We start from the raw sequence: 56,985 nt of genomic DNA, 5'->3' as shown, positions 1-56,985 counted from the left end.
AGAATTGCGTTTTTCAGGGCTGCGAAGTTCGATTGCGCAACGCCCTTTTCGTTGAGAAAGCGCCATCGAGCGCAGAGAGAGCCTGTATGACCGTCACCCTCAAAACCCCCGAGGACATCGCAAAAATGCGCGTCGCCGGCAAACTGGCCGCCGATGTGCTGGAAATGATTGCCGAATACGTCAAGCCGGGGGTGACCACCGATCAACTGAACCAGATCTGCCACGACTATATTGTCAACGAGCAGAAAGCCATCCCTGCCCCGCTCAACTACAAGGGCTACCCGAAGTCGATTTGCACATCGATCAACCACGTGGTCTGCCACGGCATCCCGAACGACAAACCGCTGAAGGATGGCGACACCCTGAACATCGATGTCACCGTTATCAAGGACGGCTACCACGGCGATACCAGCCGCATGTTCCACGTCGGCACCGTGCCGGTCTGGGCCGAGCGTCTGTCGCAAGTGACCCAGGAATGCATGTACAAGGCGATTGAAATCGTCAAACCCGGTTGCCGCCTCGGCGACATCGGTGAAATCATCCAGAAACACGCTGAAAAGAACGGTTTCTCGGTGGTTCGCGAATTCTGTGGTCACGGCATCGGTAAAGTTTTCCACGAAGAGCCACAGATCCTGCACTACGGCCGCGCGGGCACCGGCATGGAACTGCAAGCCGGCATGACCTTCACCATCGAGCCGATGATCAACCAGGGCAAGGCTGACACCAAGGTCCTGGGCGACGGCTGGACCGCGATCACCAAGGATCGCAAGCTGTCGGCACAGTGGGAACACACGCTGCTGGTGACCGAAACCGGTTATGAGATCTTCACCTTGCGCAGCGATGACACCATCCCGCGCATTTCGGCCTGATCCGCCCCGCTCCATTCCCAGCCTTATAGAAAGGAAAGCCAATCGATGCCGCAGGTGGATCCAGAACTCTTCGATCGCGGCCAGTTCCAGGCTGAACTGGCCCTGAAGGCAAGCCCGATCGCGGCCTTCAAGAAGGCGATCCGCCAGGCCCGCGAGGTGCTCGACGGGCGCTTTCGCAGCGGCCGGGACATTCGCCGGTTGATCGAGGATCGTGCCTGGTTCGTCGATAACATCCTGCAAAAGGCCTGGGAACAGTTCGACTGGAGTGAAGACGCCGACATCGCACTGGTTGCGGTCGGCGGCTATGGTCGGGGTGAATTGCACCCCTACTCCGACATCGATCTGCTGATCCTGCTGGACAGCGCCGATCATGAAATTTTCCGTGACTCCATCGAGCGCTTTCTGACGCTGCTGTGGGACATCGGCCTGGAAGTCGGTCAGAGCGTTCGCTCGGTCGACGAATGTGCCCAGGAGGCCCGCGCCGATCTGACGGTTGTCACCAACCTGATGGAAAGCCGGACCATCTGCGGCCCTGAGCGCTTGCGCCAACGCATGCTGGACGTCACCAGCACCGCGCACATGTGGCCGAGCAAGGATTTCTTTCTGGCCAAGCGGGCCGAACAGAAGGCCCGTCACCACAAGTACAACGACACCGAATACAACCTGGAACCCAACGTCAAAGGCTCGCCGGGCGGACTGCGGGACATTCAGACGATTCTGTGGGTGGCACGTCGCGAGTACGGCACCCTGAACCTGCGCGCACTGGCCGGCGAAGGCTTCCTGGTAGAGAGCGAAAACGCCCTGCTGGCGTCTTCCCAGGAATTCCTGTGGAAAGTGCGTTACGCCCTGCACATGCTCGCCGGCCGCTCGGAAGACCGCCTGCTGTTCGATCACCAGCGCACCATTGCCAAGCTGCTGGGGTTCGAAGGCGACGATGCCAAGCAAGCCATCGAAAACTTCATGCAGCAGTATTACCGGGTGGTGATGAGCATTGCCCAGCTCAGCGACCTGATCATCCAGCACTTCGAGGAGGTCATCCTCGCACCGGATGATCAAGCGCCGCCGCAGCCGATCAACTCGCGATTCCAGCTCCACGATGGCTACATCGAGGCGCGCAACGACAACGTTTTCCGTCGCACCCCGTTTGCCATGCTGGAGATCTTCGTGCTGATGGCCCAGCAGCCGGAAATCAAGGGCGTGCGCGCCGACACCATTCGCCTGCTGCGCGAAAACCGTCACCTGATCGACGACGATTTCCGCAACGATATTCGCAACACCAGCCTGTTCATCGAATTGTTCAAGTGCAAGATCGGCATCCATCGCAACCTGCGCCGCATGAACCGTTACGGCATCCTCGGGCGTTATCTGCCGGAATTTGGCTTTATCGTCGGACAAATGCAGCACGACCTGTTTCACATTTATACGGTCGATGCCCACACCCTGAACCTGATCAAGCATCTGCGTAAGTTGCAGTACACGCAGGTGTCGGAAAAATTCCCGCTGGCCAGCAAACTCATGGGCAAGCTGCCCAAACCCGAGCTGATCTACCTGGCCGGGCTGTACCACGACATCGGCAAGGGCCGGCATGGCGATCACTCGGATATCGGCGCCGTGGATGCCGAAGCTTTTTGCCAGCGCCACCAACTCCCCGTGTGGGACAGTCGCCTGATCGTCTGGCTGGTGCAGAACCATCTGGTGATGTCGACCACCGCCCAGCGCAAGGACTTGTCCGACCCGCAGGTGATCCACGATTTCGCACAGATCGTCGGCGATGAAACCCGTCTCGACTACCTGTACGTGCTGACCGTCGCCGACATCAACGCCACCAACCCGACCCTGTGGAACTCCTGGCGTGCCAGCCTTCTGCGCCAGCTCTACACCGAAACCAAGCGCGCCCTTCGTCGCGGCCTGGAAAACCCGGTCGATCGCGAGGAGCAGATCCGCCAGACCCAGAGCGCCGCCCTGGACATTCTGGTGCGCGGCGGCACCGATCCGGACGACGTCGAGCAATTGTGGGCGCAATTGGGCGATGACTATTTCCTGCGCCACACCGCTGGCGACGTGGCCTGGCACAGCGATGCGATCCTCCAGCAGCCAGCCGATGGCGGGCCACTGGTGCTGATCAAGGAGACCACTCAGCGCGAGTTCGAGGGTGGCACGCAAATCTTCATCTACGCACCCGACCAGCACGACTTCTTCGCCGTGACCGTGGCCGCGATGGACCAGCTCAACCTGAACATCCACGACGCCCGGGTCATCACCTCCAGCAGCCAGTTCACCCTCGACACCTACATTGTGCTCGACGCCGATGGCGACTCGATCGGCGATAATCCGGCACGGGTCAAGGAGATCCGCGAAGGCCTGACCGAAGCCCTGCGAAACCCGGCCGACTACCCGACCATCATCCAGCGCCGGGTACCGCGCCAGCTCAAGCATTTTGCCTTCGCGCCGCAGGTCACGATCCATAACGATGCACAGCGCCCGGTCACCGTACTTGAACTGACCGCGCCCGACCGCCCCGGCCTGCTGGCGCGAATCGGTACGATCTTCCTGGAGTTCGACCTGTCGCTGCAAAACGCCAAGATTGCGACCCTGGGCGAACGGGTGGAAGACGTCTTCTTCATCACCGATGCCAACAACCAGCCTTTATCCGACCCGCAGTTGTGCAGCCGGTTACAAGATGCAATCGTCGAGCAGTTGAGCGTCAATCAGGAACCCGATATCAAACTGTCGCGTATCAGCATTTGAATAACAAATTTCCCGAATGGAGCCCGCCCCTGTAGGAGCTGGCTTGCCAGCGATGGACAAAAGGCGCCGCGTTTATCCTGTAGAAACGCGTCATCGTTAACGCCCATCGCTGGCAATCCAGCGCTTGCAAAGGGTCGGCCAGCCGCCACACCGAACGAGATCTACCGATGAACAACGCTCTGACCCAGCTCCAGCCCTACCCTTTCGAAAAGCTCCGCGCCCTGCTCGGCAGCGTCACGCCAAACCCGGAAAAGCGCGCCATCGCGCTGTCCATCGGCGAGCCGAAACACCGCTCGCCAAGCTTTGTCGCCGAAGCGCTGGCAAGCAATCTGGATCAGATGGCCGTGTACCCGACCACCCTCGGCATCCCGGCCCTGCGCGAAGCCATCGCGGCATGGTGCGAACGTCGCTTCAACGTCCCGAACGGTTGGCTCGACCCAGCGCGCAACGTGCTGCCGGTCAATGGCACCCGTGAAGCGCTGTTCGCCTTCACCCAGACCGTGGTCAACCGTGGCGACGATGCGCTGGTGGTCAGCCCGAACCCGTTCTATCAGATCTACGAAGGCGCGGCGTTCCTGGCCGGTGCCAAGCCGCATTACCTGCCATGCCTGGATGAAAACGGCTTCAACCCGGACTTCGATGCCGTTTCACCGGACATCTGGAAACGCTGCCAGATCCTGTTCCTGTGCTCGCCTGGCAACCCGACCGGCGCGCTGATCCCGGTCGACACCCTGAAAAAGCTGATCGCCCTGGCTGACGAATACGACTTCGTGATCGCTGCCGACGAGTGCTACAGCGAACTGTACTTCGACGAACAAACCCCGCCGCCCGGCCTGCTCAGTGCCTGCGTGGAACTAGACCGCAAGGACTTCAAGCGTTGCGTGGTATTCCACAGCCTGTCCAAGCGCTCGAACCTGCCAGGCCTGCGTTCGGGTTTTGTCGCGGGTGATGCGGACATCCTCAAAGGCTTCCTGCTGTATCGCACCTACCACGGCTGCGCGATGCCGGTACAAACCCAACTGGCCAGCGTCGCCGCGTGGAACGACGAAGTGCACGTGCGCGCCAACCGTGCCCTGTACCGCGAGAAGTATGACGCAGTGCTGGAAATCCTCAGCCCGGTCATGGACGTGCAGCGCCCGGATGGCGGTTTTTACCTGTGGCCGAATGTAGCCGGTGACGACGCTGCCTTCTGCCGCGACCTGTTCGAACAGGAGCACGTGACCGTGGTGCCGGGTTCTTACCTGTCGCGGGATGTCGATGGCGTCAACCCGGGCGCAGGCCGTGTGCGCATGGCACTGGTCGCGCCACTGGCCGAATGCGTCGAAGCCGCGGAACGTATCCGTGACTTCGTCCAGCGTCGTAAATAGTACGCGTCCTCTGTAGGGGCGAGCTTGCGCCTACAACGGTTATTTGACCTGTCCGAGTTTCGCTTCACTCAGGTCCAGCTCACTCAACACCTCACGCAAGACGTCATCACCAATCTGGTGATGACGGCTGAGGCTATACAACTCCAGGCGTTGCGCCCGCAGCGCCTTCAAGCGCAGACGCCGCTCCAGCAAATCCATCTGAAACGCCAGCGCCTGGGCTTCAGCCGAATCGTTGTATACCTCCAGTTGATGCCGATATTCGGACATGATCCGCGCCTTGAGCTCTGCCGATAAGGCGGATTCAGCAGCGTCATGAGGGTTGACCTCTTCGACTTCGAGCGCATGAATAGCCGCCTCGGCGGTTTTGCGCCAGGCATCGCGCACTTCACTTCGACGCTTGTCGTCAGGACTTTTTTCGATCCCGCGCAGCAGCAACGGCAAGGCAATGCAGGCCGCGATCAGCGACAACAGAATGACCCCGGCCGCGATGAAGATCAGCAGGTCACGCTCAGGAAACTCGCTGCGACCCATGAGCATCGGCACCGACAGCACACCCGCCAATGTCACCGCGCCGCGAACGCCACCGACGGTCAGCAACCAACAGGAACGCGCGCTGGGCACCCGGGTGATCTGATCAGCGCCGCGCCAGCGCCGCAGCAAAATGGACAGGCGCCAGATGCTCTGCACCCAGACAAACCGCAACACCAGCAGCACCAGGAAAATCGCCAGGACATCCAGACAACGGTAAAGCAACGTTGGCCACAGTGATGTTTCGTGGCTGGCCACGGCTTTGATGATGTCCGGTAACTGCAGACCCAACAGCAGGAAGATCAAGCCGTTGAAGGCAAACTCCAGCAAGGACCAGACGCTGCGATTGAGCAAGCGGGTATTGGTCTGGCGCGGAAGCAGGTCAAGCCAGCTCTGCATCATCCCCGCCGCCACCGCCGACAGAATGCCCGACACCCCCACCCGCTCGGCCAGCACGTAGGCGGCAAATGGCAACAGCAACATGAAAACCACATGCGTGGCCGGATCATCCCAACCGCGGGCCACCATCCACGAGCGCAAGCGCCCCACCAGCCAGCTCAACGCCACGCCCGTGGCCAGGCCTCCAATTGCCACCAGCACGAAAGTGACACTGGCATTGGCCAGCGAGAACACGCCTGTCACGGCGGCCACCAAGGCAAACTTGAAAGTCACCAGACCCGACGCATCGTTCATCAGCGCCTCGCCCTGCAGCATGTGCATCAATGGCGTCGGCAAGCGGTTCTGGGAGATCGCCGATACCGCCACGGCATCGGTCGGCGACAGCACCGCCGCCAGTGCAAACGCCACGGCCAGCGGAATGCTCGGCAACAACCAATGAATGAAATACCCCGCACCGACCACCGTGAACAACACCAGGCCCACCGCCAGCGTCAAAATCGGCCCGCGCAAGCGCCAGAACTCACGCTTGGGCATGCGCCAGCCATCGGAAAACAACAGCGGTGGCAGGAACAGAAACAGAAACAGCTCAGGATCAAGGGCGACGTGCAGCCCGAGTGTCGGCCAGGCAAGCAAGGCACCGGCGCCAATCTGCACCAATGGCAACGGCAACGGGATCACCCGTCCGATCAGGCGTGAAACGCCGACCAACATCAGCATGATCAGGACGGTGTAGGCGGTTTGCATAACGCAGGGTTCCCGGACAAACGACAGCATTGAAGTGCCATATTAGCCGCTTAGACTGTGCACTGACCTTTGCACCAATGTCGCACGCGGTCCTGCAGGAACGAGCTCGCTCGCGAGAGTCGCCAACAATAGCGCTACCAAACTGACACCCCGTGGTGTTCTCGAGTTCATCGCGAGCGGGCTCGCGCCTACAGGGTTTCATGCAGGTGATAAAGACAAACCCGACCACAGCCGACGCGAAACCGTCCGGTCATGGCATAATCCCGAACCTTTTATTTCCGGCACCTGTAAAGGGGGCGATTCCTTGACCGTTTCAAGTAAAACGTTGCACCTTTTCGGCATCAAAGCCTGCGACACCATGAAAAAGGCGCGCACCTGGCTTGATGAACACGCTGTCAGCTATGACTTCCATGATTACAAGGCGGTCGGTATCGACCGTGAACACCTGACCCAATGGTGCAACGAGCACGGCTGGGAAGTGGTGTTGAACCGTGCAGGCACGACCTTTCGCAAGCTCGACGACGAACGCAAAGCCGATCTCGACCAGTCGAAAGCCATCGAGCTGATGCTCGCACAACCTTCGATGATCAAGCGCCCGGTGCTCGATCTCGGTGACCGAACCCTGATTGGCTTCAAGCCAGATATCTACGCGGCAGCACTCAAGTAGGCAGCCCGTTCCAATTTGCTAGAGGTATCAACATGTCCACTACCCCGTTCAGCCTGGCCTTTGGTGTCGGCACTCAAAACCGTCAAGGCGCATGGCTGGAAGTGTTTTACGCGCAGCCATTGCTTAATCCGTCCGCCGAACTGATCGCTGCCATCGCCCCGGTTCTGGGCTACACCGAAGGCAACCAGGCCATCGCCTTCACCACCGCACAGGCTTCGCAACTGGCTGAAGCGTGCAAAGGCGTCGACGCTGCCCAGGCCGCCCTGCTGACCCGTCTGGCCGAGAGCCACAAGCCGCTGGTTGCGACCATCCTGGCCGAAGACGCTCAACTGACTTCCACGCCTGAGGCTTACCTCAAGCTGCACCTGCTGTCCCATCGCCTGGTCAAGCCCCACGGCCTGAACCTGGCCGGTGTCTTCCCGCTGCTGCCAAACGTGGCGTGGACCAGCCAGGGTGCGATCGACCTGGCCGAACTGGCCGAGCATCAACTGGAAGCCCGCCTGCGCGGCGAGTTGCTCGAAGTGTTCTCGGTGGACAAGTTCCCGAAAATGACTGACTACGTCGTACCGGCCGGCGTGCGTATCGCTGACGCGGCACGCCTGCGCCTGGGCGCTTACGTTGGCGAAGGCACGACCGTGATGCACGAAGGTTTCGTCAATTTCAACGCCGGCACCGAAGGCCCGGGCATGATCGAAGGCCGTGTATCGGCTGGTGTATTCGTCGGCAAGGGCTCTGACCTGGGCGGCGGTTGCTCGACCATGGGCACCCTGTCGGGCGGCGGCAACATCGTGATCAAGGTGGGCGAAGGCTGCCTGATCGGCGCCAACGCCGGTATCGGTATCCCGTTGGGCGACCGCAACACCGTTGAATCGGGCCTGTACGTGACCGCTGGCACCAAAGTGGCCCTGCTGGACGAGAAAAACCAGCTGGTCAAAGTGGTCAAGGCCCGTGAACTGGCGGGTCAGCCTGACCTGCTGTTCCGCCGCAATTCGGAAACCGGTGCCGTGGAGTGCAAAACCCACAAATCGGCGATCGAACTGAACGAAGCACTGCACGCTCACAACTAAGCGTCATACAAGTTCACCTGTAGGAGCGAGCCTGCTCGCGATGGACGTCAACGATAACGCGGGGCATCAGATAGCCCGTGTCTTCCACGCGATCATCGCGAGCAGGTTCGCTCCCACCGGGGTCTGGCGTACACCCGCCCAAGTTCACCAGGGCTCAAAAGCATGATGATTCCCTCTCCCTGGCGCGCCGACTTTCCGGCCATCGCCGCGCTGCAACGGCAAGACCAGACCTATCTGGACAGCGCCGCCACCACGCAAAAACCTCAAGCCCTGCTCGATGCCCTCACGCATTACTACGCCAACGGCGCGGCCAACGTGCATCGGGCGCAACACCTGCCGGGCGCCCATGCCACCCAGGCCTTCGAGGACAGCCGCAGCAAAGTCGCCCAGTGGCTCAATGCCGGGGACCGCGGGCAAATTATCTTCACCCACGGCGCGACGTCTGCGCTGAATCTCCTGGCCTATGGCCTGGAACACCTATTCAACCCGGGCGATGAAATCGTCATCAGCGCCCTGGAGCATCACGCCAACCTGCTGCCCTGGCAGCAACTGGCCAAGCGTCGCGCGTTGAAACTGGTGATCCTGCCGCTGAACGCCGACGGTCTGATCGACCTCGAAGCCGCGGCGCAGTTCATCGGCCCGCGCACTCGCCTGATGGCGGTCAGCCAGTTGTCCAACGTGCTCGGCGCCTGGCAACCGTTGCCCGCACTGCTGGCAATGGCCAAGGCGCACAACGCCCTGACCGTGATCGACGGCGCCCAAGGCGTGGTCCATGGTCGACATGACGTCCAGGCACTGGGTTGCGACTTCTATGTGTTTTCCAGCCACAAGCTCTATGGCCCCGATGGCCTGGGCGTGCTGTTCGGGCGCAATGAAGCCCTGCAACAGCTTCAGCCCTGGCAGTTCGGCGGCGAGATGGTGCTGGACGCCAACTACCACGACGCACGCTTTCGCCCTGCGCCGCTGGGGTTTGAGGCGGGCACACCGCCGATTGCCAGTGTGATCGGTTTGGGCGCGAGCCTGGATTACCTCGCCGGGCTCGATCAGGACGCCGTATCCGCCCATGAAGCGGCACTGCATGACTATCTGCTCAAAGGCCTTGAGGCGCGCAACGGCATTCACCTGCTGGGCAAGCCGCAAGTGGCATTGGCCAGTTTCACCGTCCAAGGTGTGCATAACTCCGATCTGGCCCATTTGCTGACCGAGCAAGGGATCGCGGTGCGCGCCGGTCATCATTGCGCCATGCCGTTGCTCAAAAGCCTTCAACTGGCCGGGGCGATTCGGGTGTCGCTGGGGTTATACAACGACTCTGAAGACCTTGAGCGCTTCTTTGAAGCACTGGACCAGGCACTGGAGTTGCTGCGATGAGTTTGCCCGTCGATGCCGTGACCGCCCTGCACGCCTTTCAGAATGCGCCCGGTTGGGAACAACGGGCACGCCTGTTGATGCAATGGGGCGAACGCCTGCCGGCGTTGAGCGATGCGGACAAGGTTGACGCCAACCGCGTGCACGGCTGTGAGAGCCAGGTATGGCTGGTAGGCGAATTGCGCGATGGTCATTGGCAGTTCAGTGCCAACAGCGATGCGCGGTTGATTCGCGGCTTGGTGGCGCTGCTGCTGGCACGGGTCAACGGCTTGTCGGCGGTTGAATTGCAACAGGTGGACTTGCCGGACTGGTTCAATCAGCTGGGGCTCGGTCGCCAGTTGTCCCCGTCCCGTAGCAATGGTTTGAACGCTGTTTTACAGCGGATGCGTGACTTGGCAGGTTAATAGCCTTCAGCAACAACCATCAAACCTCAGGTTTGACCCGATCCGCCGGCCGCCGCACGCCCGCCACAATCTTGTCCACCGCCTTGGTCGCGGCGACCATGCCGAACGTCGCCGTCACCATCATCACCGCGCCAAACCCGCCGGCGCAGTCGAGCTTCACGCCGTCGCCGACAAAACTCTTCTGCAGGCAAATGCTGCCGTCCGGTTTCGGGTAGCGCAGTTGCTCGGTGGAAAACACGCAGGGCACGCTGTAATGGCGGGTCACGGTGCGCGAGAAGCCATAGTCGCGACGCAGGGTCGAGCGCACTTTCGAAGCCAATGGGTCATTGAAGGTGCGGTTCAGGTCACAGACCTGGATCAGTGTCGGATCAATCTGCCCGCCCGCGCCGCCGGTGGTGATGATCTGGATCTTGCGGCGCTTGCACCAGGCGATCAGCGCTGCCTTGGCATTAACGCTGTCGATGCAGTCGATCACGCAGTCGATGTTCGGCGTGATGTACTCGGCCATGGTCTCGCGGGTCACGAAATCCGCCACCGCGTGCACGGTGCAGTCCGGGTTGATCCCGCGCAGGCGCTCGGCCATCACTTCGACCTTGGGCTTGCCGACGGTGCTGTCCAGCGCATGCAACTGACGGTTGGCATTGCTGACGCAGACGTCATCCAGGTCAAACAGCGAAATCTCGCCCACGCCGCAGCGCGCCATGGCTTCCGCCGCCCAGGAACCTACGCCACCGACGCCGACGATCGCCACATGGGCCGCGCGCAGGCGCTCAAGGCCTTCGATGCCATACAAACGGGCAATACCAGCAAACCGCGGATCTTCTGTACTCATGACCATTACCCCAAAAACCGGCGCGCATTATAGAGGGTGTCCGGCCTTCTAATAAGATTTAACTTTCAAGCTACAAGTGTAAGAACTTATGTGAAAGCACATTGCCCAATGTCGGGCATTTCCCTGTCCGATGTACGTTCAGCGATCTGCCGGTGTAGGATGCGCGCCCCTTGGCGGTAGCCAACCGTTCCTTCGTTCCACAGCCTTTGGAACCTGAAATAGCTATGTCATCGCGTAAATTTGGACTCAATCTGGTGGTGGTGCTCGCCATCGCTGCCTTGTTTACCGGCTTCTGGGCGCTGATCAATCGCCCGGTCACCGCCCCCAACTGGCCTGAACAGATTTCCGGCTTCTCCTATTCGCCGTTCCAGCAGGGCCAATTCCCACAGAAGGACCAGTACCCCACTGACGACCAAATGCGGCGTGATCTGGAGATCATGAGCAAGCTGACGGACAACATCCGTATTTACTCGGTCGACGGCACGCTGGAGGACATCCCCAAGCTCGCGGAAGAATTCGGCCTGCGGGTGACCCTGGGGATCTGGATCAGCCCGGACCAGGAGCGCAACGAGCGAGAAATCGCCCGGGCCATCGAACTGGCCAACACCTCGCGCAGCGTCGTACGCGTGGTTGTAGGCAACGAGGCGATTTTCCGTAAGGAAATTACCGCACAGGAACTCAGCGTCCTGCTGGATCGCGTCCGCGCCGCCGTGAAAGTGCCGGTCACCACGTCAGAGCAGTGGCACGTCTGGGAAGAACACCCGGAACTGGCCAAGCACGTCGACCTGATCGCCGCGCACGTCCTTCCTTACTGGGAATTTATCCCGGTGGACAAAGCCCAGCAGTTCGTTCTGGACCGCGCCCGCGATCTGAAAAAGATGTTCCCGAAAAAACCGCTGCTGCTGTCTGAAGTGGGCTGGCCGAGCAACGGCCGCATGCGCGGGGGCGCCGACGCGTCGCCGGCAGACCAGGCAATCTACTTGCGCACCCTGGTCAACAAACTTAACCGCCAGGGCTTCAACTACTTCGTGATCGAAGCCTTCGACCAGCCGTGGAAGGCCAGCGACGAAGGTTCGGTGGGTGCGTATTGGGGCGTGTTCAACGCCGCGCGCCAGCAGAAATTCAACTTCGAAGGCCCGGTCGTCGCCATTCCGCAATGGCGCGTACTGGCCATCGGCTCGGTGGTGCTGGCACTGCTGTCGCTGACCCTGCTGATGATCGACGGCTCGGCCCTGCGCCAACGCGGCCGTACCTTCCTGACGTTCATCGCGTTCCTCTGCGGTTCGGTGCTGGTGTGGATCGGTTATGACTACAGCCAGCAATACAGCACCTGGTTCAGCCTGACGGTGGGCTTCCTGCTCGCCCTCGGTGCGCTCGGGGTGTTCATCGTGCTGCTCACCGAGGCCCATGAACTGGCCGAGGCGGTGTGGATTCACAAGCGCCGCCGGGAATTCCTGCCGGTGGTCGGCGATTCGAACTACCGCCCCAAAGTGTCGATTCACGTACCGTGCTACAACGAGCCGCCCGAGATGGTCAAACAGACCCTCGACGCCCTGGCCAACCTCGATTATCCGGACTTCGAAGTCCTGATCATCGACAACAACACCAAGGACCCGGCGGTCTGGGAACCGGTGCGCGACTACTGCGAAACCCTCGGCCCGCGCTTCAAGTTCTTCCACGTCGCGCCATTGGCCGGCTTCAAGGGCGGCGCGCTGAATTACCTGATTCCGCATACCGCCAAGGACGCCGAAGTCATCGCGGTCATCGACTCCGACTACTGCGTGCACCCGAACTGGCTCAAGCACATGGTGCCGCACTTCGCCGATCCGAAAATCGCCGTGGTGCAATCGCCGCAGGACTATCGCGACCAGAACGAAAGCACCTTCAAGAAGCTCTGCTACGCGGAATACAAAGGCTTCTTCCACATCGGTATGGTCACCCGCAACGACCGTGACGCGATCATCCAGCACGGCACCATGACCATGACCCGTCGCTCGGTGCTCGAAGAACTGGGCTGGGCCGACTGGTGCATCTGTGAGGACGCCGAGCTGGGTCTGCGGGTGTTCGAAAAAGGTTTGTCGGCGGCGTACTACCACGACAGTTACGGCAAGGGCCTGATGCCCGATACCTTTATCGACTTCAAGAAACAGCGGTTCCGCTGGGCCTACGGTGCCATTCAGATCATCAAGCGCCACACCGCCAGCCTGCTGCGCGGCAAGGACACCGAACTGACCCGCGGCCAGCGTTACCACTTCCTGGCGGGCTGGTTGCCGTGGGTGGCGGACGGCATGAACATCTTCTTCACCGTCGGTGCACTGCTGTGGTCGGCGGCGATGATCATCGTGCCGCAACGGGTCGATCCGCCACTGCTGATCTTCGCCATCCCGCCGTTGGCACTGTTCGTGTTCAAGGTCGGCAAGATCATCTTCCTCTACCGCCGTGCGGTGGGCGTGAACCTGAAAGACGCGTTCTGCGCGGCCCTGGCCGGGCTGGCGTTGTCGCACACCATCGCCAAAGCGGTGCTGTACGGCTTCTTCACCAGCAGCATTCCGTTCTTCCGCACCCCGAAGAATGCCGATAACCACGGCTTCTGGGTGGCGATCTCGGAAGCGCGCGAAGAGGTGTTCATCATGCTCTTGCTATGGGGCGCGGCGCTGGGGATTTTCCTGGTCAACGGCATGCCGAGCAATGACATGCGCTTCTGGGTCACCATGTTGCTGGTGCAATCGCTGCCTTACCTGGCGGCGCTGATCATGGCGTTCCTGTCGTCACTGCCAAAACCCGTGGCCGAGACGGCAACGGCACCTGCGGTCTAAATCTTCGCGGATGCACTAAACGGCGGCCTATGGTCGCCGTTTTGCTTTAAGATAACCGCCATTTTGCAGGGCTTGGCTGAAGGGCCAGACCCAATACCTGTAGGAGCGAGCCTGCTCGCGAGAAACGCAAGGGCAACGCGGTCATTCAGATCGCACGCGTTACCGTTATCGTCCATCGCGAGCAAGCTCGCTCCTACACATTTACAGAATCCGGAGTTTTCACATGACGGCCCACGCCGACCTTTCGCCGACCCTTCAACTCGCCATCGACCTGATCCGCCGTCCCTCCGTGACGCCGGTCGACGCCGATTGCCAGAAGCAGATGATGCAGCGCCTGGGCGATGCCGGTTTTGCGCTCGAGCCGATGCGCATCGAGGATGTGGATAACTTCTGGGCCACCCACGGCAAACACGACGGCCCTGTGCTGTGCTTCGCCGGTCACACCGACGTCGTACCGACCGGCCCGGTGACCGCCTGGCAGATCGAGCCGTTCAACGCAGTGATCGACGAACACGGCATGCTCTGCGGCCGTGGCGCGGCGGACATGAAAGGCAGCCTCGCCGCCATGACCGTGGCCGCCGAACGCTTTGTCGCCGACTACCCGGATCACAAGGGCAAGGTCGCGTTCCTGATCACCAGCGACGAAGAAGGCCCGGCGCACCACGGCACCAAAGCCGTGGTCGAGCGCCTGGCGGCGCGCAAAGAGCGTCTGGACTGGTGCATCGTCGGCGAGCCGTCGAGCACCACCCTGGTCGGTGATGTGGTCAAGAACGGCCGTCGTGGCTCCCTCGGCGCCAAGCTGACCGTACGCGGTCTGCAGGGCCACGTCGCCTATCCGCACCTGGCGAAGAACCCGATCCACCTCGCTGCCCCGGCCCTGGCCGAACTGGCCGCCGAGCACTGGGACCACGGCAACGACTTCTTCCCGCCGACCAGTTTCCAGATTTCCAACGTCAACTCCGGCACCGGTGCGACCAACGTCATCCCGGGCGATCTGGTCGCGGTGTTCAACTTCCGCTTCTCCACCGAATCCACCGTCGAAGGCCTGCAGAAGCGCGTGGCCGACATCCTCGACAAACACGGCCTGGACTGGCACATCGACTGGGCGCTGTCCGGCTTGCCATTCCTCACCGAGCCGGGCGCGCTGCTCGACGCCGTTTCGTCCAGCATCAAGGACATCACCGGTCGCGAGACCAAGGCGTCCACCAGCGGCGGCACCTCCGACGGGCGCTTCATCGCCACCATGGGCACGCAAGTGGTTGAGCTGGGGCCGGTCAACGCGACCATCCACCAGGTCAACGAGCGGGTGCTGGCGGCTGATCTCGACGTGCTGACCGAAATCTATTACCAGACCCTGATCAAGTTGCTCGCCTGATGCTGGCCTGCCCGATTTGCAGCGAACCGCTCAACGCGGTGGACAACGGCGTGGCCTGCCCCGCCGGGCATCGTTTCGACCGTGCACGCCAGGGTTACCTGAACCTGTTGCCGGTGCAGCACAAGAACAGCCGTGATCCTGGGGATAACCAGGCGATGGTCGAAGCCCGCCGCGACTTTCTGAACGCTGGCCACTACGCCCCCGTGGCCAGGCGCCTGGCGGAGCTGGCGGCCGGTTATGCGCCGCAACGCTGGCTGGACATCGGTTGTGGCGAGGGTTACTACACCGCGCAAATCGCCGATGCCTTGCCGGACGCCGACGGTTACGCGCTGGATATTTCCCGGGAAGCAGTCAAGCGCGCCTGCAAACGCAATCCGCAACTGACCTGGTTGATCGCCAGCATGGCCCGCGTGCCCCTGGCGTCCGGCAGTTGCCAGTTTCTGGCCAGTGTCTTCAGCCCGCTGGACTGGCTGGAAGCCAAACGCCTGCTCAGCCCTGGCGGTGGACTGATGAAAGTCGGACCGACCAGCGGCCACCTGATGGAATTGCGCGAGCGACTGTATGACGAAGTCCGCGAATACATTGACGACAAGCACCTGGATCTGGTGCCTGAAGGCATGGCGCTGGCGCACAGTGAAACCCTGGAATTCAAGCTGACACTCGCCAGCGGCCAGGACCGGGCGAACCTGCTGGCCATGACACCCCATGGTTGGCGTGCCAGCGCTGAACGCCGGGCTGCCGTTATCGAGCAGGCCGAGCCGTTCGAGGTCACCGTGTCGATGCGCTACGATTATTTCGTTCTTCAATAACTTCAAACATTTTTGGTCTTGGGCAACGGCTCAAGACCGGCTAAATCCGCGAATGGATTTTTCAGATACGCAGTGAGGACATCCATGCGCCAACCCGATATCGAGATTTACCTGAAAGACGCCGACGTCGACCACAAGGCCATCTCCGCCTGGCTCGGTGCCGCCCTGGGCCCTTGCACCGACTGGGTGCAGAAAGGCCAGACCTACAAGTGCAAGGCCGGTAACGTGCCGGTCACCTGGTTGCCGAAAGCCGTAGGAAAATGGAACAGCCTGTACCTGGAAAGCGACCAGACCCCATGGGAAGACGACATTGCGTGCGCACGCGCCGCCTTTGCCGCACTGAACGTCGAAGTGCGTTGCGCACCGGGGAGCTGGGTCGAGGAGGAAGGCGAGGAGACGGCCGATCGCTGGATTCGCATCAGCGCCGATGGTGAAGAAGAGATCACCTGGAAGACCGCTTAAAGCCTGAACACCGCACCTGTAGGAGCGAGCTTGCTCGCGATGGTCGTCAACGATAACGCGCCATTTCCGGAAAGCGCGGCGTCCTTGAGATCTTCGCGAGCAAGCTCGCTCCTACAGTGGTTTTGAGATGAGCTGAAGTTGGGGTTACAACCCCACCACATCCTCAGCCTGCAACCCCTTCTGCCCTTCCACCACCGCGTATTCAACCTGCTGACCTTCCGTCAGTGAGCGATGCCCCTCACCACGAATGGCCCGGTAGTGCACGAATACGTCCACCCCGTCCGCGCGCTGGATAAAACCGTAGCCCTTGGCGTCGTTGAACCACTTCACGTTGCCGGTTTCACGTGTTGCCATCTGTTCATACTCCTTTTTTATTATGGGTCGGGCTTTTCGCAGGAAAGCCTCGGGAACATTGCTAGCACTGGTCGTGCCATTGTCTGGCCAGCGCGGGCTCGCCGAGTATATGACAGCCGTAAAAACTCTCAACTCACTTTACTTAGCCGCTTTTTTGCCGATTTTCAGCGAATACGGCACACTATCGACCGCCCGAGCATTTGCTTGGTTTTTATTCACTCACGCAGAAGCCGTATGACCCGTTCCCCGTTCCGCCGTCTTGTGTTTGGCACCCTGCGCCGACTTTTGTACCTCTGGGTTCGCTCGGAGACGATCAACCAGTCGTCGTTCACCCTTGACCTGGACCGCAGTCGCCCGGTGTTCTACGTGCTGCAAAATCCTTCGCTGACCGACCTCGCCGTGGTCGACACCGAATGCACCAAGGCCGGCCTGCCGCGCCCGGTACTGCCGGTCTCGGTGGGCAACCTGCTGGAACCCGCTGCGTTCTTCTACCTGACACCGGACCCCGACTGGATCGGCCGCCAGGACAAGCGCGGCGCGCCACCCACCTTGACTCGCCTGGTCAGCGCCCTGAGCCAGAATGCGGCCGAAGACGCACAAATCATTCCGGTCAGCGTGTTCTGGGGCCAGTCGCCGGACAGCGAATCCAGTCCGTGGAAACTCTTGTTCGCCGACAGTTGGGCCGTCACCGGGCGCCTGCGTCGCTTGCTCAGCATCATCGTGCTGGGGCGCAAGACCCGCGTGCAGTTCTCCGCACCGATCCACCTGCGCGAACTGATCGACCATAACAAGGGTCACGAGCGCACGGTACGCATGGCCCAGCGCATCCTGCGGGTGCACTTCCGCAACTTGAAAGCCGCCGTGATCGGCCCGGACATTTCTCACCGCCGGAATCTGGTCAAAGGCTTGCTCAACCAACCCCTGGTCAAACAGGCGATCATCGAAGAGGCCGAGCGCGAAAACATCTCCCTGGAAAAAGCCAAGGCCCAGGCGCTGCGTTATGGCAACGAAATCGCCTCGGACTACACCTACACCGCGATACGCTTCCTGGAAGTGGTACTGAGCTGGTTCTGGAACAAGATCTACGACGGCATCAAGGTCAATCACATCGAAGGCGTGCAGAAAGTCGCTCAGGGCCACGAAGTGATCTATGTGCCGTGCCACCGCAGCCACATCGACTACCTGCTGCTCTCCTATCTGCTGTTTCGCAACGGCCTGACCCCGCCGCACATCGCCGCCGGGATCAACCTCAACATGCCGGTCATCGGTGGCTTGCTGCGACGTGGCGGCGCGTTTTTCATGCGCCGTACCTTCAAGGGCAACCCGCTCTACACCTCGGTATTCAACGAATACCTGCACATCCTGTTCACCAAGGGTTTCCCGGTGGAGTACTTCGTCGAAGGCGGGCGCTCACGCACCGGTCGCATGCTGCAACCGAAAACCGGGATGCTCGCGATCACCTTGCGCAGTTTCCTGCGTTCGTCGCGCATGCCCATCGTGTTCATACCGGTGTACATCGGCTACGAACGTGTGCTGGAAGGCCGGACCTACCTCGGCGAACTGCGCGGTGCGAGCAAGAAGAAAGAATCAATCTTCGATATCTTCAAAGTCATCGGCGCACTCAAGCAACGCTTCGGTCAGGTGGCGGTGAACTTCGGCGAACCGATCAAACTGGCGCAATTCCTCGACACCGAACAGCCGGGATGGCGCAAGCAGGAACTCGGCCCGCAGTTCAAACCGGCCTGGCTCAACGAAACCACCAACCGCCTCGGCGAGAAAGTCGCGCAACATCTGAACGAAGCCGCCGCGATCAACCCGGTCAACCTGGTCGCTCTGGCGCTGCTGTCCACCAGCCGCCTGGCACTGGACGATCGCGCCATGGCACGGGTGCTCGACCTGTACCTGGCGTTGCTGCGCAAGGTTCCTTACTCCCCGCACACCACGCTGCCGGACGGCGACGGCCGGGCCTTGATCGAGCATGTCAAGGACATGGATCTGCTCTCGGAGCAGAGCGATGCCCTGGGCAAGATCCTGTATCTGGACGAGCAGAACGCTGTCCTGATGACCTACTACCGCAACAACGTACTGCACATCTTCGCGCTGCCGGCGCTGCTGGCGAGCTTCTTCCAGAGCGCCTCGCGCATGAGTCGCGAACAGATCCTGCGCTACACCCGCGCGCTGTACCCGTACCTGCAAGCGGAGCTGTTCATTCGCTGGTCGCTGGACGAACTGGACGCGGTGATCGATCAATGGCTCGAGGCGTTCGTCGAGCAAGGGCTGCTGCGTTTCGAAAACGACGTGTACTTGCGTCCGGCACCGAGTTCGCGGCATTTCGTGCTGCTGACACTGCTGTCCAAGAGCATTGCCCAGACCTTGCAGCGCTTCTACATGACCGTGTCCCTGCTGCTCAACAGCGGCCAGAACAGTATCAGCGCCGAAGAACTGGAAGACCTGTGCACGGTCATGGCCCAGCGTCTGTCGATCCTCCATGGCCTGAACGCCCCGGAGTTCTTCGACAAAAGCCTGTTCCGCCACTTCATCCAGACCCTGCTCGACCTCGACGTGCTCAAGCGCGACGCAGCCGGCAAGCTGGGCTATCACGAACTGCTCGGCGAACTGGCTGAAGGTGCAGCCAAGCGGGTGTTGCCGGCGGAAATTCGTTTGTCGATTCGTCAGGTGGCCTTGCATCGCAGTGAAGATGCGGAGGAGTTGGCTACGCCGCTCTGATCCAGATCGCAGAAGCAAGGACGCTTCTCATCTACCGCCTGTTGAATCGCTGGTCCACCTCGTTCAACGGTGAGCCACCGTAGCAATACTCCGTACACCTGAGCGTCAACGCCAGACACTCCGTCAAATGCCTGTAACATCTTGCCGGGCGATATTGCCGGAAGTTTCCGCTAAATTGTCGCTGGCGCCGAGCTTCTTCGGGCGTCAACGACATTGGATTCCACTCATGAAAAAACTTTCGCTTCTGGGGCTGACGGCTCTGCTTGGAGCTTGCCAATCGATACAACCTGCCGCCAAGACCAGCCTGGACGGTGAAGTCTTCTACTTGCAACGCATCGCCCTGCCCCCTGACGCCACCTTGAGCGTGAGCTTGCAGGACGTGTCGCTGGCCGATGCGCCGGCTGCAGTCCTCGACGAACAGAAGGGCCCAATCAAAGGTCAGGTGCCTCTCCCCTTTCATCTGAGTTACGATCCGGCGCAGGTTAAACCGGGTCATCGCTATTCAGTCAGTGCGCGCATCGAAGTCGATGGCAAGTTACTGTTCATCACCACCGAAAATCATGCCGTGCAGCTCGATGGCAGCGATCCGCAACCTTTGAAAATCCGCGTCAACGCCGTCCGCTAACTCCCATTTTTGAAAGGAAGCTGCCATGCTCCGCCCCACTCTCCGCTTCGCCGGCCTGTGCGCTGGCTTGATGATCTGCGCCAACGCCATGGCACTGTCCCTCAGCGACCTGTCGCAAAAAGACGCCACCGGCGGCCTTAAGGATGCGCTGACCCAAGGCGCGCAACTGGCCGTGAAACAACTGGGCACACCAGGGGGTTTCAGTAACAACCCGGACGTGAAAATCGAACTGCCAGGCAAACTGGGCAAGGTCGCCAGCAAAATGAAGCAGTTCGGCATGGGTGATCAGGTCGATCAACTGGAGGCCAGCATGAATAAAGCGGCGGAAACCGCCGTGGTCCAGGCCCAACCGATCCTCGTGGATGCGGTGAAGAAAATGACCGTGGAAGACGCCAAGGGCATTCTCAGTGGCGGCAACGACTCGGCCACCCAGTACCTGAACAAAACCAGCCGCGAACAGATCCGCGCCAAGTTCCTGCCTATCGTCAAGCAAGCCACCGACCATGTCGGCCTGGCCCAACAGTACAACTCGTTCGCCGGCCAGGCCGCGACCATGGGCGTGATCGACACCAAGAACGCCAACATCGAAAGCTATGTCACCGAACAGGCATTGAACGGCCTGTTCGAAATGATCGGCAAACAGGAAGAAACCATCCGCCAGAACCCGGCAGCCGCCGCGACCAGCCTGGCGAAGAAGGTGTTTGGTACGCTCTGAGCCGAAACACAAATGCTGTGGGGGGAGGTCCATCCAAGGGAAATTGGTCGGCTGTCAGCTCGCCTTCGCTGGCAAGCCAGCTCCCACAAAGGATTGGGTACATCGGCAAGTGATTGGTCGGCTGTCAGGCCGCCATCGCTGGCAGGCCAGCTCCCACAGAAAAGCACGACCGCGTACACCCACCTGCTCCTCACCACTCATCAGGCCGAGCGTTAGCTCGCCTGCAGCTCTTGATCTTGATCTTGATCCACCCGCCCCTTCGGGAGGCTGAGTGGAGGTGTTCATCCGGGGAGTGGCGCGCAGCGCCGTTCGACGCAGTCGAACACGCTGCATGTAGGTCGTCGCGAAGCAGACCGGAGGGCAGTGTCCCCGGATGGATACCGCAGCGAAGGAACCCCGAGCCCCAGCGAGGGGCCGGACGCTCGGGGCGAGCCTTTTTTTGCTTATCTTTTTTTTGGCGTTTGAAAAAAAAGTAAGTCGCCGTAAGGGCGAAACCGCCAGCCGCCACTACCGCAGCAACGGATATGTACTCAATCCACCAAGAGCCTGGTCGGCCCAAAGGCCGCCAAGCCCAAAGATCAAGCCGGCTCTTTCCTGACCCGGAACCAGGCCGCATACAACGCTGGCAAAAACAGCAGCGTCAGCGCCGTCGCCACGATCAACCCGCCCATGATCGCCACCGCCATTGGTCCGAAGAACACACTTCGTGACAGCGGAATCATCGCCAGCACCGCCGCCAGCGCGGTCAATACAATCGGCCGGAACCGCCGCACCGTCGCCTCGATAATCGCCTGCCATGGCTTGAGACCGGCAGCGATGTCCTGCTCGATCTGGTCCACCAGAATCACCGAGTTACGCATGATCATCCCTGACAACGCGATCGTCCCGAGCATCGCGACAAAACCAAATGGCTGACGGAACACCATCAGGAACAGGGTCACCCCAATCAGCCCCAACGGCGCGGTCAGAAACACCATCGCCGTGCGGGAGAAACTGCGCAGTTGCAGCATCAGCAACGTCAGTACGACCACAATGAACAACGGTACGCCGGCCTTCACCGAGTTCTGCCCGCGTGCCGAGTCCTCCACCGTGCCCCCGACATCCAGCAAATACCCGTCCGGCAACTCGGCGCGGATCGGTTCCAGGGTCGGCAAGATCTGCTGCACCAGGGTCGCCGGTTGTTCCTTGCCATAAATGTCGGCGCGAACCGTCACGTTGGGCAAGCGGTTACGGTGCCAGATCACGCCTTCTTCAAAGCCGTACTCCAACGTTGCGATCTGCGACAGCGCCACGCTACGACCGTTATCGGTCGGCACCGCCAGGCTTGGCAGCAGCGACAGTTCGCTGCGTTCTCGCAAGGTGCCGCGCAGCAGGATTTCGATCAACTCGTTGTCTTCACGGTACTGGCTGACGCTGGAGCCGGTCAGCGAACTTTGCAGGAACTTCGACAGGTTCGCCGTGCTCACGCCCAGTGCCCGCGCGCGGTCCTGATCGACGTTCAGGTACACGACTTTGCTCGGTTCTTCCCAGTCCAGGTGGACGTTGGCCACGTGCGGGTTTTCGCGAACCTTGGCCGCGACCTTGCGGGCCAGTGCGCGGACCTCCTCGATGTGCTCGCCCGTCACCCGGAACTGCACCGGATAACCGACCGGCGGGCCATTCTCCAGGCGCGTGACCCGCGAGCGCAGGGCCGGGAATTGTTCGTTGAGGGTTTCGATCAGCCAGGTGCGCAGCGCTTCACGCTCTTCGATGGTCTTGGCCAGGACCACGAACTGGGCGAAGCTCGCCGCGGGAAGTTGCTGATCCAGCGGCAGGTAAAAACGCGGCGAACCGGTGCCGATGTAGGCCACGTAGTTATCGATTCCGGCTTTGTCCTTGAGCAGCGCCTCCAGGCGTTTGACCTCCTTGGCCGTGTTGCTCAGGGAAGCGCCTTCAGCCAGTTTCAGGTCGACCATCAACTCCAGTCGGCCGGAGGCTGGAAAGAACTGCTGAGGCACAAAGCGGAACAGCACGATGGAGGCAATGAACAACAGCACGGTCAAGGCGATAACGGTTTTGCGCCAGCGCACACACCACTCCACCAGACGCCTGACGCGCTGATAGAACGGTGTGCCATAAGGGTCGGGCTGGCCTGCGCCGTGTTTGGCGGCGTGAATTTTCGCCAGGTCCGGCAGGAGTTTTTCCCCGAGATAAGGCACGAACACCACCGCAGCCACCCAGGAGGCGAGCAGTGCGATCGTCACCACCTGGAAGATCGAGCGGGTGTATTCGCCCGTGCCCGATTGCGCGGTGGCTATCGGCAAGAACCCGGCGGCGGTGATCAGCGTTCCGGTCAGCATCGGGAACGCGGTACTGGTCCAGGCATAGCTGGCAGCTTTTACGCGATCGAAGCCCTGCTCCATTTTGATCGCCATCATTTCCACGGCGATGATCGCGTCGTCCACCAGTAACCCCAGGGCCAGCACCAGCGCACCGAGGGAAATCTTGTGCAGGCCGATGCCCAGGTAATACATGCAGGCGAAGGTCATTGCCAACACCAGCGGGATCGCCAGGGCGACCACCATGCCCGTGCGCACACCGAGGGAGAAAAAGCTGACCAGCAGCACAATCGCCAACGCTTCCACCAGCACCTGGACGAACTCGCCGACGCCGGTTTTCACTGCCGCAGGCTGGTCGGACACCTTGCGCAGTTGCATGCCAACCGGGAGGTTTTTCTGAATGCGGTCGAACTCGACTTCCAAGGCCTTGCCCAGCACCAGAATGTCGCCGCCATCCTTCATGGCCACGGCCAGACCAAGGGCATCCTGCGCCATGAAGCGCATGCGCGGTGCGGGCGGATCGTTGAAGCCACGGCGTACGTCAGCCACATCGGAGATGCGGAAGGTGCGATCACCGACACGAATCGGAAAGTTTTTTATCTCATCGACTGTCTGAAAATTCCCCGACACCCGTAGCTGCAATCGTTCGCTGCTGGTTTCAAAGAATCCGGCGGTGGATACCGCGTTCTGTTCTTCAAGCGCCTGTTGCACCGCCGCCAACGGCAAGCCAAGGGTGGCGAGTTTGACGTTGGAAAGCTCGATCCAGATTTTTTCGTCCTGCAACCCGAGCAGGTCGACCTTGCCCACATCCTTGACCCGCTGCAGCTGGATTTGAATACGGTCGGCGTAATCCTTGAGCACGGCGTAGTCGAAACCCTCGCCGGTCAGTGCATAGATATTGCCGAAGGTGGTACCGAACTCATCGTTGAAGAAGGGCCCCTGGATGCCCGGTGGCAGAGTGTGGCGGATGTCGCTGACCTTCTTGCGCACCTGATACCAGAGGTCCGGGATTTCCACCGAGTGCATGGAATCACGCGCGATGAACGTCACCTGGGATTCACCCGGCCGGGAGAACGACACGATGCGTTCGTACTCGCCGGTTTCCATCAATTTCTTTTCGATGCGCTCGGTCACCTGGCGCGAGACCTCCTGCGCCGTTGCCCCCGGCCAGTTGGTGCGGATCACCATGGCCTTGAAGGTAAACGGCGGGTCTTCGCTTTGCCCAAGTTTGGTGTAGGAAAGAGCACCAACGACTGCCAGCAACAGCATCAGGAACAGTACGATCTGGCGGTTACGCAACGCCCATTCAGAAAGATTGAAGCCCATCGGGGATTACTCCTTGTCCGCCAGATTGACTACGCGGTTGGAGTGATCCACGGGGCGTACGTGCTGCCCGTCGAGAAGCACATGGACGCCAGCGGCCACGACCCAGTCGCTGGCATTGAGACCTTCGAGCACCGGGACGGTTTTCTCACCGAAGGCGCCGACCCGCACCGGGGTCTTCTTCAACGTATTGTTGGCGCTGACCACCCAGACGTAGGTCACGCCGTTTTCCGCAGTCAGCGCCGAAAGCGGCACGGACAGCGGAATCACCTCGGCGGTCTGCACGAACACCCTGGCGCTCTGGCCCAGTTCGGCGGGGACCTTGCCGCCCGTGAAAGCAATGCGAGCGGCAAAGGTGCGGGATTTTGGATCGGCGGCTGGCGACAGTTCGCGGATGTGCCCGGCAAAACGTTGATCCGGCTGCGTCCACAGCTCCACCGAAACCGGTTGCCCGACCTTGAAGCGGCCGAAGCTCTGCTCCGGCAGGCTGATCAACACTTCACGCTCGCCATCGGTGGCCAGGGTAAACACCGTTTGCCCGGCGGCCACTACCTGCCCGACTTCGACGGCACGCTTGGCCACCACTCCGTCCTGCGGTGCACGCAACACGGCATAGCTGGCCTGATTGGTCGAAACATTGAACTCGGCTTTGATCTGCTTGAGGCGTGCTTCGCCGGATCGATAGAGGTTTTCGGCGTTGTCGTACTGCGAACGACTGACCAACTGACGGTCCATCAGGGTCTTGTAGCGATCGCGTTCGGAACGTACCAGGTTGAGGTTGGCTTCAGCGGCGGCGACCTGGGCGCGCGTGGCCTCCAGTTGCAGGCGAACGTCCTGGGGATCGAGCTCCGCCAGCGGTTGATCGGCCTTGACGCGCTGCCCCTCTTCGACCAGTCGTCGGCTGACTTTGCCGCCAATCCGGAACGCCAGGTCGGGCTCATAGCGGGCGCGGACTTCACCGGGATAGCTTTCCATCGCCTGGGCGGAAGGCTCTGGCTGAACCACCATGGCCGGCCGAATGCTGACTTGAGGCGCCTCTTCGTGACCGCACGCAGACAATAAAAACGCCAGACTGACTGGCAACGCGAGGGGCAAGACATAGCGGAACATGGTGAAGGACCTTTCGCTAATGGTGCTTGGAATAATTATACTGACCGGTATGTTATTAATAGCAAACTGACCAGTCCAGTAATAAAAGCGAATATGCCGAACAATCTTTCAGCACCCAACGGCCCAGGCCGCCCCAAGGATCTGGCCAAACGCCGGGCGATCCTCGATGCCGCGAAAACGCTGTTTTTGAGCAAGGGCTACGCCAGCACCAGCATGGACGCCGTGGCAACGGAGGCCGGCGTGTCAAAGCTGACGGTCTACAGCCACTTCAACGACAAGGAAACACTGTTCTCCGCCGCCGTGATGGCCAAGTGCGAAGAGCAACTGCCTCCCCTGTTCTTTGAGTTGCCGGAAGGCGTGGCGGTGGAAACAGTGCTGCTGAATATCGCACGCGGGTTTCATCAGCTGATCAATAGCGACGAGTCGGTGAACCTGCACCGATTGATGATGGCCCTGGGCAGCCAGGACCCGAAGCTCTCGCAGATTTTCTTCGAGGCCGGGCCACAGCGCATGCTGCAGGGCATGGAGCGGTTGCTCAGCCGGATCAACGAGAGTGGCGTGCTGAGCATCGACAAACCGCACAACGCGGCCGAGCACTTTTTCTGCCTGCTCAAGGGTGCGGGTAATTTTCGTTTGCTGTATGGCTGCGGTGAACCGCCGGTTGGCGAGGCGGCGGAGAGCCATGTGCGGGAAGTGGTGGGGTTGTTTATGCGGGCTTATCGGCCTGACCCGGCCTGAAGGATTTGTCGTGTCATGGCCGACGCCATCGCGAGCCTGCTCGCGATGGGGGCAACTCGGTCTTAAGGCTTGAGCGCCTTCTTCGGATAAATGTCATACCGACTGGATTTGCCATCCAGTGCATGACTGGGCTTGGGCCCTTCAATGCACGGCGCCTTGCGCGGTCGCTTGACCACCACCCGATGGCTGGCCAGCGCCAACGCCGCCTCAAGCAGTGCCGGCGCGTCCAGGTCATCGCCCACCAGCGGCCGGAACAGGCGCATTTCCTTCTTCACCAACGCCGTTTTCTCACGATGCGGGAACATCGGGTCGAGGTAGATCACCTGCGGCGGCTCGCCCTCCCAGTTGCGCATCACCTCGATCGAGTTGCCCTTGAGCAAACGCATGCGCGCCACGATCGGCGCCACGTCGAAATCTTCCGCGCCGCGGGCCAGGCCATCTTCAAGCAAGGCACCGATCAGCGGTTGACGCTCGATCAGGCTCATCTCGCACCCCAGGCTGGCCAGTACGAACGCATCCTTGCCCAACCCTGCCGTGGCATCCAATACACGGGGACGCACGCCCTGAGCGATGCCAACGGCCTTGGCGATCATTTGCCCGCTGCCACCACCGTATAACCGACGATGGGCCGCGCCGCCCTCGACAAAGTCAACGCGCACCGGCCCCGGCGCATCCGCTCCCAATTGTTGCAGCTGCAAACCCTGCTCGCCCACCTGCAAGGCAAACTCACCGTCGGCCATCTGCAATGGCAGGCCCAGGCGCTCGGCCCACTGCTCGGCTTGCGGCTCGAACGCCGCGTCCAGGGCCTCGACATGGATGCGGCAGACCGCAGGTTGATCATTCATCAGAAAACACGCTCAAAAAATTAATGATCGGCAAAAACTGCCGATAACAAAACTATCGAGCATTTTGCCAGAGCTGAGCGTCGACCGAGAGAAATGTCAGACATTCAACCCACAATCACAGGTTTTATCTCGCCTTACGGCAATTACAACCTGCGAAATACCCAGGCACTGAGCGGTGTCAGTCACATCTGGCAGGATTTCTTTGCCCGTGCGCTGGCCGATCAGTCGGGTGATGCGCTGCCGCAATCTCTCAACTTTCCACCGGTCGATCTCGAAAGCCCGGTTGAGCCTACCGTTGGCAGCGACCTGCTGGCACACATCGTTTCCCAGCGCGAATGTGATGTGAAGGACAACGAAATTCGTCCGCCAGAGCCGCTGTTCCTGCCGATCGCCGAATTCGAAATGGACCTGGCCGACAAGCCGTTCCCACCGTTCCCGCCGGAAGAAATCGCCGCGCAGCAGAAACAACAGGACTTCGAAAGCGGCTGGGTACGCCCGATCGTGCTGACTGCCGGTCAACCTGAGCCCGAAGCCGGCCCGGCGCCGCAGCCACGTCCGCTGCACCTGCCGATCGCCGAGTTCGAACTCGATCTGCTGGACAAGCCTTTCCCGCCCTTCTCCCCCGAAGAACTGATCGAACAGCAGAAGCAACTCGACTTCGATAACGGCTGGGCACGCCCGATCATCCTGCAAAACCTGCGTCTGGCCGCCTGACCCTCAGCTCCCTGCGCGGCTCAGTCCTTGAACAATGAATTGGCCTGCTGGAACGGCATGGAGCGCGATGTGAAGCCGAACGTGCCTGCATCGCGGATCTCTTGGGCGGCGCGGAAGAACTCGCCATAGGCTGCCAATGCCAGCGCCGAACCGACGCTGATGCGTTTGACGCCCATCTCACTCAACTGCTCGACCGATAGCTTCAGGCCACCGGACATCAACACGTTGACCGGTTTCGGCGCCACGGCTCGGACCACCGCCAATACGTCTTCAGCGCTGCGCAGGCCCGGCGCATAGAGCACGTCGGCACCGGCCTCGGCAAACGCCTGCAAGCGGCGAATGGTATCGGCCAGATCCGGATTGCCGTGCAGAAAGTTCTCGGCCCGCGCGGTCAGCGTGAACGGATAAGGCAAACCGCGTGCGGCGGCGACGGCCGCTTCGATGCGCGCCACGGCATGTTCGAAGCAGTAGATCGGGCCTTCTTCACGCCCGGTGGCGTCTTCAATCGAACCACCGACCGCCCCCACTTGCGCCGCCCGCACAATGCTCTTCGCGCATTCGGCCGGGCTGTCGGCAAAGCCGTTTTCCAGATCGACCGCCACCGGCAAATCGCTGGACGCGACAATAGCCTGAACGTTCAACAGGGTTTCGTCGAGGGTCAGCCCGCCGTCGGGACGCGCCCTGGAAAAGGCATAACCGGCACTGGTGGTCGCCAACGCCTCGAAACCCAGGCTGGCGAGCATTTTCGCCGAACCGGCGTCCCACGGATTGGGAATCACAAAGGCGCCTTTGCGCTCGTGCAGGGCTTTGAAGGCTTGGGCTCGAAGGGTTTGCGCGTCCATTGGCAGGCTCCTGAAAAGGCGAACGAATCCGCTTCAGAGCAAGCCTAGTTGCTCGGCGGCGGGCTCTCTGTATAGCTCAGGCAGCGGCGGCAAGCCAGGCAGACGCAGCATCAATCTGGCGTGGAAGCGCTGCGCCAGTTTCGCCGCCAGCACGTTGTCGGCGGTGTGCAGGAAGATGTAAGGCGTGCGCCCCTCTTCGATCCACAAGGCGATTTTCTCCACCCAGGGCAACAGAAACGGATCATTGGCTTCCAACTGTGGATGGCCGATGAAACGCACCTGAGGACATTGCGTGAATGCCGCCGGACGCGGTGGGACCCGTGGCTTCTTCGATTGGGCGTGGAGCACAGAAGAGTCCGTCGATGTGCAGCTGAACAGCGCGCGCGGATCGAGACAAATGCGCTCTACGCCGCGATCCAGCAACAGGCGATTGAGCTCACGTTCGCTATCACCCTTGGCGAAGAATTCGTCATGCCGCACTTCCACCGCCAACGGCCGCTCAAGGGCATCGATAAATCCGGCCAACTCGGGCAAACGTTGTGGCGTAAAGCTTTTCGATAGCTGCAACCACAATGGCGACACTCGGGCGCCGAGCGGGCTGAGCAATTGCGTGAAGGTTTCGGCGGCGGTCAGTTGCTCACGCAGGTCACCGCCGTGACTGATGTCACCGGGAAACTTGGCGGTGAAGCGAAAGTGTTCGGGCAGGGTTTCGGCCCAGCGCTGCACGGTGGTGACAGCCGGGCTCGCGTAGAAGGTCGTGTTGCCTTCCACGGCGTTGAACACTTGGGAATAAAGACTCAGAAATTCGGCGGGTTTGGCGTCTGGCGGGTACAAATACTCGCGCCAGGCGTTTTCACTCCAGGACGGGCAACCCAGGTAGTAAGGCAGCACCATCAGATGTACAGGTCGAGACCCAGCACTTCGCCATCCCAATCGACGAAACCGGCGGTGCTCAGGTAGCTGGCCAGGGCCATCGCCACACTTTTGCTCATGGCACGGTGGTAAATCATGTCCTGCTGACGGGCGGGGAGATTGCTCAATTTTTGCGCCGAGGCTTTGGCGGCTCGGGCGGCCATCTGCTCTTCGGACGGAAACTCCAGCTCGCCGTCGATATCGACGGACTCGTCTTCCACCATAGGGCCTTTGCGATGCTTGCGCTTGATGGGGTAGGACTGAGAAGAAAGGCCGTCTATACGCATAATTGTATGCTCGGTATCAGTGATGGCAGTTTAGTGGCGCATCGCCCACTTCGCAAACCGCCGAGTGATAACTAGAACACATAAAGAGCAAAAGGTTTAAAAGCGGGGGTTAGAAACTGACGATTGGCTGTGTTCCTGAAATCGCCATCGCGAGCAGGCTCGCTCCTACAAGGATTGAGGTTGCTCACAAAGTGTATGAGCGAGACTGGCTCCCGTGGGAGCCTGCTCGCGATGGGACCACCTCGATCCAGCCAGTCACCGCGCCTTGGGCGTCGCCACCTTGTCGCGCAGATAAACCGGCTGCGCCTCATCGGCCACTATTGCCTCGCCACGCGCCCAGGCAAACCGCGCCAGCGTCAGCAAGTCTTCGGCGTGGGGCAACATGCCGGCGTCCTGACCGCTCAGGTGGACGCCGATGCGCTCGGCATAGCCCCATCCGGTGCCCGCGCCGAACCATTCGCCACTGGCGTCGGCCGGCAACGCTGCGACTTCCGGAGCCAATACCGCCTCAGCCCCGACCAGTCGCATCTCCCCCGCCGTTTCGCGGTAGCAGCCCCAATACACCTCGTCCATCCGCGCATCAATGGCCGCCGCGACCTGGCTGACGCCATGCTCGCGATACGCACGCTGGGCCAGTACGGCCAGGTTCGACACTGGCAACACCGGGCGATCCAGCGCGAACGCCAGGCCCTGCACCACACCGATGGCAATACGCACGCCGGTGAATGCGCCCGGTCCGCGACCGAAAGCGATGGCGTCGACCGCTTGCAGCGTGGTCCCGGCATCGGCCAGCAACTGCTGGATCATGGGCAACAGCTTCTGCGCATGCAGGCGCGGGATCACCTCGTAATGACTCGTGACTTTGCCGTCGTGCAGCAAGGCAACGGAGCAAGCTTCAGTCGCGGTGTCCAGGGCCAGCAAGGTGCTCATCGATGTATCCGTAAGAGAGGTCAGAAAAAAGTGCGTCAGTATAAACAACTACGGCCCGCAAGCGGGCCGTAGAAGATGAAGCCGATCAGACTTTTCAGCTCAGCGCTTCAAGCACCTTGCCGGTGATCGCTTCTACCGAGCCAACGCCAGCGATGTGGCTGTACTTCGGCTTGCCATTGGTTTTGGCGGACAGCTGCTGGTAGAAGTCCACCAGCGGCTTGGTTTGCGAATGGTAGACCGACAGGCGATGACGCACGGTTTCTTCAGTGTCGTCTTTGCGCTGCACCAGCGGCTCACCGGTGATGTCATCCTTGTCGGCGATTTTCGGCGGGTTGTAGACGGTGTGGTACACACGGCCGCTGGCCTCGTGCACTCGACGACCGGCAATACGCTGAACGATCTCTTCGTCGTCGACAGCGATTTCAACCACGTGATCGAGTTCTACGCCGGCTTCCACCAGGGCTTCAGCCTGGGGAATGGTGCGCGGGAAACCGTCGAACAGGAAACCGTTGACGCAGTCGGACTGGGCAATGCGGTCCTTGACCAGTGCAATGATCAGGTCATCGGATACCAGGCCGCCAGCATCCATGATGCTCTTGGCTTTGATGCCCAGCTCGGTGCCGGCCTTGACCGCAGCGCGCAGCATGTCGCCGGTGGAGATTTGCGGAATACCGAATTTCTCGGTGATGAACTTAGCCTGAGTACCTTTACCGGCCCCGGGAGCTCCCAGCAGAATGACGCGCATCGATGTGCTCCTCAATTTTTTATATGGATAACGTCAGATTCGCCTCATGGGGCCAATCTCAAAAACAGGGTCGTGACCGTCCAAACGGTCAAAGGCTGCTCAAGATACACAGCAGGCTGCGCCCACACAAGCCGCCAAAAGTCGGAGAAACCGCTGTCTCCTGCGACCTTTTGGCGCGGTTCCCCTAGTCGCAACCCCATCAATAACTGTCGCCTGGCCGCACTTTCGCGCCTGCCCGACTCCACGGCAAAAAATCTTAGCCTGTATTACGCAAACCGGCGGCAATCCCTGCCACGGACACCAGCAATGCCTGTTCTACCGGGCTGCCCTGCGCCACATCCTGTTGTCGCGAGCGTGCCAACAACTCCGCCTGCAATAGATGAAGCGGGTCAAGGTAGGTATTGCGCAAGCGGATGAATTCAAGGGTATCAGGGCTATGTGCCAGTAGCTGCGACTGTCCCGTCAGCCCCAGGACGATAGCGCATGCCTGCGACAATAGGTCGCGCAAGTGCGCACCCAATGGCAGCAATTGAGGCTCCACCAGGCGCTCATCGTAGGACCGGGCGATGTCTGCGTCGGCCTTGGCCAGGACCATTTCCAGCATATCGATGCGCGTACGGAAGAACGGCCACTGCTCGCGCATTTGCCCCAGCAGTTCACCTTCACCGCGCTCCAGTGCCTTGCTCAATGCCGCTTCCCAACCCAGCCAGGCCGGCAACATCAGGCGCGTCTGGGTCCAGCCGAAGATCCACGGGATCGCCCGCAGGCTCTCGATACCGCCGGCCCGGCGTTTGGCTGGACGGCTGCCCAACGGCAAGCGTCCGAGCTCCTGTTCCGGAGTGGACTGGCGGAAATACTCGACAAACTGCGGGTTTTCCCGCACCACGGCGCGATAGGCGCTAACGCCGTCTGCCGCCAGTTCATCCATCAGATGGCGCCACTGCGGGGTCGGAGGGGGCGGTGGCAACAGGGTCGCTTCCAGCACGGCCGCCAGATACAGATTGAGGTTTTGCTCGGCAATGTCCGGCAGGCCGAATTTGAATCGAATCATCTCGCCCTGCTCGGTGGTGCGGAAACGTCCCGCGACCGACCCTGGTGGCTGCGACAGAATCGCCGCGTGAGCCGGACCGCCGCCACGGCCCACGGTACCGCCGCGACCGTGGAACAACAGCAGCTCCACTTGCTGCTCGCGGCAGATATCCACCAACCGTTCCTGCGCCCGATATTGCGCCCAGGCTGCCGCCGTAGTGCCGGCGTCCTTGGCGGAGTCGGAATAGCCGATCATCACTTCCTGCGGCCCTTGCAGGCGCGAGCGATAGCCCGGCAGCAGCAGAAGTTTCTCGATCACCGGCCCGGCGTTGTCCAGGTCAGCGAGGGTTTCGAACAACGGCACCACGCGCATCGGCCTCAACACGCCAGACTCTTTGAGCAGCAGTTGCACGGCAAGCACATCGGATGCGGCGCCGGCCATGGAGATCACGTACGAGCCGAGGGATGCCCCTGGCGCAGCGGCGATTTCGCGACAGGTCGCCAGCACTTCGGCGGTGTCGGCGGATGGTTTGTAGTGAGGCGGCAGCAAGGGCCGACGGTTGTTCAGTTCACGCATCAGGAAGGCAATGCGTTCTTCTTCGCTCCAGTCTTCGTAGCGACCCAGGCCCAGGTAATCGGTGATTTCGGTCATGGCCGCACTGTGCCGCGACGAGTCCTGGCGCAAATCGAGACGCACCAGGAACAGGCCAAAGGTGACCGCCCGGCGCAAGCAGTCGAGCAACGGGCCGTCGGCGATCACGCCCATGCCGCATTGATGCAGCGAGTGGTAGCACAGCTCCAGCGGATCGAGCAGTTCCCGATTGTTCTGCAGGACATCGGCCGGTGCGGGCACAGGGGTCGTCAACGCAGTGTGAGCCCAGTTACGCGTGGCACGCAGGCGATCGCGCAATTGCTTGAGTACCGCGCGATAGGGTTCCGCACTGTCGCCGGCCTTGGCTTTCAACTCATCACTGGCCTGCTGCATCGAAAGCTCGGCGGCGAGCTGATCAACGTCGCGCAGGTACAAATCCGCTGCCATCCAGCGCGCCAACAGCAACACTTCGCGAGTGACGGTGGCCGTCACGTTCGGATTGCCGTCGCGGTCGCCGCCCATCCACGAGGCAAAGCGAATCGGCGCGGCTTCCAGGGGCAAACGCAGGCCCGTGGCGGCATGCAGGGCCTGGTCGGCCTTGCGCAAGTAATTGGGGATGGCTTGCCACAGCGAATGCTCGATCACCGCAAAGCCCCATTTGGCTTCATCGACCGGTGTCGGGCGTGTACGGCGGATCTCTTCGGTGTGCCACGCCTCGGCGATCAGGCGCTGCAATGTCGACTTGATCTGCTCGCGCTCGGCGCCAGTCAGGTCGCGATGGTCCAGGGCCGCCAGTTGCGCGGCGATGGCATCGTACTTCTGGATCAGTGTGCGACGCGCGACTTCGGTCGGGTGTGCCGTGAGGACCAGCTCGATTTCCAGCCGGCCCAATTGCCGGGCCAGGGACTCGGCGCCATGACCTTCGGCGCGCAGGCGGGCGAGCAGTTCCGGCAGCACACGCGCTTCGAACGGTGCCGGCCTGGATTCTTCGCGGCGGTGAATCAGCTGATATTGCTCGGCGATGTTGGCCAGGTTGAGGAACTGATTGAACGCCCGCGCCACCGGCAGCAACTCGTCCTCGGTCAGTTGGTTGAGGCTGGCGCTCAGCTCGGCGTCCATGGAACCGCGGCGATCGGCCTTGGCCCCCTTGCGGATCTGCTCGATCTTGTCGAGGAAGCCGTCCCCGTATTGGTCACGAATGGTGTTGCCCAACAGCTCACCCAACAGGTGAACATCCTCGCGCAAGCGTGCATCAATATCGGTCATCAGCAGTTCTCCAGCGAACAATCCGGGCGGCCATGAGCTTAAAGAGTGCCGCTCCAGAGCGCTTCTTACAAGCAAGACGACGAAGGGACTTTAAACCTTGAGCGTTAAAGCTAGTCTGAATGATGAGCCGTACTGCGGCTGTCACCGGCCAAAGCCGGACACTCACCCGGCCTGCCACGAGCAGGAGCGCAATGAGGTCATTATGAAAATCCGCGAACTGGCCCAGCATTGGGAAGAAAATGCCAAGGGTCGCCTGACCCAGACGGGCTACACGATTCATCTGGACGTGGAAGCCGCCGCGCGCCTGGCGGCCATTACCGAGATGTACCCCAAACGACAACCCGAGGAGCTGCTCGGTGAACTGATCGGCGCCGCTTTGGAAGAACTGGAAAAGAGCTTTCCCTATGTGAAGGGCTCGACCGTGGTGGCCACTGATGAAGAAGGTGATCCACTGTACGAGGACGTCGGCCCGACCCCTCGTTTTCTCGCCTTGTCCCGTCGTCATTTGCATGAATTGTCAGCAGGCAACGACAAGCAAAAACACTGATTCTGCCTACGAATAATCCCCTTGTAGGAGCGAGCCTGCTCGCGATGGTCGTCAACGAAACGCGTGATACCTGACGTCGAAGTCCATCGTCGGAACGCCGCCCGGAGCAGGCTCGCTCCTGCAAACACCAGCCCCCGCCCCTGATTAATTTCTCTGAACTTTTGAAAAACTCCTCGGGTCAACCCAGTAACCACGCCTGGGACGGCCGTATCAAATCCCCTCGAAACCGTAAGTCGCGGCTCCTTTGCCCAGGATGGATTTTTTAGTTGTTCAGGAGTTAGCCCAATGGAGTTGAAGATCATGAAAACCGCTAGTGGCAAGTCATCATCCACCCCTCTGCATGGCCTGAAAATGGCAGCCCTCGCCCTCGGCGGCAGTCTCGTGCTGGCCGGTTGCGCCGGTAACCCGCCCACCGAGCAATTCGCCGTCACCGAGTCAGCGGTCAATAACGCTGTCAGCGCGGGCGGCACTGAATTCGCGGCGGTGGAAATGAAGTCGGCGCAAGACAAGCTCAAACAAGCCGAAATCGCCCTGCACGACAAGAAATACGAGCAGGCGAAAACCCTGGCCGAGCAAGCCGAATGGGACGCTCGCGTGGCGGAACGCAAGGCGCAGGCGATGAAAGCCGAACAAGCGGTAAAGGACTCTCGCCAAGGGGTTCAGGAACTGCGTCAGGAAAGCCAGCGCACCGTTCAGTAACGGCGCGCATGACGTATTTCTTACTCGACTAAAAGGACGAAACCATGATTTCCAAGTGCATGAATGCCAAACAATTGATGATCCCTGCCCTGCTGGCCGCCAGTGTTGCCCTGGCGGCGTGCTCCACGCCGCCCAACGCCAACCTTGAACAGGCCCGCACCAACTATTCCGGCCTGCAAGCCAACCCGCAGGCGAGCAAAGTCGCGGCGCTGGAAACCAAGGATGCCAGTGATTATCTGGACAAGGCCGACAAGGCCTATCTGGACAAGGAAGACCCGGCCAAAGTCGATCAACTGGCCTATCTGACCAACCAGCGTGTGGAAGTGGCAAAACAGACCATCGCCCTGCGTACTGCGGAAGCCAACCTTAAAAACGCATCTGCGCAACGTGCCCAGGCCCGCCTGGATGCGCGTGACCAGCAGATCAAGCAATTGCAGGACAGCCTCAACGCCAGGCAAACCGATCGCGGCACACTGGTGACCTTCGGTGACGTGCTGTTTGCCACCGACAAGGCCGAGCTGAAATCCAATGGCCTGATGAACATCAACAAACTGGCGCAATACCTCCAGGAAAACCCCGACCGCAAAGTGATAGTCGAGGGCTACACCGACAGCACCGGTACGGCATCGCACAACCAGTCACTGTCGGAACGACGCGCGAACTCCGTGCGCATGGCGCTGGTGAAAATGGGCGTCGACCCGACCCGCGTCGTCGCCCAGGGTTATGGCAAGGAATACCCGGTCGCGGATAACACCAGCGTGTCGGGACGGGCACAGAATCGTCGGGTGGAAGTGACGATTTCCAACGATAACCAACCGGTGATTCCGCGTTCGGCGGTGAGTGCCAAGTAACACCCCCTGTGGGAGCCAGCCTGCTGGCGATAGCGGTGTATCAGTCAACCGGAGTGTTGAGTGTTCCATCGCGATCGCCAGCAGACTGACTCCCACATTTGATTTCCATTCAGGGTTGCAGCTTCTGCGGCGTTTCCTGGCCCATGCAACGCACGGCTTTTTTCTTGCTGTCGATCAGCACCCCGGTCAGGCCTTTCTGCTCCGTGTCGAACAGCACCAGCACGCCATCGATGCACTGCGCCACCTGGGCGGCCGGTTCCAGAGAGACTTTGTAGTCCTCACCCGGCACGGTCTTGAGCATGGTGAATTCGTTGAGCAGCAACGCATCTTCAGGCTTGGCGAAGTGCAGGTAGCCGTACCACCACAGGGCACCGACAGTGCCGAGGATGCTGCAAATACCGGTGATGATCAGCGGGATGGCGTTACGTTCTTCACTCATTGCGGACTCTCTGGTGGTTCATCTTCAGAATGTTCGGGCGCCGGGTAATTGGGGATTTCACCCAGGCGGCGCAAACCGTTGAAATGCTGTGGATCGTCAAGATAACGCAGCATGACTTTGCGCCAGACCGGGTCGGCGAACGTCTGCACATGACCGCCACGGGTCAGTTGCAGCACCCGCGGCGGCGGCGCAGCTTGATACAGACGGATGCCGTTGGAAAGAGGCACGATCGGATCGTCGATGCTGTGGTAGATCAATTTCGGCACGCCATTGAGCTGCGCCATGGAGTTGATCGCACTGTCGCCGTCCGGCACCAGCCACGACAACGGAACCTGAAACGCCCAGGTCAGCCATGAGTGGCTCAGGGCAAACTGACCGACACTGCGATAACTGGCGGGCACGCCATCGAGCACAAACGCCTTGAGTTGTTTCTGCCGCTCGGGGTGTTGCACGAGGTAATGGACCGCCATCGAACCGCCGAGGCTCTGACCGAGGAGGATCAACGGCTTGCCCTTGACCTCCGGGGCCTGGTCAAGCCATTTGAATGCGGCGTCGATGTCCTGGTAGATCGCCGGCAGGCTTGGCTCGCCTTCGGACAGGCCGTAACCGCGATAGTCCACCAGCAACACTTGGTAACCATGCTCCGGCAACCAATAGCTGCCACCCAGGTGCATGGGCAGGTTTCCGCCATTGCCGTGCAGGTGCAACACCGTGCCCTTGACCTCGACACCCTGCTTGGCCGGCAACCACCAGGCGTGCAGGCGCAGGCCGTCGGCCGTGGTCAGGGTGACGTCACGGTATTCGAGCCCGGCTTTTTCCGGGGTGAACAACTGGCCGGGTTCAGGGTAGAACAGCAGCGAACTGCAACCGCTCAAGGCCAGGAGAAGGCAGATGACGCCGAGGATTCTCATCCGTTGAAACCTCGCAAAAAAGAAGAAGGCCGAACCCTGTGGGAGCGAGCCTGCTCGCGATGGCGGTGCATCAGGCAACATTAATGTTGAATGTAAAACCGCTATCGCAAGCAGGCTCGCTCCCACAATGGTCCATGGCTTGCCGCTACAGGATGTTGGAGTAATCCGCCTCGATCCGGTCCAGGCTCAGGTGATTGAGGAAGTTGGAGAAGCACATCCACGCCGACAACGCATTCATGTCGCGGAACTGCTCCGGCAAGTACTTGGGCGGTACCACCAGCCCTTCATCCACCAACTGCCGCAGGGTGCGCATGTCTTCCAGCGTGGTCTTGCCGCAAAACAGCAACGGGATCTGCTCCAGTTTGCCTTTGCGCACGGCCAACTGAATGTAGTTGTAAATCATGATGAAGCCCTTGAGGTAGGACAAGTCTTTGGTAAATGGCAGACCTGTCGGCACCGAGCCCCGGAAAACGCGACTGGTGTTGCTGTAGCTTTCCGCCATTTCGAAACCCTGCTCGCGGAAGAACTCGAACACCTGCAGGAAGTCGGCACCCTCCTCCACCATATGAATGGCGCGGGTACGGTTGGTCAGTTTTCGCAGGCGACTCGGATAGGACGCGAAGGTGATGATTTCCATCAGGATCGCCAGGCCTTCCTGGGTCACCGTCGACGAGGGCGGGCCCTTGGCCAGGAAAGTGCAGATCGGCTGGTTCAGGCCATTGAGCGTGGTGCCGACGTGCACCAGCCCTTCATGGACTTCCAGGGCGCGCACATCACGCTGGTTGAACATCGCGTCGGCGCGGATCTTGATGTAGTCGGCACCGGCCGCCGCATCGGCGACGATCCCGTCGGACTCGAACACCCGGATGGTCTCCTCGGCCTCACCGAACACCTTGTTCAAGCGATGCTGCAGCATTTCCACCGCATCCTTGGCCGTCAGCGTCTTCGGTTCATCCTTGAGGTCGCCACGGCCATCGATGTTGTTCAGGTAATCGGAGAGCATCAGCCCCAGGTCGGACAGCGTCGGGTCACCGGCGTGGAACGCGTCGGACGCGGCACCGTACAACTCTTGGGAAATCAGGCCGAAATCCTCGGTGCCGCGCGCTTCGAGCATGCGCACCACCATCCGGTATTCCTTGCACATGCGCCGCATGATCTGGCCGACCGGGTTGAACTGGCCGAGCTGGCGGGTGATGTCGCGCTCAATGTTCTGGAACTCCAGCTTCACTTTGCTGGAGTCGAAGGACAGCGGCCGATTCAGGTAATAGTCGCGGTCCACCGCTGGCAATTCCTTGCCCTTGGCCTTGAGGAAACGCTGGCGGATGTTGTCGTCCCACTTGACCGCATCGAGGACGCGGATCGGCGTCTGCGCCAGCACAATGCGATCGGACAAAATGCGTATCGACTGCTGGTAATCGTCCACCCGAAACTCCTGTTGAATGCGTTGTGTGCTGGGTTTATTTGGCCTTGGCCTGACGCTGATAACGCACCACTTCGACGAACACATCGGAGTTGGCCGGGTCGTCGAGGTAAGCGGACACCTGGCCCATGTTGCTGTTGATCAACACGCCATCGCCTTCGATCGTTTGAAAGCCATCGCCGCTCAGGGCCTTTTGCTGCAATGCCTGGTTGATCTGCTCGAGGTCGAGGTTGTAGACCACCAGTTCATGTTTGTCGGTCAGTTCGAAGCCGGCAATCGTGAAATGCCCGCCGAACTGCGCGGGCACTTTCGCCGACAGATACCAGCGATTGCCATGTCGCGACACCGTGAAAGGATAGGCTTCGCGCTCCTTGGGCTTGGCGCGAAAGTAGCTGACCGCCTGATACTGATTTTCACCGACGCGCGTCAACTCCAGATTCAGCGGCTCACCCCAGGCGTTGGTGCTGGTCCATTTGCCGAGCAATCCTTTGGGCGCGGGCTCGTTCGTGGGCAGCGGCTCCTTGAAGGTCACCAGGCAGCCACTGAGCAGCAGGAACGACAAGGCGATCACGACGACACGCCAGGCTTTCATTCGACACTCCCTATGAACACACCGCCGGCCTCAAGTGGACACCGTACCTGATGGCAACGAGTTTGCTCGCGATGAAGGCGTGTCAGGCAACACAGGTGCTGAATGTTAAGCCGACATCACGAGCAAGCACGCTCCCACAGGGTCAAAAAGCATCAACAGGATCTACGCCGACGCCAGCACCAGATGCATATAACGCGTCAGGATGCCGAGCATTTCCTCTTCGGCCACCGGTTCGGCGTCGTTGAGCAGGCCCTGATATTCCATCCGTCCGATTATCGCCGTCAACACTTTGGCATCCTGTTGCGGCTCACGGGAACCCAATACCTGAAACAGCTGGCAGGAGCCCTGCAGGAGAATCTGTTGGTGCGAGCGCACCAACTCGGCCAGGCGCGGGTTCAGCAGCGCTTCCTGGCGGAACGCCTGCTCGGCCATCAGATGTTCGCGACGGGTGACCAGTTGCCGGTGCACATAATCCGCCATCAGCCGTGCGATATCGTCCGCCAGCCTGGAACGGGCCTGCGGGCTGCCATCGCCGCTGTCGACCATTTCGCGCAGCAGGCCTTCGTTATTCACCCACAACTTGGCCATATAGGCCGCGCTGCGCTCCACGTATTGGGCGAAGGTATCGGTGAGCAGGTCATCGATATCCTTGAAGTAGTAAGTGGTCGCCGACAACGGCACATTGGCCTCGGCGGCCACAGCGCGGTGGCGCACGGCCCGCACGCCATCGCGCACGACAATGCGCATCGCCGCATCGAGAATGTCCTGTCGACGCTGCTCGCTGCCCTGCCGGCTGGCCTTGCGGCCCTGGTACTGAACACTTTCAGCGACCGCAGTGGCGATACCCGCTGCACCTTCTTGAGCCATTGCACGATTCACGACAGGTCTTTCCTCTCAGATGAAAGCAACAAACTGATACGTTTGTACCAGACAGGCAATAAAAAACCGCCTGAAGAGGCGGTTTTTTAGTTAAAACACTTACGCTTGCGGCCGCATGTGCGGGAACAGGATCACGTCGCGGATCGACGGGGAGTTGGTCAGCAGCATCACCAGACGGTCGATGCCGATACCTTCACCCGCCGTTGGCGGCATGCCGTATTCCAGCGCGCGAACGAAGTCGGCGTCGAAATGCATGGCTTCATCGTCGCCGGCGTCCTTGTCGGCCACCTGCGCCATGAAACGCTCGGCCTGGTCTTCCGCGTCGTTCAACTCGGAGTAGGCGTTGGCGATTTCACGGCCGCCAATGAACAGCTCGAAACGGTCGGTGACGTTCGGGTTTTCGTCGTTACGACGAGCCAGCGGCGACACTTCGAACGGGTACTGGGTGATGAAGTGCGGCTGTTCCAGCTTGTGCTCGACCAGCTCTTCGAAAATCATCACCTGCAGCTTGCCCAGACCTTCGAAGCCCAGCACCTTGGCGCCGGCCTTCTTGGCGATGTCGCGGGCCTTGTCGATGTCGTTCAGGTCGTCAGCGGTCAGCTCAGGGTTGTACTTGAGGATCGAGTCGAACACCGACAGACGCACGAACGGCTCGCCGAAGTGGAACACCTTGTCGCCGTACGGCACGTCGGTGCTGCCCAGAACCAGCTGCGCCAGTTCACGGAACAGTTCTTCGGTCAGGTCCATGTTGTCTTCGTAGTCGGCGTAGGCCTGATAGAACTCCAACATGGTGAATTCAGGGTTGTGACGAGTCGAAACGCCTTCGTTACGGAAGTTGCGGTTGATCTCGAACACTTTTTCAAAACCACCGACCACCAGACGCTTGAGGTACAGCTCAGGCGCGATACGCAGGAACATTTCCATGTCCAGCGCGTTGTGGTGGGTTTCGAACGGCTTGGCTGCCGCGCCGCCCGGAATGGTTTGCAGCATCGGCGTTTCCACTTCCAGGAAGTCACGCTTCATCAGGAAGCTGCGGATGTGGGCGATGACTTGCGAACGCACGCGGAAAGTCTGGCGCACGTCTTCGTTGACGATCAGGTCAACGTAACGCTGACGGTAGCGTTGCTCGGTGTCGGTCAGGCCGTGGTGCTTGTCCGGCAGCGGGCGCAGGGATTTGGTCAGCAGGCGCACGCTGGTCATTTCAACGTACAGGTCGCCCTTGCCGGAACGAGCCAGGGTGCCTTCGGCGGCAATGATGTCGCCCATGTCCCAGGTTTTCACCGCGGCCAGGGTTTCTTCGGACAGGGTCTTGCGGTTGACGTAGACCTGGATGCGACCGGTCATGTCCTGGATCACCATGAACGAGCCACGGTTGAGCATGATGCGACCGGCAACCTTGACCGGGATCGCAGCCTCTGCCAGCTCTTCCTTGGTCTTGTCCGCGTATTGTTTCTGCAAGTCATTGCAGTAGTTTTCGCGGCGGAAGTCGTTCGGGAAGGCATTGCCCTTGGCGCGCTCGGCAGCCAGCTTTTCCTTGCGCAGGGCGATCAGGGAGTTTTCTTCCTGTTGCAGGGCTTGCGGGTCGAGTTCTAGGTCGCTCATGTCTTTAGATATTCCATCACGGGTTCGTTGCCCCCGGCCTGCGGCCGGGGATCGCCAGCAGGCTGGCTCCTACAGGGATCGCGTTAATTCAGCCGATCCTGTGTTTACGTCTTTTACAGCCCGGATTTCAGGCTGGCTTCCAGGTATTCGTCGATGTCGCCATCGAGCACCTTGTCGCAGTCGCTGCGTTCGATGTTGGTGCGCAGATCCTTGATCCGCGAGGCATCCAGCACATACGAACGAATCTGGTGACCCCAGCCGATATCGGACTTGGTGTCTTCCAGGGCCTGGGAGGCCGCGTTGCGTTTCTGCATTTCCTGCTCGTACAACTTGGCCCGCAGCATTTTCATGGCGGTGTCCTTGTTGGCGTGCTGGGAACGTTCGTTCTGGCAGCTGACCACGGTGTTGGTCGGTACGTGGGTGATACGTACGGCCGAATCGGTGGTGTTTACGTGCTGACCACCGGCACCGGAGGAACGATAGGTATCGATCCGCAGGTCCGCCGGGTTGATCTCGATTTCCACCTTGTCATCGATCTCGGGGGAAACGAACACCGCAGAGAACGATGTGTGACGACGGTTGCCGGAGTCGAACGGGCTCTTGCGCACCAGGCGGTGTACGCCGATCTCGGTACGCAGCCAGCCAAAGGCGTATTCGCCCTTGATGTGCACGGTAGCACCCTTGATCCCGGCGACTTCACCGGCGGACAACTCCATGATGGTCGCGTCGAAACCGCGTTTGTCGGCCCAGCGCAGGTACATGCGCAACAGGATGTTGGCCCAGTCCTGGGCTTCGGTACCGCCGGAGCCGGCCTGGATGTCCAGGTAGGCGTTGTTCGGGTCCATTTCATGGCTGAACATGCGGCGGAATTCAAGCTTGGCGAGGTTTTCCTCGAGACGGGCCAGCTCGGCGACAACATCGCCGACCGCGCCTTCGTCGTTTTCTTCGACGGCCATGTCCAGCAGGTCGCGGCAATCGGCCAGACCAGCGTTCAGTTCGTCCAGGGTTTCGACGATCTGAGCCAGCGCAGAGCGCTCGCGGCCCAGTTCCTGGGCGTACTCAGGTTTATTCCAGACATTCGGATCTTCAAGCTCGCGATTGACCTCGGTCAGACGCTCATGCTTTTGATCGTAGTCAAAGATACCCCCGAATGGTTTCGGAGCGCTCGGACAGGTCCTTGATGGTGTTAAGGATCGGGTTGATTTCCATGGCGGGCAGCACTCGTTGGCGAACTTTTGAAAGCCGGCGAGTATAACGGCAAACGGCCGGAAACGGCAGTCCGCTTGGCGGCCGAGTGGCAAAATCAGGTGAATTCAGAACACGCCTGGCCAAGCGCGCATAGCCTGGCTTGAACCTCTGAACATGGGGCCGGACGAAAACCTACTGGCGTACCGTCAGCTCTCACCGTGACATTTTTTGCCAGAAGGCATTTTCTCGACAAACACTGTAGGAAGCATCGGCAAAAAAACCGGAACTTTCCTACCTATTAATCAATTGCCTGCCACTCTCCCGCCCCCTATAACTACAGTAGAAAAAAAACGGGCCAATCCGCGAAGTCCGTTCTTTTGCGAAACACTTACTCCATTCACAACATAGATTGATCATGAAAACCCATGCCTACCTGATATCGTCTTTGGCACTTATGATCTTCGGGGAAATCTTGACGATCTATAGTGAAGTCTATGCTTCAAAGCTGCCTGGCCACCCAATCGACACGCCGATGATGTTTCTCAAACCTATTGTGCTCATGAGCATTGCAGGTGTAAGCCTTATTTTTGCTTATTGGCTTGGATATCAAGGCAGCGGAAATATATGGGTGGTGACGGTCGCATCCCTGACGCTACTCCTTATATTGGAGCCCATTGTCATTTATGTGATGTTAAAGGAACTGCCCGGCCGCGGTGCGACCATAGGTTTTTTACTTGGAGCTGCCGGATTAGTTTCAGCGGTAGCACTATGATCAATTTTCATTGAAAAACTGATAGGTTTATCTTTTTCCATAAAAACAAACTTATCAGTCATCCAGAGCGATCTAACATTCGCGCTATTACCCAATCCCCACCTGATTACGCCCATTGTTCTTCGCCAGATACAGCCCCTTGTCCGCCGCCGAAATCAATTCGCGGCAATTGCTGCCTGCTGTCGGGGTGATGGTCGACAGGCCGATGCTGATGGTCAGGCTTGAGCCTTCGCTCGGGGAGATGTGCGGGATCTTCAGGGCTTGCACGGTCATGCGCAGTTTCTCCGCCACCAGCCGTGCACCGCCCGGTGAGGTGTTGGGCAGGACCAGGGCGAATTCTTCGCCGCCGTAACGGGCCGGCAGGTCCGAAGGCCGGGCACTGGCATCGCGGATCGCCGCGGCCACCTTGCGCAAGGCCTCGTCGCCTTCCAGGTGGCCGAAGGTGTCATTGAAGGTCTTGAAGTAATCCACGTCGATCATCAGCAGTGACATTTGGCTCTGCTCGCGCAGGGAGCGGCGCCATTCAAGCTCTATGTATTCATCGAAATGCCGACGGTTCGACAGACCGGTCAGGCCGTCGGAGTTCATCAGGCGTTGCAGCACCAGGTTGGTGTCGAGCAACTGCTGCTGACTGACGCGCAAGGCACGATAGGCCGCGTCCCGTTGCAACAGGGTCATGTAGGAACGCGAGTGATAGCGAATGCGCGCGACCAGCTCGATGTTGTCCGGCAGCTTGACCAGGTAATCGTTGGCCCCGGCCGCGAACGCGGCGCTCTTGATCAACGGGTCTTCCTTGGTCGACAGGACGATGATCGGGATGTCCTTGGTCGCCGGATGATTGCGGTATTCGCGCACCAGACTCAAGCCGTCAAGACCGGGCATGACCAGGTCCTGAAGGATCACGGTCGGCTTGATGCGAACCGCATGGGCAATCGCCTGATGCGGGTCGGCGCAGAAATGGAAGTCGATGTTTTCTTCGTTCGACAACCCGCGTCGCACCGCCTCGCCGATCATTGCCTGATCATCCACCAACAACACCATGGCGGCGTTTTCGTCAGTCTTGAAGTCGTCGAGCTGTAAATCATTCATCTGCGTTCACCTGAATACTGCTTGGGCCAGGATTGCTGCGAAAAGTCGTCATTTGGGGAAAATCTCCAGCAATCGTGGCGCTATCTTTTCCAGCGGACGGATTTCAACAGCGGCGTCGATGGCCGCGGCCGCCTTCGGCATGCCATACACCGCGCTGCTTTGTTGGTCCTGAGCGATGGTCAAGTAGCCCTGTTGGCGCATGAGTTTAAGCCCCTGTGCACCATCACGCCCCATGCCGGTGAGCAACACGCCCACCGCATCGCCGTTCCAGTAGTTGGCCACACTCTCGAAAAACACATCGATAGAGGGCCGATAGATTTCGTTGACCGGCTCGGCGGTGTAAGCCAGCGTGCCGTTTTTCAACAAACGAATATGGTGATTGGTGCCGGCCAGCAGCACCGTGCCGCTTTGCGGCGTATCGCCTTCCATGGCCAGGCGCACCTTGAGCCCACTGGCGCTGCCGAGCCATTCGGCCATGCCGGCGGCGAACACCTGGTCGACGTGTTGCACCAGCACGATGGCGGCGGAAAAATCCTTCGGCAGGCCTTTGAGCAAGACTTCGAGCGCCGCCGGTCCGCCCGCTGAAGAGCCGATGGCGATCAGCCGCTTGGCCGAGGCAGAACTGCGCGCCGGACTTGGCGCCGGACGTTCCCGAGCGCGTTTATCGCCGATCAGCCAGCCGATGTTCATGATCTTGCGCAGCAAGGGCGCCGCCGCTTCCTGGGCGTTACCGGCACCAAGGGCCGGAGTATCGACCACATCCAGCGCCCCATGGCCCATGGCTTCGAACACCCGGTGCACGTTCTGCTGGCGATCCACGGTCACGATGACAATGGCACACGGCGTCTCGGCCATGATCCGGCGGGTGGCTTCGACCCCGTCCATCACCGGCATGATCAGGTCCATCAAAATCAGGTCCGGCGTCTGCCCGGCAGCCTTTTGCACAGCTTCCTCGCCGTTGGCGGCCACCCAGATCACCTGGTGCGCCGGCTCGAAGGCCAGCGCCCGGCGCAGCGCTTCCACGGCCATGGGCATGTCGTTGACGATGGCGATTTTCATGCCCGCGCTCCTCCTATGAGCTCAACCACTGCATCGAGCAGGGCGTCGTCATGAAAACTGGCTTTGGCTAGATAATAGTCGGCTCCAGCGTCCAGTCCACGGCGACGATCCTCTTCACGATCCTTGTAGGACACCACCATCACCGGCAACGATTGCAATCGATTGTCCCGGCGCAACAAAGTCACCAGCTCGATGCCGTCCATGCGCGGCATGTCAATGTCGGTAATCAGCAGATCGAAATCCTCTGAACGCAGCGCATTCCAGCCGTCCATGCCGTCGACCGCCACGGCCACGTCATAGCCCCGATTAAGCAACAACTTGCGCTGCAGCTCACGCACGGTCAGGGAGTCGTCGACCACCAGAATCCGCTTGCGGGCCACCTCGACGGCCTGGTCGCCATGTCGGGCAATGCGCTCCAGGCGCCCGGTATTGAGCAGTTTGTCCACCGAGCGCAGCATGTCTTCCACGTCGACGATCAGCACCACCGATCCATCGTCGAGCAAAGCCCCGGCAGAAATGTCCTGGACCTTGCCCAAACGCTCATCCAGCGGCAACACCACCAGGGTCCGCTCGCCGATAAAGCGCTCAACCGCCACGCCGTAGATCGTATCGCGCTCGCGGATCACCACCACCTTCAGGGTCGGCTGGTGGCCTTGATTGACCGGACGCTGCAACAGCTGACTGGCCGCCACCAGGCCGACATGCCGGCCCTCGTACCAAAAATGCTGACGCCCCTCGACCTGCACAATGTCAGCCGCCTCCAGATCGCACATGCGTTCGATGTGGGCCAGGGGAAAGGCATAGGCCTCGCCGCCCACTTCCACCACCAGGCTGCGCACCACCGACAGGGTCAGCGGCACTTCGAGATGGAAGCGACTGCCCTCGCCCGCCGCCTGTTCCAGCACCACGGCGCCACGCAACTGGCGGACCATATGCTGCACCGCGTCCAGGCCGACACCCCGCCCGGAGACTTCAGTGACCGTGTCGCGCAGGCTGAAACCCGGCAGGAACAGGAAGGTCAGCAGTTCCTCTTCGCTGAGTTGGGCAGCGGTTTGCGCCGGGGACAACTGGCGTTCGACGATGCTGCGTCGAACCTTCTCAAGATCGACGCCGTTGCCGTCATCGCTCAGTTCCAGCACCAGCAAGCCCGCCTGATGGGACGCGCGCAACCGGATCAGGCCCTCTGCCGGTTTGCCCGCCAACAGCCGTTGCTCAGGGGTTTCGATACCGTGATCGACCGCATTGCGCAGCAGGTGCGTCAGCGGCGCTTCGAGTTTTTCCAACACGTCGCGGTCAACCTGGGTCTTCTCACCCTCGATTTCCAGGCGCACCTGTTTTCCGAGACTGCGACCAAGGTCGCGGACCATCCGCACCTGACCGCTCAAGACATCGGCGAACGGACGCATGCGACAGGCCAGCGCGGTATCGTACAACACCTGCGCGCGTTGACTGGCCTGCCAGACGAACTCATCCAGCTCGGCGTTTTTTTCCACCAGCAATTGCTGGGACTCCGCCAACAGTCGCCGTGCATCTTCGAGGGCTTCCTGGGCCTCGAGGCTCAGCGCGTGCTCCTTGAGATGGACGTTGAGGTTTTCCAGAGCGCGCAGGCCATTGTTCTGCATGCGCTTGAGACGCTGCATGGTGGCCAGGTGCGGTTTGAGGCGCAGGGTTTCCACCAGGGATTTGCTCGACAGATCGAGCAGGCTGTTCAGGCGTTCGGCCGTGACCCGCAGCACGCGCTCACCGTTCTCGGTGGTGCGCCGGGTCTTTTTCGGCGCTTCGGGCAGCGGCTCTACGACAGGTGCCGGCTCTTCGAGCCAGGTCAGCGGCGGTTCTAGCTGGAGTTCCGCTATCAACGGCGCGGCGGGGGCCGAGACCGGAACGGCCGCAGCCGCAGCCGCAGCCGGATCGAGCAGGCCCCCCATCAAGGCAACATAGGCCTCGATATCTTCCGGCAGCGGAGCATTGTTCGGCGTCGCGATGCGCATCAGCAAATCGGTGCCTTGCAGCAACGCGTCGATGTGTTCGGGTCGCAGCAGCAGGCGGCATTCCTGGGCGCTGACCAGGCAATCTTCCATGACATGGGCAACGCTGACGCCTGCATCCACGCCGACGATACGTGCCGCCCCCTTGAGCGAGTGCGCCGCGCGCATGCACGACTCGAGTTGATCGGCCTGGGTGGGATTGCGCTCCAGGGCCAGCAGCCCCGCACTCAGCACTTGGGTCTGGGCCTCGGCTTCCAGGCTGAACAGTTCCAGCAGAGAGGTGTCGCGCATCTGCTCGGGGGTCATGTGAGGCTCCGGGTCACGGCGGACAATAGCTGCTCTTCATCCAGCCAACGCAGGCTGCGACCTTTGAATTGCAACACGCCGCGAGTGTATTTGGCACTGGCCTGAGTGCCGGAGCGCGACGCGGCATCGAGGATCTGCTCGTCGATGGCATGAATGCCGTCCACTTCATCCACCGGCACCACCACCGGCCCGCCATGGGCAGCGATGATCAACATGCGCGGCATGACCCGTGTGCCGGAGGCGACGTTGCTGATGCCATCGAGCCCCAACAATTCGACCAGCGAGAGGCACGCCACCAGCGCACCGCGCACGTTCGCCACGCCGAGCAAGGCGCCGGAGCGCTGGTGCGGCAACGAGTGAATCGCTTGCAACGGCGCGACTTCCACCAAACTGCGGGTGGCCAGGCCCAACCATTCTTCGCCGAGGCGAAACATTAATAGCGAGCGGGTTTTCACCTCACTCTCCACGGTATTGGACACCTGCACGCGGTCATCCTGCTGCAGCGCATAACGATCCAGCAGGCGCGTGGCGGCGGTCGAATACACGGCGCAATTGCGGCAATGAATGTGTTCGCTCAGCAGCGGGCAGGACTTGTCGCCATGGATACCGATGCGGTTCCAGCAATCATCGATGGCCTGGGCATCTTCATGGGTGACGCTAAAGGTGTCGGAGGCGATCATCGTTTACGCTCACGGTCAGCGGTGCGCTCGCTGCGGGCGGCGCGCTCCTGCAATCGTCTGGCCCCCACGGTGTCGCCCTGGGATTGCAGCAAGGCTGCCAGCTGCAACAACGCGGCGGGATGTTGCGGTTCGAGGTACAACGCCTTGCGATAAAAGCCCTGGGCTTCCAGGACATTGCCCGCCACATCGCTGAGCAACCCGAGCCAGTAAAACACCTGGGCCACCGGCTCATGACTGCGCAGGTAACTTTCGCACGCGGCACGGGCTTCGGCACTCTTGCCTTCGTTGGCCAGCGAGGCGATGTTCGCCAACAACGTGACCACATCGACGCCGGCTTTTTTGGCCACAGGGGTTTCTGGCGCTACAGGCGCGAACGGGCGCCTGTTCATGGGCGCAGGCACCACGTTGCGCACCGGTCGCGGCACGGGCAATGGCGCAGGCAATGATGCTGGAACAAAGGCCAGCGCCGGTTCAGGTTCCAAAGCCTTGTGACGACTGAAGGCAAAGGACTGTGGAATGCCGATGGAGCGCATGCCGAAACGCCCCAGCAGGCCACCTTCGGCCGGGCCGATAAACAGCACACCGTCGACGTGGGTCAGACGCTTGAGGACTTCGAACACCTGCTGTTGCGTTGCCTGATCGAAATAGATCAACAGATTGCGGCAGAACACGAAGTCGTAAGGAGGCTCGTTGACGAGCAACGCCGGATCGAGCACGTTGCCGACCTGCAGGCGAACCTGGTCCAGCACCCGGTCACTGAGGCGAAAACCGTCGTTCTGCGCCGTGAAATGCCGGTCGCGGAAGGCGATATCCTGACCGCGAAACGAATTCTTGCCATACAGCGCACGCCGGGCCTTTTCCACCGACAGCGGGCTGACGTCCATGCCTTCGACCTTGAACTGGTGCGGCTGGAACCCGGCGTCCAGCAGCGCCATGGCAATCGAGTACGGCTCTTCACCGGTTGAGCATGGCAGGCTGAGAATCCGCAGTGCCCGCAGATTGTTGATCTCGGCCAGACGTTTGCTCGCCAGTTTCGCCAGGGTGGCAAAGGATTCCGGGTAACGGAAAAACCAGGTTTCAGGAACGATCACCGCTTCGATCAGCGCCTGCTGTTCATCTCGTGAACCCTGCAGGATTCGCCAGTATTCGTCGGCGCTGAACGCATTGGACATGGTGCTGCGCTGGCGAACGGCACGCTCGATGATGGCGGGCCCCACGGAGGACACATCGAGGCCGATGCGCTCCTTGAGGAAATCGAAAAACCGCGGGTCGCCGCTCATGGCCGCTCCTCAAGCAGCGCCAGGTCCAGCGGTGGCGACGGGAACAGCAGCGCGCGCACCTGATCGTCCAGCAAGTCGGCGACCCGCACCCATTGCAGCAAACCTTGCGCATCTTCCCGCACAGGCCCCAGGTAAGGGGCCCGGCGATTGTCGAGGCCGTAGGGCTGAAAATCCGTCGGATTGCATCGCAAAGTGTCGGTGGCCTGTTCCAGAATCAAGCCGAGCAATTTCATCTCTGCGCCTTCATCCGCGCGGTAATGAACCAGCACCAGCCGAGTGCTGGTTCGAGCCTGGGCTGGCGTGCCAAACGTCAGGGCGCACAGGTCGATCACCGGCACCACCGCGCCACGATAGGCGAAAACCCCGGCGACCCAGTGCGGCGCGTGGGCAATCGGCTTCAAGGGCTGGCGCGCCAGCACCTCCGCGACTTCGGTGGCTTGCAAGGCATAGCGCTCGCTGCCGATGCGGAATACCAGAAACAACGCATGCAACGCCTGCTTCACGGCAGTGCGTTTGGCCGTGAGTTCGCTCATCAGACTTTGAATCGCGAGACGCCGCTACGCAGCCCTACGGCCACCTGACTCAGCTCGTCGATGGCGAAACTGGCCTGGCGCAGGGATTCAACGGTCTGACTGCTGGCATCGCCCAATTGCACCAGGGCGTGGTTGATCTGCTCGGCGCCGGTGGCCTGGGCCTGCATGCCCTCATTGACCATCAACACGCGCGGCGCCAGTGCCTGAACCTGATGGATGATTTGCGACAGCTGCTCGCCGACCTGCTGCACTTCGGACATGCCGCGGCGCACTTCCTCGGAGAATTTGTCCATGCCCATCACACCGGCCGATACCGCCGACTGAATCTCGCGCACCATTTGCTCGATGTCATAGGTGGCGACAGCGGTCTGGTCCGCCAGACGCCGTACCTCGGTGGCCACCACGGCGAAACCGCGGCCGTATTCCCCGGCCTTCTCGGCTTCGATCGCCGCGTTGAGCGACAGCAGGTTGGTCTGGTCGGCGACCTTGACGATGGTGACCACCACCTGATTGATGTTGCCGGCCTTCTCGTTGAGGATCGCCAGTTTGGCGTTGACCAGATCGGCCGCGCCCATCACCGAATGCATGGTTTCCTCCATGCGCGCCAGCCCCTGCTGCCCGGAACCGGCGGCCACCGAGGCCTGATCGGCAGCGCTGGAGACCTCGGTCATGGTACGCACCAGGTCACGGGACGTGGCGGCGATTTCACGGGAGGTCGCGCCGATTTCGGTGGTGGTGGCAGCGGTTTCGGTGGCGGTGGCCTGTTGTTGCTTGGACGTGGCGGCGATCTCGGTGACTGACGTGGTGACCTGCACCGACGAGCGCTGGGCCTGGGACACCAGCGAGGTCAGTTCGCTCATCATGTCGTTGAAGCCGGTTTCCACCGCGCCAAATTCGTCCTTGCGCTCCAGGTTCAGGCGATTGCTGAGGTCACCGGTGCGCATCACTTCAAGGATGCTGACGATGCGGTTCATCGGCGCCATGATCGCGCGCATCAACAGCAGACCGCAGAGACCGGCAGCCAGTATGGCGACCAGCAGAGAGACGCCCATGCTGATTTTTGCCGTGACCACCGCGTCATCGATGGCCGCCATGTCCTTGTCCGCCACCGCCTTGTTTTCTCTGATGATGTCATTGAGTTTCATGCGGCCTGCCGTCCAGGCCGGGGTCAGTTGCTCGTTGAACAACTTGATGGCTTCAGCTTCCTGGTTGCGCTTGTGCAAATCGAGGACGGCGGCATGGATTCGGTTGAACTCTTCGTGCCTTTGTTCAAAGGCCGCAAATTCAATTTTGTCTTCCTCCGTGGTGACGGTGCCGCGATAGTTGGCTAGCTGCTCCTGCAGGCGCGTCTCGAAAACCTTGAAATCGGCGGCATCTTCGGCGCTGACGCCCTGCCCTTCTTTCAAAAAGAGCATTTCCTGTGTCTGAAGGTAGGTGTCGACCCAGGCGCTGCGAATCATCGAGCTGAAATAGACCCCGGGCAAAGCGTCATCACGCACGCTGGCTTCGCTGTCCTCGATCTTCAACAACCGTGAATAAGAGACGACGACCATCAACAGCATGATGGCGATAATTACCGCAAAACTCGCCAAAATGCGTTGGCGCAACGTCCAGTTCTTCACAATCAGTCCTCAGGGGCCATTTTCAAATGCTGGGGGAGTATAGCCGAGGGCGGTGTTTCATTTATAAGACGCTTGTGCACCACCTCACATCTCGGCATAAAAGGCAGGACTCGCTCTGGACCGGGACTTTCCGCCATTGCTCAGGAAACTGACCAGTGGCGTTTCGGTAGAAAGGGGCCGTGATTCGGCCATGAGTGAAGTCGTCGTTACTGAATTGGCTTCGCCAGCATGCCCGCGCCTACAGGTCCGGGAAAACCTCAACGGCCCCAACCACGTCACTTCTGCAGGCGCTGGCTTGCCTGCGAATACCTGTGGAAGGTCTACATCGAAGCCTGGCGAACCTGTTTCTCCAATTCCGCCTTCAACCCCGGCTCAAGCTTGAGCTGTCGCGCCAGTTCATCGAGATAGGACTTCTCCATGAAGCTCTCCTCATCCACCAGCATCACACTGGCGATGTACATCTCGGCGGCCATTTCCGGGGTGCTGGCGGCGCGGGCCACATCGGCCGGGTCCAGGGGTTTGTTGAGTTCGGCGTGCAACCAGTGCGCAAGCGCCTGATCGTTGTCCAGCCTGGTGAACTCACCTTCGATCAACTCGCGTTCGCGCTCGTCGATATGACCGTCGGCCTTGGCCGCCGCCACCAGGGCCTTGAGAATCGCCTGGCTGTGCTGCTCGACTTGCGCCGTCGGTAAACGGTCGAGGGTTTGCGGTTCACGTTTCGGTGCCGTGCCCTGCCCAGCCTGCCAGTTGCCATATGCCTTATAAGCCAGTACGCCCAGCGCCGCGAGACCACCGTACACAGCCACCTTGCCTCCGACTTTGCGGGCTTTCTTGCTACCCAGCAGCAACCCCATGGCGCCTGCGGCCAGCGCACCGCCGCCAGCGCCCGAAAGCAGCCCGCCCAAGCCACCGGAAGCCTTGTTCTGCGCGCCGCCTGCCTTGTTCTGCAACAAGTCCTGGCCAGATTTGAGTAGCTGATCGAGCAATCCACGGGTATTCATTTTCCGCCTCCAAAAAAGGTGTAACCGGATTTTGAGGCCCCAGCCTAGTTCGAAAGTGCCCGACGGCTGCCAGGGAGAGTGCTTCCAGATGTTGCCCTGCTGCTGTCACTGAAGCTTGAAGCATGCAGTAAGTTTCGGTTTTTTAGATATACACTCGGACAAATCGATAAAAACCGCTCACCGGGTACGCTTCCCATGATGACCTTGCGTCAGATCCGCCATTTCATCGCCGTGGCCGAGACCGGCTCGATCTCCGCCGCCGCACAAGCTGCCTTCATTTCCCAGTCCACCCTGACCCTGGCCATCCAGCAGTTGGAGGAGGAAATCGGCGTCAGCCTGTTCAGCCGTCACGCCAAAGGCATGACCCTGACCCACCAGGGCCATCAATTCCTGCGCCAGGCACACCTGATCCTGGCCACCGTGGACAACGCCAAACGCAGCCTGCAACAAAGCACCGACCAGGTCGCCGGGCAGTTGATCATCGGGGTGACCAGCCTGGTGGCCGGTTATTACCTGGCGGACTTGCTCACCCGCTTCCAGCGCGCCTACCCCAACGTCGAAATCCGCGTGATGGAAGACGAACGCCCGTACATCGAACATTTGCTGGTCAGCGGCGAGATTGATGTCGGCGTACTGATTCTTTCCAACCTCGAAGACCGCCACGCCCTGCAAACCGAGGTGCTGACCCATTCACCCCATCGGCTCTGGCTACCGGCCCAGCATCCGCTTCTGGAGCACGACAGCATCAACCTGGCCGATGTCGCCCGCGAACCCTTGATTCAACTGAACGTCGATGAAATGGACCACAACGCCCAACGCATGTGGTCGGCAGCCTCGCTGCAACCGCGCATCACCTTGCGCAGCGCCTCGACCGAAGCCGTGCGAAGCCTGGTAGCCGCGGGCCTGGGCGTATCCATTCAGCCTGACATGACCTACCGCCCATGGTCGCTGGAAGGCGACATCATCGAAGCGCGGCCGATTGCCGACCTCAGCCAGACCCTCGACGTCGGCCTCGCGTGGCGACGGGGTACGGCGCGACCGGCGCTGGTGGACCCGTTCCTGACCGTCGCCCGCGAGCAACCCCACGGCGGACGCAAGCCATCTATTTAATCGAACGCCACCTTCAGTATTTAGTATTTGTCGACCTCGGGTCCGCGCACTAGTCTTGCTTCATCTATAAGACGGCCGGCCCCAGTCACAGGGAGCAGCATGGCCACACAAGAAAAGAGAATCCGAAAAATGGCTGGCGCGCAGACCCCGTTGTTTACCGCCTTGTTGATCGATGGCGAATTGGTCGCGGGCCAGGGCGTTGCCGAGCCGATTCTCAACCCGGCCACAGGCGAAGTCCTGACGCAAATCGCCGAAGCCAGCACCGAACAAGTCGAAGCCGCCATCCTCGCCGCCCACCGCGCCTTCGCCAGTTGGTCGCGGACCACTCCGCAGCAGCGCTCGAACCTGTTGCTGGACATCGCCAACGCCATTGAAAAACACGCCGACCTGCTCGCTCGCCTCGAATCCCTGAACTGCGGCAAACCGTTGCACCTGGCCCGCCAGGATGACTTGAGCGCGACGGTCGACGTGTTCCGTTTCTTCGCCGGTGCCGTGCGCTGCCAGACCGGACAACTCAGCGGCGAATACCTGCCGGGCTACACCAGCATGGTGCGGCGCGATCCCATCGGGGTCGTGGCGTCCATTGCGCCGTGGAACTACCCGATCATGATGGCCGCCTGGAAAATCGCCCCCGCCCTGGCCGCCGGTAACACGCTGGTGTTCAAACCGTCCGAACACACGCCGCTGTCGATCCTGGCCCTGGCGCCAGCGCTGGCCGAGATTCTGCCGCGCGGCGTGATCAACATCATCTGCGGTGGCGGTGAAGGCGTCGGCAGCCATTTAGTCAGCCACCCGAAAGTGCGCATGGTGTCGCTGACCGGCGATATCGTCACCGGGCAAAAAATCCTCCAGGCCGCAGCAAAAACCCTCAAGCGTACCCACCTCGAACTCGGTGGCAAGGCGCCGGTGATCGTCTGCAACGATGCCGACATTCAGGCGGTGGTCGACGGAGTGCGCGCCTACGGCTACTACAACGCTGGCCAAGACTGCACCGCCGCCTGCCGGATTTACGCGCAGAAAGGGATTCACGATCGCCTGGTGGCCGAACTCGGCGCGGCGGTCAGCAGCCTGCGCTTTGCCGGCAAACGCGATGCCGACAACGAACTCGGCCCGCTGATCAGCACTCGCCAACGCGACCGCGTGGCCAGTTTCGTCGAACGCGCCCTCAGTCAACCGCACATCGAACGGGTAACCGGTGCCGCTGTGCATTCCGGCGCCGGCTTCTATTACCAGCCGACCCTGCTGGCCGGCTGCAAACAGGGCGACGAAATCGTTCAGCGCGAAGTGTTCGGGCCGGTGGTCACCGTGACCCGCTTCGATGAGCTGGAGCAAGCGGTGGATTGGGCCAACGATTCGGAATACGGCCTGGCGTCGTCGGTCTGGACCCAGAACCTCGACAAGGCGATGCAGGTCGCCGCGCGATTGCAGTACGGCTGCACCTGGATCAACAGCCATTTCATGCTGGTCAGCGAGATGCCCCATGGTGGCCTGAAGCGTTCCGGCTACGGCAAGGACCTGTCCAGCGATTCGCTCCAGGACTACAGCGTGGTGCGGCACATCATGGCCCGGCATGGCCGGGAGTTTTGAGCCGCACGCTGCACCTCAGGTGCAGGCCTGCGTTTTTCTTGCAGCTTGACGCTTGAAACTTGCAGCTACGCTAACAACAACAATTAGCAGTACGCATTACCGAACCCACTGCCCCGACCATAATTTGAAAAAGAGGGATTTCCCATGTTCGTGCACAAGACCGCACTGCTCAGTGCAATCACCACCGCGCTGCTGGCCAGTGCCAGTGTCCAGGCCGCAGAGCCGCTGAAAGCTGTCGGGGCCGGCGAAGGCCAATTGGATATCGTGGCCTGGCCTGGCTACATCGAACGTGGCGAAAGTGACAAGGCC

The 56,985-nt window shown here is 60.7% G+C and carries 50 protein-coding genes (1 of these 50 cut by a window edge); 23 read left to right on the top strand and 27 right to left on the bottom strand.

The genetic code is table 11. From position 1 onward, the window contains the following. Positions 1-86: 86 nt before the first annotated feature. The 3 genes from map (at position 87) to dapC (ending at position 4,984) form a co-directional block, all read left to right on the top strand. The gene (gene map, locus AC1Q6D_RS11145) at positions 87-869 is read left to right on the top strand and encodes a type I methionyl aminopeptidase (RefSeq protein ID WP_090316922.1); all 783 of its coding nucleotides are present in this window, start codon (positions 87-89) and stop codon (positions 867-869) included. A 45-nt stretch (positions 870-914) separates the two neighbouring features. Then, positions 915-3,617, top strand: a complete 2,703-nt coding sequence (locus AC1Q6D_RS11140) for a [protein-PII] uridylyltransferase (protein WP_103403611.1) — start codon at positions 915-917, stop codon at positions 3,615-3,617. Positions 3,618-3,784: 167 nt separating this feature from the next. Further along, positions 3,785-4,984 carry a succinyldiaminopimelate transaminase gene (dapC, locus tag AC1Q6D_RS11135; protein WP_103403612.1) on the top strand — a complete coding sequence of 400 codons (1,200 nt, stop codon included), beginning with the start codon at positions 3,785-3,787 and terminating at the stop codon, positions 4,982-4,984. Positions 4,985-5,023: 39 nt separating this feature from the next. On the opposite strand, the gene AC1Q6D_RS11130 is transcribed toward dapC, so the two are convergent. Next, the gene (locus tag AC1Q6D_RS11130; protein WP_103403613.1) at positions 5,024-6,655 is read right to left on the bottom strand and encodes a Na+/H+ antiporter; all 1,632 of its coding nucleotides are present in this window, start codon (positions 6,653-6,655) and stop codon (positions 5,024-5,026) included. Between the two features lie 304 nt (positions 6,656-6,959). Between AC1Q6D_RS11130 and AC1Q6D_RS11125 the strand changes: the two genes are divergently transcribed. The 4 genes from AC1Q6D_RS11125 (at position 6,960) to AC1Q6D_RS11110 (ending at position 10,158) form a co-directional block, all read left to right on the top strand. After that, positions 6,960-7,322: an ArsC family reductase gene (locus tag AC1Q6D_RS11125; protein ID WP_008057297.1), complete on the top strand. Its 363-nt coding sequence runs from the start codon at positions 6,960-6,962 to the stop codon at positions 7,320-7,322. A 32-nt stretch (positions 7,323-7,354) separates the two neighbouring features. After that, positions 7,355-8,389, top strand: a complete 1,035-nt coding sequence (dapD, locus tag AC1Q6D_RS11120) for a 2,3,4,5-tetrahydropyridine-2,6-dicarboxylate N-succinyltransferase (protein ID WP_103403614.1) — start codon at positions 7,355-7,357, stop codon at positions 8,387-8,389. A gap of 162 nt (positions 8,390-8,551) precedes the next feature. Continuing rightward, entirely contained in the window at positions 8,552-9,757 is a 1,206-nt protein-coding gene (locus tag AC1Q6D_RS11115; RefSeq protein ID WP_103403615.1) for an aminotransferase class V-fold PLP-dependent enzyme, read from the top strand. After that, entirely contained in the window at positions 9,754-10,158 is a 405-nt protein-coding gene (locus AC1Q6D_RS11110) for a SufE family protein (RefSeq protein ID WP_103403616.1), read from the top strand. Before AC1Q6D_RS11115 ends, AC1Q6D_RS11110 begins: the two co-directional genes overlap by 4 nt. Positions 10,159-10,177: 19 nt before the next feature. Here the strand turns inward: AC1Q6D_RS11110 and tcdA are convergent, their stop codons facing one another. Further along, on the bottom strand, positions 10,178-10,990 hold the full coding sequence (gene tcdA / locus AC1Q6D_RS11105) for a tRNA cyclic N6-threonylcarbamoyladenosine(37) synthase TcdA (RefSeq protein ID WP_161793914.1): 813 nt from the start codon (positions 10,988-10,990) through the stop codon (positions 10,178-10,180). Positions 10,991-11,214: 224 nt separating this feature from the next. Here tcdA and AC1Q6D_RS11100 point away from each other — a divergent pair, with 224 nt between their 5' ends. From AC1Q6D_RS11100 to AC1Q6D_RS11085, 4 genes are all read left to right on the top strand, one after another. Beyond that, a complete protein-coding gene (locus AC1Q6D_RS11100; protein WP_103403617.1) occupies positions 11,215-13,806 on the top strand; it encodes a glycosyltransferase in 2,592 nt (863 codons plus the stop codon). A gap of 223 nt (positions 13,807-14,029) precedes the next feature. Then, entirely contained in the window at positions 14,030-15,181 is a 1,152-nt protein-coding gene (dapE, locus tag AC1Q6D_RS11095; protein WP_103403618.1) for a succinyl-diaminopimelate desuccinylase, read from the top strand. Continuing rightward, positions 15,181-15,990, top strand: a complete 810-nt coding sequence (locus tag AC1Q6D_RS11090; RefSeq protein ID WP_103403619.1) for a putative RNA methyltransferase — start codon at positions 15,181-15,183, stop codon at positions 15,988-15,990. The genes dapE and AC1Q6D_RS11090 overlap by 1 nt, the downstream gene beginning before the upstream one ends. A gap of 84 nt (positions 15,991-16,074) precedes the next feature. Further along, complete coding sequence (locus tag AC1Q6D_RS11085; RefSeq protein WP_020799880.1) at positions 16,075-16,452, top strand: hypothetical protein; 378 nt, start codon at positions 16,075-16,077, stop codon at positions 16,450-16,452. A 144-nt stretch (positions 16,453-16,596) separates the two neighbouring features. Here the strand turns inward: AC1Q6D_RS11085 and AC1Q6D_RS11080 are convergent, their stop codons facing one another. Next, a complete protein-coding gene (locus AC1Q6D_RS11080) occupies positions 16,597-16,806 on the bottom strand; it encodes a cold shock domain-containing protein (RefSeq protein WP_019647794.1) in 210 nt (69 codons plus the stop codon). A 234-nt stretch (positions 16,807-17,040) separates the two neighbouring features. Between AC1Q6D_RS11080 and plsB the strand changes: the two genes are divergently transcribed. The 3 genes from plsB (at position 17,041) to AC1Q6D_RS11065 (ending at position 20,873) form a co-directional block, all read left to right on the top strand. Further along, positions 17,041-19,533 carry a glycerol-3-phosphate 1-O-acyltransferase PlsB gene (plsB, locus tag AC1Q6D_RS11075; protein ID WP_103403620.1) on the top strand — a complete coding sequence of 831 codons (2,493 nt, stop codon included), beginning with the start codon at positions 17,041-17,043 and terminating at the stop codon, positions 19,531-19,533. A 226-nt stretch (positions 19,534-19,759) separates the two neighbouring features. After that, entirely contained in the window at positions 19,760-20,158 is a 399-nt protein-coding gene (locus tag AC1Q6D_RS11070; protein WP_103403621.1) for a YbaY family lipoprotein, read from the top strand. Positions 20,159-20,183: 25 nt separating this feature from the next. Then, positions 20,184-20,873, top strand: a complete 690-nt coding sequence (locus AC1Q6D_RS11065; protein ID WP_047526271.1) for a DUF4197 domain-containing protein — start codon at positions 20,184-20,186, stop codon at positions 20,871-20,873. 578 nt (positions 20,874-21,451) lie between these two features. On the opposite strand, the gene AC1Q6D_RS11060 is transcribed toward AC1Q6D_RS11065, so the two are convergent. Continuing rightward, the gene (locus AC1Q6D_RS11060) at positions 21,452-24,517 is read right to left on the bottom strand and encodes an efflux RND transporter permease subunit (protein ID WP_103403622.1); all 3,066 of its coding nucleotides are present in this window, start codon (positions 24,515-24,517) and stop codon (positions 21,452-21,454) included. Between the two features lie 6 nt (positions 24,518-24,523). Beyond that, complete coding sequence (locus tag AC1Q6D_RS11055; protein WP_103403623.1) at positions 24,524-25,624, bottom strand: efflux RND transporter periplasmic adaptor subunit; 1,101 nt, start codon at positions 25,622-25,624, stop codon at positions 24,524-24,526. A 93-nt stretch (positions 25,625-25,717) separates the two neighbouring features. Between AC1Q6D_RS11055 and AC1Q6D_RS11050 the strand changes: the two genes are divergently transcribed. Next, positions 25,718-26,362: a TetR/AcrR family transcriptional regulator gene (locus AC1Q6D_RS11050; protein ID WP_047526266.1), complete on the top strand. Its 645-nt coding sequence runs from the start codon at positions 25,718-25,720 to the stop codon at positions 26,360-26,362. A gap of 62 nt (positions 26,363-26,424) precedes the next feature. Here AC1Q6D_RS11050 and AC1Q6D_RS11045 read toward each other — a convergent pair whose 3' ends face one another. Beyond that, positions 26,425-27,207, bottom strand: coding sequence for a class I SAM-dependent methyltransferase (locus tag AC1Q6D_RS11045; RefSeq protein WP_103403624.1), 783 nt, complete (start codon positions 27,205-27,207; stop codon positions 26,425-26,427). 93 nt (positions 27,208-27,300) lie between these two features. On the opposite strand from AC1Q6D_RS11045, the gene AC1Q6D_RS11040 reads away from it, so the two are divergent. Then, the gene (locus AC1Q6D_RS11040) at positions 27,301-27,921 is read left to right on the top strand and encodes an energy transducer TonB (RefSeq protein WP_103403625.1); all 621 of its coding nucleotides are present in this window, start codon (positions 27,301-27,303) and stop codon (positions 27,919-27,921) included. A 20-nt stretch (positions 27,922-27,941) separates the two neighbouring features. On the opposite strand, the gene AC1Q6D_RS11035 is transcribed toward AC1Q6D_RS11040, so the two are convergent. From AC1Q6D_RS11035 to ppc, 6 genes are all read right to left on the bottom strand, one after another. Continuing rightward, complete coding sequence (locus AC1Q6D_RS11035) at positions 27,942-28,763, bottom strand: isocitrate lyase/PEP mutase family protein (RefSeq protein WP_103403626.1); 822 nt, start codon at positions 28,761-28,763, stop codon at positions 27,942-27,944. A 33-nt stretch (positions 28,764-28,796) separates the two neighbouring features. Next, the gene (locus tag AC1Q6D_RS11030) at positions 28,797-29,657 is read right to left on the bottom strand and encodes a DUF72 domain-containing protein (protein ID WP_103403627.1); all 861 of its coding nucleotides are present in this window, start codon (positions 29,655-29,657) and stop codon (positions 28,797-28,799) included. Continuing rightward, entirely contained in the window at positions 29,657-29,962 is a 306-nt protein-coding gene (locus AC1Q6D_RS11025; RefSeq protein WP_103403628.1) for a hypothetical protein, read from the bottom strand. Before AC1Q6D_RS11025 ends, AC1Q6D_RS11030 begins: the two co-directional genes overlap by 1 nt. A gap of 255 nt (positions 29,963-30,217) precedes the next feature. Next, positions 30,218-30,892: a tRNA (adenosine(37)-N6)-threonylcarbamoyltransferase complex dimerization subunit type 1 TsaB gene (gene tsaB / locus AC1Q6D_RS11020; protein ID WP_103403629.1), complete on the bottom strand. Its 675-nt coding sequence runs from the start codon at positions 30,890-30,892 to the stop codon at positions 30,218-30,220. A gap of 94 nt (positions 30,893-30,986) precedes the next feature. Continuing rightward, positions 30,987-31,637: an adenylate kinase gene (gene adk / locus AC1Q6D_RS11015; protein ID WP_103403630.1), complete on the bottom strand. Its 651-nt coding sequence runs from the start codon at positions 31,635-31,637 to the stop codon at positions 30,987-30,989. Positions 31,638-31,893: 256 nt separating this feature from the next. Beyond that, a complete protein-coding gene (gene ppc, locus AC1Q6D_RS11010; protein ID WP_103403631.1) occupies positions 31,894-34,524 on the bottom strand; it encodes a phosphoenolpyruvate carboxylase in 2,631 nt (876 codons plus the stop codon). A 202-nt stretch (positions 34,525-34,726) separates the two neighbouring features. On the opposite strand from ppc, the gene AC1Q6D_RS11005 reads away from it, so the two are divergent. The 3 genes from AC1Q6D_RS11005 to lptF all read left to right on the top strand — a co-directional run bounded on the left by AC1Q6D_RS11005 (position 34,727) and on the right by lptF (position 36,621). Further along, positions 34,727-35,071, top strand: coding sequence for a pilin assembly protein (locus AC1Q6D_RS11005; protein WP_103403632.1), 345 nt, complete (start codon positions 34,727-34,729; stop codon positions 35,069-35,071). A 285-nt stretch (positions 35,072-35,356) separates the two neighbouring features. Further along, positions 35,357-35,770, top strand: coding sequence for a DUF4398 domain-containing protein (locus AC1Q6D_RS11000; protein ID WP_103403633.1), 414 nt, complete (start codon positions 35,357-35,359; stop codon positions 35,768-35,770). 59 nt (positions 35,771-35,829) lie between these two features. Further along, positions 35,830-36,621, top strand: a complete 792-nt coding sequence (gene lptF, locus AC1Q6D_RS10995) for a lipotoxin F family OmpA-related lipoprotein LptF (protein WP_103403666.1) — start codon at positions 35,830-35,832, stop codon at positions 36,619-36,621. Positions 36,622-36,730: 109 nt separating this feature from the next. On the opposite strand, the gene AC1Q6D_RS10990 is transcribed toward lptF, so the two are convergent. The 7 genes from AC1Q6D_RS10990 to prfB all read right to left on the bottom strand — a co-directional run bounded on the left by AC1Q6D_RS10990 (position 36,731) and on the right by prfB (position 43,673). Then, the gene (locus tag AC1Q6D_RS10990; RefSeq protein WP_047526246.1) at positions 36,731-37,060 is read right to left on the bottom strand and encodes a PA3694 family proteiin; all 330 of its coding nucleotides are present in this window, start codon (positions 37,058-37,060) and stop codon (positions 36,731-36,733) included. Continuing rightward, positions 37,057-37,971 (bottom strand): alpha/beta hydrolase, encoded by a 915-nt coding sequence (locus tag AC1Q6D_RS10985; RefSeq protein ID WP_103403634.1) that lies wholly within the window; start codon positions 37,969-37,971, stop codon positions 37,057-37,059. Before AC1Q6D_RS10985 ends, AC1Q6D_RS10990 begins: the two co-directional genes overlap by 4 nt. Before the next feature lie 145 nt (positions 37,972-38,116). After that, a complete protein-coding gene (locus AC1Q6D_RS10980; protein ID WP_103403635.1) occupies positions 38,117-39,394 on the bottom strand; it encodes a flavohemoglobin expression-modulating QEGLA motif protein in 1,278 nt (425 codons plus the stop codon). Positions 39,395-39,428: 34 nt separating this feature from the next. Next, positions 39,429-39,983: a hypothetical protein gene (locus AC1Q6D_RS10975; protein ID WP_103403636.1), complete on the bottom strand. Its 555-nt coding sequence runs from the start codon at positions 39,981-39,983 to the stop codon at positions 39,429-39,431. A 162-nt stretch (positions 39,984-40,145) separates the two neighbouring features. After that, positions 40,146-40,862, bottom strand: coding sequence for a TetR/AcrR family transcriptional regulator (locus AC1Q6D_RS10970; protein WP_167361798.1), 717 nt, complete (start codon positions 40,860-40,862; stop codon positions 40,146-40,148). Between the two features lie 99 nt (positions 40,863-40,961). Next, positions 40,962-42,464 carry a lysine--tRNA ligase gene (gene lysS, locus AC1Q6D_RS10965; RefSeq protein WP_047526236.1) on the bottom strand — a complete coding sequence of 501 codons (1,503 nt, stop codon included), beginning with the start codon at positions 42,462-42,464 and terminating at the stop codon, positions 40,962-40,964. A 113-nt stretch (positions 42,465-42,577) separates the two neighbouring features. Then, positions 42,578-43,673 (bottom strand): peptide chain release factor 2 gene (prfB, locus tag AC1Q6D_RS10960; protein WP_103403637.1). Its coding sequence is split into 2 segments (ribosomal slippage): positions 42,578-43,600 and positions 43,602-43,673, totalling 1,095 coding nucleotides; the frame shifts between segments, so codons are not numbered across the junction. Positions 43,674-44,067: 394 nt separating this feature from the next. On the opposite strand from prfB, the gene AC1Q6D_RS10955 reads away from it, so the two are divergent. Next, positions 44,068-44,424, top strand: coding sequence for a hypothetical protein (locus AC1Q6D_RS10955; protein WP_103403638.1), 357 nt, complete (start codon positions 44,068-44,070; stop codon positions 44,422-44,424). 87 nt (positions 44,425-44,511) lie between these two features. On the opposite strand, the gene AC1Q6D_RS10950 is transcribed toward AC1Q6D_RS10955, so the two are convergent. From AC1Q6D_RS10950 to AC1Q6D_RS10915, 8 genes are all read right to left on the bottom strand, one after another. After that, entirely contained in the window at positions 44,512-45,513 is a 1,002-nt protein-coding gene (locus tag AC1Q6D_RS10950) for a response regulator (RefSeq protein ID WP_103403639.1), read from the bottom strand. 48 nt (positions 45,514-45,561) lie between these two features. Further along, entirely contained in the window at positions 45,562-46,572 is a 1,011-nt protein-coding gene (locus AC1Q6D_RS10945) for a chemotaxis response regulator protein-glutamate methylesterase (RefSeq protein ID WP_103403640.1), read from the bottom strand. Beyond that, the gene (locus tag AC1Q6D_RS10940) at positions 46,569-48,863 is read right to left on the bottom strand and encodes a hybrid sensor histidine kinase/response regulator (protein WP_103403641.1); all 2,295 of its coding nucleotides are present in this window, start codon (positions 48,861-48,863) and stop codon (positions 46,569-46,571) included. Before AC1Q6D_RS10940 ends, AC1Q6D_RS10945 begins: the two co-directional genes overlap by 4 nt. Next, on the bottom strand, positions 48,860-49,543 hold the full coding sequence (locus AC1Q6D_RS10935) for a chemotaxis protein CheW (protein ID WP_103403642.1): 684 nt from the start codon (positions 49,541-49,543) through the stop codon (positions 48,860-48,862). The genes AC1Q6D_RS10940 and AC1Q6D_RS10935 overlap by 4 nt, the downstream gene beginning before the upstream one ends. Further along, positions 49,540-50,823 (bottom strand): CheR family methyltransferase, encoded by a 1,284-nt coding sequence (locus tag AC1Q6D_RS10930; protein ID WP_103403643.1) that lies wholly within the window; start codon positions 50,821-50,823, stop codon positions 49,540-49,542. The genes AC1Q6D_RS10935 and AC1Q6D_RS10930 overlap by 4 nt, the downstream gene beginning before the upstream one ends. Beyond that, a complete protein-coding gene (locus AC1Q6D_RS10925; protein WP_103403644.1) occupies positions 50,820-51,356 on the bottom strand; it encodes a chemotaxis protein CheW in 537 nt (178 codons plus the stop codon). Before AC1Q6D_RS10925 ends, AC1Q6D_RS10930 begins: the two co-directional genes overlap by 4 nt. Further along, positions 51,356-52,978, bottom strand: coding sequence for a methyl-accepting chemotaxis protein (locus AC1Q6D_RS10920; protein ID WP_103403645.1), 1,623 nt, complete (start codon positions 52,976-52,978; stop codon positions 51,356-51,358). Before AC1Q6D_RS10920 ends, AC1Q6D_RS10925 begins: the two co-directional genes overlap by 1 nt. A gap of 320 nt (positions 52,979-53,298) precedes the next feature. Beyond that, complete coding sequence (locus AC1Q6D_RS10915; RefSeq protein ID WP_103403646.1) at positions 53,299-53,979, bottom strand: tellurite resistance TerB family protein; 681 nt, start codon at positions 53,977-53,979, stop codon at positions 53,299-53,301. A gap of 195 nt (positions 53,980-54,174) precedes the next feature. On the opposite strand from AC1Q6D_RS10915, the gene AC1Q6D_RS10910 reads away from it, so the two are divergent. The 3 genes from AC1Q6D_RS10910 to ydcS form a co-directional block, all read left to right on the top strand. Continuing rightward, positions 54,175-55,089, top strand: a complete 915-nt coding sequence (locus tag AC1Q6D_RS10910) for a LysR family transcriptional regulator (RefSeq protein WP_047526220.1) — start codon at positions 54,175-54,177, stop codon at positions 55,087-55,089. A 99-nt stretch (positions 55,090-55,188) separates the two neighbouring features. After that, on the top strand, positions 55,189-56,676 hold the full coding sequence (locus tag AC1Q6D_RS10905; protein WP_103403647.1) for a gamma-aminobutyraldehyde dehydrogenase: 1,488 nt from the start codon (positions 55,189-55,191) through the stop codon (positions 56,674-56,676). Between the two features lie 144 nt (positions 56,677-56,820). Beyond that, on the top strand, positions 56,821-56,985 hold the beginning of the coding sequence (ydcS, locus tag AC1Q6D_RS10900; RefSeq protein WP_103403648.1) for a putative ABC transporter substrate-binding protein YdcS. Its footprint extends 987 nt past the window's final position; only the first 165 of its 1,152 coding nucleotides appear in the window; its start codon is at positions 56,821-56,823; its stop codon lies off the right edge, out of view.

The organism is Pseudomonas sp. MT92 (assembly GCF_058792515.1).
The sequence above is the reverse complement of the archived record's forward strand: the minus strand, read 5'-3'. Positions and strand labels throughout refer to the sequence as shown.

Excerpts from the sequence above, each read along its gene's own strand:
- map (WP_090316922.1), top strand. The coding sequence starts at position 87 with ATGACCGTCACCCTCAAAACCCCCGAGGACATCGCAAAAATGCGCGTC.
- AC1Q6D_RS11140 (WP_103403611.1), top strand. The coding sequence starts at position 915 with ATGCCGCAGGTGGATCCAGAACTCTTCGATCGCGGCCAGTTCCAGGCT.
- dapC (WP_103403612.1), top strand. The coding sequence starts at position 3,785 with ATGAACAACGCTCTGACCCAGCTCCAGCCCTACCCTTTCGAAAAGCTC.
- AC1Q6D_RS11130 (WP_103403613.1), bottom strand. The coding sequence starts at position 6,655 with ATGCAAACCGCCTACACCGTCCTGATCATGCTGATGTTGGTCGGCGTT.
- dapD (WP_103403614.1), top strand. The coding sequence starts at position 7,355 with ATGTCCACTACCCCGTTCAGCCTGGCCTTTGGTGTCGGCACTCAAAAC.
- AC1Q6D_RS11115 (WP_103403615.1), top strand. The coding sequence starts at position 8,552 with ATGATGATTCCCTCTCCCTGGCGCGCCGACTTTCCGGCCATCGCCGCG.
- AC1Q6D_RS11110 (WP_103403616.1), top strand. The coding sequence starts at position 9,754 with ATGAGTTTGCCCGTCGATGCCGTGACCGCCCTGCACGCCTTTCAGAAT.
- tcdA (WP_161793914.1), bottom strand. The coding sequence starts at position 10,990 with ATGAGTACAGAAGATCCGCGGTTTGCTGGTATTGCCCGTTTGTATGGC.
- AC1Q6D_RS11100 (WP_103403617.1), top strand. The coding sequence starts at position 11,215 with ATGTCATCGCGTAAATTTGGACTCAATCTGGTGGTGGTGCTCGCCATC.
- dapE (WP_103403618.1), top strand. The coding sequence starts at position 14,030 with ATGACGGCCCACGCCGACCTTTCGCCGACCCTTCAACTCGCCATCGAC.
- AC1Q6D_RS11090 (WP_103403619.1), top strand. The coding sequence starts at position 15,181 with ATGCTGGCCTGCCCGATTTGCAGCGAACCGCTCAACGCGGTGGACAAC.
- AC1Q6D_RS11085 (WP_020799880.1), top strand. The coding sequence starts at position 16,075 with ATGCGCCAACCCGATATCGAGATTTACCTGAAAGACGCCGACGTCGAC.
- AC1Q6D_RS11080 (WP_019647794.1), bottom strand. The coding sequence starts at position 16,806 with ATGGCAACACGTGAAACCGGCAACGTGAAGTGGTTCAACGACGCCAAG.
- plsB (WP_103403620.1), top strand. The coding sequence starts at position 17,041 with ATGACCCGTTCCCCGTTCCGCCGTCTTGTGTTTGGCACCCTGCGCCGA.
- AC1Q6D_RS11070 (WP_103403621.1), top strand. The coding sequence starts at position 19,760 with ATGAAAAAACTTTCGCTTCTGGGGCTGACGGCTCTGCTTGGAGCTTGC.
- AC1Q6D_RS11065 (WP_047526271.1), top strand. The coding sequence starts at position 20,184 with ATGCTCCGCCCCACTCTCCGCTTCGCCGGCCTGTGCGCTGGCTTGATG.
- AC1Q6D_RS11060 (WP_103403622.1), bottom strand. The coding sequence starts at position 24,517 with ATGGGCTTCAATCTTTCTGAATGGGCGTTGCGTAACCGCCAGATCGTA.
- AC1Q6D_RS11055 (WP_103403623.1), bottom strand. The coding sequence starts at position 25,624 with ATGTTCCGCTATGTCTTGCCCCTCGCGTTGCCAGTCAGTCTGGCGTTT.
- AC1Q6D_RS11050 (WP_047526266.1), top strand. The coding sequence starts at position 25,718 with ATGCCGAACAATCTTTCAGCACCCAACGGCCCAGGCCGCCCCAAGGAT.
- AC1Q6D_RS11045 (WP_103403624.1), bottom strand. The coding sequence starts at position 27,207 with ATGAATGATCAACCTGCGGTCTGCCGCATCCATGTCGAGGCCCTGGAC.
- AC1Q6D_RS11040 (WP_103403625.1), top strand. The coding sequence starts at position 27,301 with ATGTCAGACATTCAACCCACAATCACAGGTTTTATCTCGCCTTACGGC.
- AC1Q6D_RS11035 (WP_103403626.1), bottom strand. The coding sequence starts at position 28,763 with ATGGACGCGCAAACCCTTCGAGCCCAAGCCTTCAAAGCCCTGCACGAG.
- AC1Q6D_RS11030 (WP_103403627.1), bottom strand. The coding sequence starts at position 29,657 with ATGGTGCTGCCTTACTACCTGGGTTGCCCGTCCTGGAGTGAAAACGCC.
- AC1Q6D_RS11025 (WP_103403628.1), bottom strand. The coding sequence starts at position 29,962 with ATGCGTATAGACGGCCTTTCTTCTCAGTCCTACCCCATCAAGCGCAAG.
- tsaB (WP_103403629.1), bottom strand. The coding sequence starts at position 30,892 with ATGAGCACCTTGCTGGCCCTGGACACCGCGACTGAAGCTTGCTCCGTT.
- adk (WP_103403630.1), bottom strand. The coding sequence starts at position 31,637 with ATGCGCGTCATTCTGCTGGGAGCTCCCGGGGCCGGTAAAGGTACTCAG.
- ppc (WP_103403631.1), bottom strand. The coding sequence starts at position 34,524 with ATGACCGATATTGATGCACGCTTGCGCGAGGATGTTCACCTGTTGGGT.
- AC1Q6D_RS11005 (WP_103403632.1), top strand. The coding sequence starts at position 34,727 with ATGAAAATCCGCGAACTGGCCCAGCATTGGGAAGAAAATGCCAAGGGT.
- AC1Q6D_RS11000 (WP_103403633.1), top strand. The coding sequence starts at position 35,357 with ATGGAGTTGAAGATCATGAAAACCGCTAGTGGCAAGTCATCATCCACC.
- lptF (WP_103403666.1), top strand. The coding sequence starts at position 35,830 with ATGAATGCCAAACAATTGATGATCCCTGCCCTGCTGGCCGCCAGTGTT.
- AC1Q6D_RS10990 (WP_047526246.1), bottom strand. The coding sequence starts at position 37,060 with ATGAGTGAAGAACGTAACGCCATCCCGCTGATCATCACCGGTATTTGC.
- AC1Q6D_RS10985 (WP_103403634.1), bottom strand. The coding sequence starts at position 37,971 with ATGAGAATCCTCGGCGTCATCTGCCTTCTCCTGGCCTTGAGCGGTTGC.
- AC1Q6D_RS10975 (WP_103403636.1), bottom strand. The coding sequence starts at position 39,983 with ATGAAAGCCTGGCGTGTCGTCGTGATCGCCTTGTCGTTCCTGCTGCTC.
- lysS (WP_047526236.1), bottom strand. The coding sequence starts at position 42,464 with ATGAGCGACCTAGAACTCGACCCGCAAGCCCTGCAACAGGAAGAAAAC.
- AC1Q6D_RS10955 (WP_103403638.1), top strand. The coding sequence starts at position 44,068 with ATGAAAACCCATGCCTACCTGATATCGTCTTTGGCACTTATGATCTTC.
- AC1Q6D_RS10950 (WP_103403639.1), bottom strand. The coding sequence starts at position 45,513 with ATGAATGATTTACAGCTCGACGACTTCAAGACTGACGAAAACGCCGCC.
- AC1Q6D_RS10945 (WP_103403640.1), bottom strand. The coding sequence starts at position 46,572 with ATGAAAATCGCCATCGTCAACGACATGCCCATGGCCGTGGAAGCGCTG.
- AC1Q6D_RS10940 (WP_103403641.1), bottom strand. The coding sequence starts at position 48,863 with ATGACCCCCGAGCAGATGCGCGACACCTCTCTGCTGGAACTGTTCAGC.
- AC1Q6D_RS10935 (WP_103403642.1), bottom strand. The coding sequence starts at position 49,543 with ATGATCGCCTCCGACACCTTTAGCGTCACCCATGAAGATGCCCAGGCC.
- AC1Q6D_RS10930 (WP_103403643.1), bottom strand. The coding sequence starts at position 50,823 with ATGAGCGGCGACCCGCGGTTTTTCGATTTCCTCAAGGAGCGCATCGGC.
- AC1Q6D_RS10925 (WP_103403644.1), bottom strand. The coding sequence starts at position 51,356 with ATGAGCGAACTCACGGCCAAACGCACTGCCGTGAAGCAGGCGTTGCAT.
- AC1Q6D_RS10915 (WP_103403646.1), bottom strand. The coding sequence starts at position 53,979 with ATGAATACCCGTGGATTGCTCGATCAGCTACTCAAATCTGGCCAGGAC.
- AC1Q6D_RS10910 (WP_047526220.1), top strand. The coding sequence starts at position 54,175 with ATGATGACCTTGCGTCAGATCCGCCATTTCATCGCCGTGGCCGAGACC.
- AC1Q6D_RS10905 (WP_103403647.1), top strand. The coding sequence starts at position 55,189 with ATGGCCACACAAGAAAAGAGAATCCGAAAAATGGCTGGCGCGCAGACC.